We start from the raw sequence: 56,340 nt of genomic DNA on the forward strand, positions 1-56,340 counted from the left end.
GCCGCACGATTCTACGACGGATGACGAGGTGCCAGGCTTGGCGGATGTGCGGTTATCGTATATACGCTAACCGATGAGGATGATCGTGTGGGACGAGCCGAAGCGTCAACGCAATCTGGCAAAGCACGATCTCGACTTTGCCGACCTCGACGAATGGTTCTTTCTCGAGGCGATCACGGCACCGGCAAAGGATGGTCGCTACATCGCGATCGGTTGACTGGCCGATGGCACGATTGCGGTGGTGTATGCGCTGCTCGGGTCCGAAGCGATTTCCGTCATCTCGATGCGTCCCGCAAGCCGGAAGGAAAGGAGTTCGCTATGACCGCGACAAAAATCAGCGATGCCGAGGAGGCCCGCGTTCAACAGATGATCGCCAGCGATCCGGACGCACCGGAAGCAACCGATCAACAGCTTGCAGACGCCCGGCCTTTTGCCGAAGCCTTCCCTGATCTTGCGGCGAAGATGCGCAAGAATGTCGGGGGGCGTCCGCGTTCGGATAACCCCAAACAGCCGATTTCGATTCGCCTCGACCAAGACGTCATCGCAAAGTTCAAGGCCACCGGGCCGGGCTGGCAATCGCGGATCAACGAGGCGCTACGCCATGCCAAGCTTTCCCAATAGCGGCACGGCTTTTTACGAAATCGCTCGGCGGCGGTTTTATGACGCGGTGGGCGTGGGCTGAAGCGACAAGAGTGCCCATTTGCGGCTATCAATAATCCTGCTCCCTTTCTGAAAGAGAGGGGCGAGCCAGGAACGGGCGTTGCCGCTAAATGGCCGCCGACGCGCGTCAAAGATTTCCGAAGGTCGCTTTGTAGCCTTCGGTGTCGCCCGCGGCGAGGAGGCGGGCCTGGTCGATCCAGCGGTCGCGCGCCATGCGGCCTGCGAACGCGCCTAGCTGGGCGTCGAGGGCGGCGGCTTCGTGGTCGTCGAGCGCGGCGAGCTGGCGGGCGTCGGTGATGCCGAGTTCGGCGAGGCGCGCGGCGACCTTGGGGCCGAGGCCTTTGAGCGTGGTGACGGGGATCGCGTTGGCTGACATCGTGGCGGCCGGAATCGCGGCGGCTGGAATTGTGGTGTCGGGGGCGGGGGTCGGGTGCGGAACTGTCTCGTCGATCGCGGGGCTCGCCTCGAACGGGGCGGCGGCGGGGATCGGCTCGTTGGCGAGGGGTGCGGGGTCGCTCGGCAGGGCTTCGTCAGTCTCCGGCGGTGGCGCGGCGGCGGGGGTGGTCGGTTGGTGATCCGCGTCGCGGCGATGCGCGATGTCGGCGTTGTCGGCGACGATCGTCCGGTTTGCCTGGCGGCGCGCGTGACGGAGGCGGATGCCCCAGATGATCCCGAACACGACGAACGCGGCGAAGATCGCCATGATCGCAAAATGCGCAGTGGTGAGGGCGCTGATGCCATCGGGGATCAGGCTCGCGCCGGAGGCGGAGGTCATCGGGGTATTGTCGTTCATCGCGCCGTCCTAGCGCGCGCCGCCCGGCGCTGCGAGGGACATTCTCGACGGGGCGTGGCAGCGGCGCGGCGCGTCACCGCGCCAGTTCGCGCCAGCCGATGTCGCGGCGACAGAAGCCGGTGGGGAAATCGATCGCGTCGACCGCGCGGTACGCGGCGGCGTGCGCGGCCTGGACGTCGGGACCGCGCGCGGTGACGCCCAGAACGCGGCCGCCCGATGCGACCAGCGTGTCGTTCTCGATGCGGGTGCCCGCCTGGAACACCGTTGCGCCGGTGGCTGCCGCAGCATCCAGCCCGTGGATCGCGCCGCCGAGTTGGAGCGTGGCAGGATAGCCGTTGGCCGCCATCACCACGACGAGCGCGGTGTCGTCGGCGAAGCGCGCGCCGGGGATCTCGACGAGCCGTCCTTGCGCGACCGCGAGCAGCGTTTCGGCGAGATCGCCGTCGAAGCGCATCATCAGCACCTGGCATTCGGGATCGCCGAAGCGCGCGTTATATTCGATGAGCTTCGGACCCTGCGCGGTGAGCATCAGGCCCGCGTAGAGGACGCCGCTGAACGGCGTGCCGTCCGCGGCGAGCGCGCGGATCGTGGGTTCGACGATCTCGGCGATCGCGCGCGCTTCGAGTTCCGGAGTGAGGACGCGCGCTGGGCTGTAGGCGCCCATGCCGCCGGTGTTGGGGCCGGTATCGCCCTCGCCGACGCGCTTGTGATCCTGCGCGGTGCCGAAGGGGAGCAGGGTCGTCCCGTCGGTTAGGACGAACAGGCTCGCCTCTTCGCCGTCGAGGAATTCCTCGATCACGACCGCGGCGTCGCCATTGGCGTAGAGCGCGTCGAGCGCGGCGGTCGCCTCGGCTTGCGCATAGGCGATGAAGACGCCCTTGCCCGCGGCGAGGCCGTCGGCCTTGATCACGACGGGGAGGCCGAAGACGTTGGCGAGCGCGGCTTCCGCCCCGTCGCGGGTGGTGCAGCGGATATAGCCCGCGGTCGGGATGTTGGCGCGGCGGCACAGGTCCTTGGTGAAGCCCTTCGATCCTTCGAGCTGCGCGGCGGCGCGGTCGGGGCCGAACACCGCGATGCCCGCGGCGCGCAGGGTGTCGGCGAGGCCGTCGACCAGCGGGGCTTCGGGACCGATCACGACGAGCGCGACATCATGGGCGCGGGCGAAGGCGACGACGCTGGCGTGATCGGTCGCATCGAGCGTGACGCAGGTCGCATGGCGCGCGATGCCGGGGTTGCCGGGGGCGGCGTAGAGCGTATCTAGCAGGGGCGACTGCGCCAGTTTCCACGCGAGCGCGTGTTCGCGACCGCCCGATCCCAACAACAGGATGTTCATGCCCGATCCCTTCGATTCCACCGCGACGACAACCGGGCGGCTGGTAGCCGAGCCCGTCCCCGGCGACAACGCGCTCGCGCTGTCGGTCGGCGAACTGGCGGGGCGGCTGAAGCGGATGGTCGAGGGCGAGTTCGGTCATGTCCGGCTGCGCGGCGAGATTTCGGGGTATAAGCGCGTAGCATCAGGGCATTGTTACCTCAGCCTCAAGGACGAAAGCGCGGTCATCGACGGGGTGATCTGGAAGGGGAATGCGGGCGGGCTCGCGTTCGTGCCGCAGGACGGGATCGAGGTGATCGCGACGGGCAAGCTCACCACCTATCCGGGGCGGTCGAAATACCAGATCGTGATCGAGCGGATGGAGTTGGCGGGCGCGGGGGCGCTGATGGCGCTGCTCGAGAAGCTGAAGGCGTCGCTGACGGCGGAGGGGCTGTTTGCGAGCGAGCGCAAGCGGGCGTTGCCGTTCATGCCGCGCGTGATCGGGGTGGTGACCAGCCCGACCGGCGCGGTGATCCGCGATATCCTGCATCGGTTGGAGGATCGCTGCCCGACCCACGTGCTGGTGTGGCCGGTCAAAGTGCAGGGTGACGGATCAGCCGCCGAGATCGCCGCGGCGGTGCGCGGGTTCGATGCGATCGAGCCGGGTGGTCCGGTGCCCCGCCCCGACCTGGTCATCGTCGCGCGCGGGGGCGGGTCGATCGAGGATCTGTGGGCGTTCAACGAAGAGGTCGTGGTGCGCGCGGTTGCGGGGTGCTCGATCCCGATCATCTCGGCGGTCGGGCATGAGACCGACACGACGCTGTGCGACCATGCCGCCGATCGCCGCGCGCCGACGCCCACTGCGGCGGCGGAGATCGCGGTGCCGGTGCTCGCCGACCTGCGCTACACCGTGCAGAGCCACGCCGCGCGGACCGAACGCTGCGCACAGCGCTATATCGAGCGCGGGCGCGAGCGGCTGGATGCGGGCGCGCGGCTGCTGCCGAAGCGAGATGCGTTGTTGGGGCCGCAGCGCCAACGTGCCGACGAGGTGGGGGCGCGGCTCGATCGTGGGCTCGAACGGCGGGTGACCGCGGCGCGCCGCGTGCTCGACGGCGCGACCGGCGCGCTGCGCCCCGCGATCCTGCAGCAGCGTCACGCCAAGGCCCGCGATGCGCTCGACGCGACGTGGCGGCTGATCCGGTCGCTCAATCCCGACCATGTGCTCGACCGGGGCTATGCCCGTGTTACTGCGCGGGGCGACGGCGCGACGCTGTCGTCGTCGGCGGCGGTGCGCAAGGCAGGCGCGGTGACGCTCCACTTCGCGCATGGCGATCGCGTCGATGCGGCGGTCGAAGGCACGACGGTTGAGCCGCGCAAGCCGCGCGCCTACACTGCCGCCAAACCCGACCAGCCGACGCTGCTCTAGCGCCCCACCATCCAGAGAGATCCGATGCTCGTCAGCAATTCCGATCGCCCCGCGCGGGTTCACTATATGGCCAACGGCTTTCGCGTGCTCGCGCCGGGCGACCACGTGCTGTGTGCGACCAGCGGGGTGCGAATCCCGCTCGACATCCTGCGCTATTGGAGTGTCGCGCGGCAGGAGCCCTATGCCACCGCGCAGCTCGCGAGCGAGGCGCTGGCACCGGTATGACGATGCGCTGGATGCTCGCCGCCGCGCTGATGATTCCCGGGGTTGCGACGGTAGGGGCCGCGCAGCAGGCGGTCTCCACCCCGACGGGCGCGTTCCGCTATACCGGCACGCTGACCCAGGGCGGGCTGATCCGCGGCGACGCGCCGCGGGGCACGGTATCGCTGACGCTCGACGGCGAGCCGGTCGGGATCGCGGATGGGCGGTTCGTCGCGGGGTTCGATCGCGACGCGGGGCAGGCCGCGGTGCTCGCCGCGACGCTGGCCGATGGCCGGGTAGTGCGCCAGACGCTGGCGATCGCGCCGCGCGACTGGAATATCTCGCGGCTATCGTCGCTGCCCAAATACCCGGTGCCGAGCGCCGAATTCCAGCGCATCCGCCCCGGCGAACTCGCGCAGATCGTCGCGGCGCGCGCGCAAGCGACCGATGCCGCGGGCTGGCGGCAGGATTTCGTCTGGCCGGTCACCGGGCGGATTTCGACGCGGTTCGGGTCGCAGCGCATCTACCAGAACGGCGAGGCGGGATCGTACCATTCGGGGATCGACATCGCGCGCGCTACCGGCACGATCGTCGTTGCGCCAGCGGATGGTGTGGTGATCCTCGCGGCACGCACGCCGTTCACGCTGGAGGGCAATCTGCTCATGCTCGACCACGGGATGGGGCTCAACAGCGCGTTCCTCCACCTGTCGCGGATCGACGTGACGCCGGGCGACCATGTCCGCCAGGGCCAGCCGATCGGGCTGGTCGGCAGGACCGGGCGCGCGACCGGGCCGCACCTCCACTGGAGTCTGAGGTGGCACGACGCGAAGCTTGATCCGCTGCTGGTCGCGGGGGCGATGTAGGTGGGCGCAGAGGCTTGCGAATGCGTTTCCTGATTAACGGTGAGTCAAACATGTGACTTTTGGGTTACAGGCAGTCTGAAATCCCGTCTTACGCCCGCCCCTTACTTTACAGCACCACCCCAGCCCGTGCATCACTATAGGTATGTCCTCCGTACGCTTTCGCGTTCGACAAAGGGGGGGCTTGTCATCTCTGGCACGGGACCGTCGCAACGGGCCGTTGCCGGACAAGCGAGGGAAACGCTTTTATGATCGCATATTCGACCAACGCGCGTCGCAAGCTGCGCGCCGGAACCGCTCTGAAGGCCTTGGCGCTGGTGGGCGCCAGCGTAGGAGCGATCGGGATCGGCGCGCCCGTTGCGGCGCAGGATTTCCAGAACGTTATCGCATCGGGCCGCGTCCAGGGTACCAACGGGACGCCCGTCGCCGGCGCGACCGTGGAAATCCGGTCGGATGCGCAGGGCTTCACCCGCGCCACGACGACCGATCGCAGCGGAGCGTTTCGGATCGGACAGGTCCCCGCGGGCCAGTACACGATCACGATCAGCGCGGACGGCTATGACACCTACACCGAAGTCGGCGTGGCGTTGACTCAGTCGGGTGCCGCGAATCAGTTCACGCTGGCCCCGAGCGGGACGGCATCGGCATCGACTGGGGGCGACATCGTCGTTACCGCTGGGCGTATCAAGGTCGCCGATTTCGATCAGACCACGACCGGTTCGACTATCAATGTCGCCGACCTTGCCGATCGCGTGCCGGTCGCGCGCGACTTGACCTCGATCATCAAACTGTCCCCCGGCTCGATCAGCGGCGACGGCGCGTTCGGCAATCTGTCGTCGGTCGCCGGTTCGTCGGTAGCGGAAAACGTGTTCTTCGTGAACGGCCTGAACGTCACCAATTTTCGGACCTTCCTGGGGTCAAACGCGGTGCCGTTCGAATTCTATGACACCGTCGACATTAAGAACGGCGGCTATCAAGCCGAGTTCGGGCGCGCGACCGGCGCGGTCGTGACCGCGACGACGAAATCGGGATCGAACACCTTCCACGCGGGCGCGGTCGTGACCTTCGCACCGAAGGAATTGGCCGATAAGTCGCCGAATACGCTAACACAGGACAACGACAACGATCTCCGCCAGGATCTGCGCGCCGATTTCTACGTGTCCGGCCCGGTCATCAAGGACCATCTGTTCTTCTACGGCTTGTATGAAAGCCGTTATGTCCAGAACGGCGACGGGATCAACATCGGCAAGCCGCCGACCTATATCTCGAGCACCAACAAGAGCCCGTTCTTTGCGGGTAAGGTCGATGCCGTCATCACCGACGGCCAGCGGCTCGAATTCACCTATTTCCGCACCACGAGCACGTCCTACAACACGATCAATGCCTACGATCCGGCAACCAACCGGCTGGGGGATTATCAGTCGAGCTACCTGCGGCAGTTCGGCGGCAACAATTATGTTGGGCGCTACACCGGATCGTTCACCGACTGGCTGACTGTGTCGGCGGCATACGGACGCAGCAACGACCGCGACAACACGCTGTCGAGCACGCCGAATATCTCGCGCGTCCGGGACTACCGGAACAGCTCGCTGGGCCCCAATCTGGCCAATCAGTTGCAGGTACAGTCGACCAACGAAGACGAGCGCAAATTCTATCGTGGCGACGTCGACTTGTACGTCAAGCTGCTGGGAACCCACCATTTCCGGTTTGGTTACGACCATGAGGACCTGACGACGACGGGCACGACGAATTACACCGGTGGTTCATTCTATGCGATCCGCAACTCGACGTCGCTGGGGACTTATTACACGCGGCGCGTATATGAGACGGGTGGGTCGTTCCACGTCACCAACGAAGCCTTTTACGCGCAGGATAGCTGGACTCTGCTCGACAATCGGCTGACGCTGCAGCTCGGGATTCGCAATGATCGCTTCGTCAACAACAATGCGAATGACGAAGTCTTCTACAAATCCGGCGACCAATGGGGACCGCGCCTCGGGTTCACGATCGATCCGCTGGGTACGGGTCGTTCGAAAATTTATGGATCGTTCGGGCGTTACTTCCTGCCGATCGGGGCGAACACCAACATCCGCCTGGCCGGACGCAATTACGACGTGACCGATTATTTCAAGTTCGTCGGGCTCGATGCCAATAACGTGCCGCTACAGGGTGCGCCGATCAATATCTTCTCGCCCTGCCTGCGGACTAGCAACAGCAATTGCCGGATCGCGACCAACGGCGAGGTCGCAAGTACGCTGAATTCGGTTGCGACCAATCTGAAGCCGCAGTCGGTGGACGAATATATCCTCGGCGGCGAAGTGCGCGCGGGTAGCTATTGGCGGTTCGGTGTCTATGGCACCTATCGCAAGCTGAACCGGGCGCTCGAAGATTCGGCGATCGACCAGGCGGCGATTAACTATTGCAATGCCAACAAACTGGGCTGCGCGGCGCTATACACTGGCTTTTCGCAATATGTGTTGAACAATCCTGGCGAACCGCTGTCGGTCACGCTGCTGGATGGGAAAACGAAGACGACGTTCACGCCGCAGCAACTGGGTTATCCGCGTGCCGAGCGTTTCTATAAGGCGATGACCTTCAAGGTCGATCGCGACTTCGACGGCACGTGGAGCCTGTCGGGATCCTATACCTATGCGAAGGGCTATGGGAATTACGAAGGCGGCGTGAAGTCGGACATCGGCCAGACCGACGTCGGACTGACGCAGGATTTCGATCAGCCGGGTTTCACCAACGGGGCCTATGGCTATCTCCCCAACGATCGTCGCCACAACTTCAAGCTGTACGGCAGCTATCGGTTGTTCGACTGGCTGACGCTGGGCGCATCGGGCACGCTGGTATCGCCGCGCAGGTTCGGTTGCCTGGGTGTGATTCCGCCCGAGATTGATCCCTATGCCAGCCTGTATGGCGTCGCGGGCAATTACTGCCGGTATGCCGGCGGAAAGCTCAGCAACTCCAATCCGATCGCACTGGTCCGGCGTGGCACCGCGCTGAAATCGGATTGGCAGTCCAACCTGGACGTGTCCGCGGCGATCCGGATTCCGAGCGATACAATCGATGCGGTTATTAGGTTCGATGTCTTCAACGTGCTAAATTCGAAATCGGTCTCGACGGTGCAGGAGGCCGGTGGGCAGGACGTGCTCGGATCGCCGGTGGATTACCCGATCGATCCCAATTACGGCGCGCCTACCACCTATCAGCCGCCACGCTATGTGCGTGCGCAGCTTCAGTTCCGCTTCTGATCGTTGCGGTTCTGAACAATTCAGGGGGGTCGGGAAGCCGACCCCCTTTTTTTGTCGATGGCGCGGCTGGCAGAGGTTGAAGCCACGGGGGAAGATTCGTAATTCCCGCGCATGACGACCGTTGTTCGCTTGCTAGACGATCTTCAGCGGGCTTTCGCCGCGCGCGATCGGGTGGGCATCAACGACATTCTGGCGGCGATGCTGAAGGGCAGCAGTGACGTCGGCGATCGCTGGGGGATGTTCGCGGACATACTGGCAAACCACGGCGAGTGGACGTTGGCGATCCGCGCCGCCCGGCGTCATTGCGAGCGGAACCCCGCAGACACTGCGCGAGGTTTTGGTGAAGCGGTGATCCTGGCGCGTGCCGGGCGCAATGCCGACGCCGCGGCGGTTGCGGGTCGATTGCAGGCGAAACGTCCTGCAGACCCCGACCTCAACCATTTTCTCGGTGCGCTGGCGTCCGAACGCGGCGCGTTCGACGATGCGTGCGACTATTTTCAAACCGCGATCGACGCGGGCGCGTCGGCAGGCCAGTCGTGGCTCGAGTTGGCGGCGATCCATCGCTTTTTGCCCGCCGACCCGATGCTCGACCGGCTTCGTCGCGCAGCGGCGGTGACCTCCCTGCCGGCGGATGCGCGCGCCGCGACGCTGTATGCGCTTGGCAAGGCGCTCGATGACATCGGCGACATTGACGCCGCGTTCGCGGCGTTCGACCAAGGGAGTCGGATGGTGGCGCCGCTTCGCGCTTATGATGGGCGTGCCGACCGCGCCGAGGCGGATGCCGCGCTTTCGCGCGCGGCCCGATCCGCGCCGCGCCCATCGGGCGATGGCGTCGAACGCCCGATTTTCGTGACCGGACTGCCGCGATCGGGGACAACGCTGGTCGAACAAATTCTGGCCAGCCATCCCGCAGTCGTTGGTGGCGGAGAACTGAATTTCCTTGCTATGTTGGGAAACGAGATCGGCGCCCCAGCGGCATTGCGGCGGTCCTATCTCCACCTGCTCGCCGAACGCTTCGACATTCGGGGGCGAGTGGTCGACAAAACCTTGGACATCGGACGGGTGTTGGACCCGCTGATCGCCGCTTTTCCGCGTGGACGGGTCGTCTGGGTGCGGCGTGCGCCGATCGATGTCGCCTGGTCGTGCCTGCGTACCTATTTCGCGGTCGGTGTACCTTGGAGCTGGGACCAACGGCGGCTGGCGGCGCACATGCGGGTCGAAGATCGGTTATTCGACCATTGGCGCGATCGCCTGGGCGATCGGTTACTCGTTGTCGATTATCAGGCGCTCGTTCGAGAACCGGCAACGCTGATCCCATCGATCGTGGCGCACGCCGGATTGACGCCCCATCCCGCGACGCTGCGACCGCATGCCACCCAGCGCACGATCCGAACGTCAAGCGTCGCGCAGGTCCGCGAGCCGATTTCGACACGGGCGATCGGTAGCGGCGACGTCTATCGTGACCACCTCGGGCCGTTTATCGACGCCTATCAGGGCTAAACGACGGTGAGCGTTAGCTTGCCATCGCTTTCGTCGACATCGACCGTGCTGCCGTCCTTCACGTCGCCACGCAGGATCAGGTCGGCGAGCGGGTCCTGGAGGTAGCGTTGTACCGCGCGGCGTAAGGGCCGGGCGCCGTAGACCGGATCATAGCCGACCCGCCCGAGCCACGCGCGCGCGGCGTCGGTGAGCGCTAGGGTGATCTTGCGATCGGCGAGCAGCTTGTCGACGCGCGCGACCTGGATGTCGACGATCGGCGCCATGTGCGCCTGCCCCAGCCGGTGGAACAGGATGATGTCGTCGAGGCGGTTGAGGAATTCGGGGCGGAAATGGCCGCGGACGATCTCCATCACCTGCGGCTCGACGCTCTCGACGTCCTGGCCTTCGTCGAGGTTGGCGAGATACTGGCTGCCGAGGTTGCTGGTGAGGATGATCAGCGTGTTGCTGAAATCCACCGTGCGGCCCTGGCCATCGGTCAGCCGCCCGTCGTCGAGCACCTGAAGCAGGATGTTGAAGACGTCGCCATGTGCCTTTTCGACCTCGTCGAACAGCACGACCTGATAGGGGCGGCGGCGCACCGCCTCGGTCAGCACGCCGCCTTCCTCGTACCCGACATAGCCGGGGGGCGCGCCGATCAGCCGCGCGACCGCGTGCTTTTCCATGAATTCGCTCATGTCGATGCGGACCATCGCGTTGCCGTCGTCGAACAGGAATTCGGCGAGCGCCTTGGTGAGTTCGGTCTTCCCGACCCCGGTTGGCCCGAGGAACAGGAAGCTGCCGAGCGGGCGGTTGGCGTCCTGTAGCCCGGCGCGCGCGCGGCGGACCGCGGTGGAGACCGCGCGGACCGCCTCGGCCTGGCCGATCACGCGCTTGCCGATGACCTCTTCCATCCGCAGCAATTTGTCGCGTTCGCCCTGGAGCATGCGGTCGACCGGGATTCCGGTCCAGCGGCTGACAACCCCCGCGATGTCGTCGGCGGTGACTTCCTCGCGCAGCATCGCGCCCTTGGTCTGGCCTTGCGCGTCGTCGAGTTGCTTGCTGAGTTGCGGGATGGTGCCGTAGCTGAGCTCGCCCGCGCGCGCGAGATTGCCCTCGCGCTGCGCCTGGTCGAGCTCGATGCGCGCGGCGTCGAGTTGCTCCTTGAGCTTTGCTTCCGCGCCGATCTTGTCCTTTTCCGCCTGCCATCGGGTGGTGAGTTCGCTCGATTGCTGTTCGAGGTTGGCGAGATCGCCCTCGAGCGTGGCGAGCCGGTCGACGCTCGCGGCGTCGGTTTCGCGGCGCAGCGCCTCGCGTTCGATCTTCAACTGGATGATCCGGCGATCGAGCGTCTCGATTTCCTCGGGCTTGCTTTCGACCTCCATGCGGATGCGCGATGCGGCCTCGTCCATCAGGTCGATTGCCTTGTCCGGGAGGAAGCGGTCGGTGATGTAGCGGTTGCTGAGCGTTGCCGCGGCGACGAGCGAGGCATCGGTGATGCGGACGCCGTGGTGGAGTTCGTAGCGGTCCTTGAGCCCGCGCAGGATGCTGATCGTGTCCTCGACGGTGGGTTCGCCGACGAAGACGGGCTGGAAGCGGCGCTGGAGCGCGGGGTCTTTCTCGACATATTTGCGATATTCATCGAGCGTCGTCGCGCCGACGCAATGGAGTTCGCCGCGGGCGAGCGCGGGCTTGAGGAGGTTGCCCGCATCCATCGCGCCTTCGGATTTCCCCGCGCCGATCAGCTGGTGCATCTCGTCGATGAACAGGACGATGTCGCCGTCGGCGGCCTTCACCTCGTCGAGCACGCCCTTGAGCCGCTCCTCGAATTCGCCGCGATATTTCGCGCCCGCGATCAGCGCGCCCATGTCGAGCGACATCAGTGTGCGGCCCTTGAGCGTGTCGGGCACGTCGCCGTTGGCGATGCGTAGCGCGAGTCCTTCCGCGATTGCGGTTTTACCCACGCCGGGTTCGCCGATCAGCGCGGGGTTGTTTTTGGTGCGGCGCGCGAGAATCTGGATGGTGCGGCGGATTTCCTCGTCGCGGCCGATCACGGGGTCGAGCTTGCCGTCGCGCGCCGCCTGCGTGAGGTCGCGTGCAAATTTCTTGAGCGCGTCGTAGCGATCCTCGGCCGAGGCGGTGTCGGCGGTGCGGCCGCCGCGCAGGTCGTTGATCGCGGCGTTGAGTTTTTCGGGGGTCGCGCCCGCTGCCTTCAAGGCCTTGCCTGCGGCGGCGTTCAGCCCGAGCGCGAGCGCGACGAGCAGGCGTTCGACGGTCACGTAGCTGTCGCCCGCCTTAGCCGCGATCTGTTCGGCGGAATCGAGGACGCGAACCGCGTCATTATCGAGCCCTGGGGTCTGCTGCGCGCCCGAGCCCGAGACCGCGGGGATCTTGCTCAGGGCGAGGTCCGTCTCGCTGGTCGCCTTGCGCGCGTCGCCCCCCGCGGCGGTGACGAGCCCCGCGGCCATGCCCTGGTCGTCCTCGAGCAGCGCCTTCAACAGATGTTCGGGGGCGATCCGCTGGTGGTTCATCCGGATCGCGACGGTCTGCGCCGACTGGAGGAAGCCCTTGGCGCGGTCGGTGAATTTTTCGAGGTTCATGTGATGTCCCTAGTTCTGCGCCCGCTAAATAGTGTTGCATTTCGGCAACACAAGTCTTTTGCGGTCATGCCGGACTTGTTCCGGCATCCATCGTGCCGCACGATCGAATAGACGGCAGTTTGCGGGACGATAGACCCCGGAACAAGTCCGGGGTGACGGAGGGGACGCTGATGCTGCGTAAAATCGGAATCGGCGTATTTGTCGTCATCGTCGTGGTCCTGATCGGCCTCGCGACGTGGGAGCCGTTGACCGCGCATCGCGTCGCCGCGCCGCCCGCGCACCGCTACGACAGCGTCATCGCGCGCGACGATTTCGGGGTGCCGCATATCTTCGGGAAGACCGATCCCGACGTCGCCTATGGCATCGGCTACGCGCATGCCGAGGACGATTTTTGGACGCTGCAGCAGGTGCTCGCGATGGTGCGTGGGCGCGAGGGGGCGTTGCTGGGGGGCGACGGCGCGAAGATCGATTTCGCCGCGCATCTGCTCGGTGCGCGCACCACGGTCGATCGCGATTACATGAAGCAGCCCGCCGACGTGCGGCTGCTGCTCGACGGTTATGCGAGCGGCGTCAACGCCTATGCGCGGCGGCATCCGGGGGAAGTGAAGCTCGCCAAGCTGTTCCCGGTCGACGGGCGCGATGTCGCAACCGGGTTCGTGGTGCGATCGCCGTTCTTCTATGGCCTCGATGGCGTGCTCGGCGCGCTGGTCGGCAACAAGCCGTTGCCGCCCGAGACCGCGGGGGCGGTGCCCGACGCGCCCGATCCGGCGGTGCTGCCCGCCGAGGGGACTATGAACGGATCAAACGCGTTCGTCGTCGCCCCGAAGCGATCGGCGGACGGGTTCACCCGGCTGGTGTCGAATTCGCACCAGCCGTGGTCGGGGGGCGAGGCATGGTACGAACTTGTGGTCCATTCTGGTCAGGGCTGGGATTTCGCGGGTGCGACCTTTCCCGGCGCGCCCTATCCGTTGCTCGGGCATAACCGCACGCTGGGTTGGACCAACACCGTCGACCGCCCCGATGTGGTCGATATCTACAAGCTGACGCTCAACAAGGCGGGCGATGCCTATCGGTTCGACGGGCGGTGGCGGACGCTCGAAACGCAGCGGGTGTGGTTGCCGGTGAAATTATGGGGGCCATTCGTCCTGCCGGTGCCCAAGACACTCTATCGCAGCATCCAGGGGCCGGTGATCGTCAACGACAGCGGCGCCTATGCGATTCGCTACGGCGGCGCGGACCAGCTCAGGATGGTCGAGCAATATTACCGGCTCAATCGCGCGCACAATGGGAGCGAATGGAGCGCGGCGATGGCGTTGCGCGGGGTGCCGGGGACGAACTTCCTCTACGCCGACGCGACCGGGCGGATCGCCTATGTCTACAATGCGAGCTTTCCCAACCGGAAACCGGGCTATGATTACGCGCATGTCCTGCCGGGCGACACCTCGGCGGATTATGCGCCGGGGACGGTGGCCTATGCGGCGTATCCCAAGAACATCGATCCACGATCGGGCTTCCTGATCAACGCCAACAACACGCCGTATCAGGCGGCGGGCGCGGGGAGCGAGATCGCGCCGCAGCCACCGTTGCTGGGGGTTGAGACCGACACCACCAACCGCGGCACCCGCGCGCTCGAACTGATGGGCGCGGATCGATCGATCAGCGCCGCCGACCTGTACGGCATCAAATATGATACCGGCATTGCGCGCGACGGGTGGGCGGGACGCTGGTTCCGCGACATCATGGCGGCACCCGATCGCGGCGATGCCGGGGTGCGGGCGGCCAAGGCGGTGCTCGCGAAATGGGACTGGAACCTCGACGGGCGTGGCCCCGCCGATGCGATGGCCGCGATCCTGATGCGCGCGGGGCAGAAATGGCATTACCAGCGGCAGCCCGAACTCGATCCGCATGACGAACTCGCCAAGGCGGCGGCGTATCTGAAGGAGCATTTCGGGCGGATCGACGTGCCGCTCGGCACCGTATTGCGGTTGCGCCACGGGAAAGTCGACTTGCCGATGGACGGCGGGCCAGAGGTGCTGCGCGCGGCGTCGTTGTGGGACGAGGCCCCCGACGGGCGGCTGGTGGTGAAGCATGGCGACAGCTTCATCATGTTCATGGCGTGGGACCGGCAGGGGCGTGTGTCGTCACGCTCGATCCAGCCATATGGCGCGGCGACGACGCGGCCGGATTCGCCGCATTATGCCGATCAGGCGCCGTTGTTCGTCAAGCATCAATTGAAGCCGGTATGGTTCTATCCTGCTGATCTGAAGCAACATGTCGAGCGGGTTTATCGACCCTGACCCGGTTGCCGGTTCGGATTCCGCTGCTATAGTCCGATAGTACAGTATAAAAAACGGGGATGTTCATGACGAAGACGATCGCGCTCGCCAGTGTTGCTTTGCTGGCGCTGACCGCGCCGCTCGCGGCGCAGACGGCCAAGAACGCGGCTGGCACGACGACCGCTGCCACGCTGCCGCAGGGTGCGCCGGTCGCGGCGCTCGTCCGCGACATCGACATTCCCTATCAGCAGTTCACGCTGAAAAACGGGCTGCGCGTCGTCGTCCACACCGATCGCAAGGCTCCCGTCGTCGCGGTGTCGGTGTGGTATCATATCGGGTCGAAGGACGAGCCCAAGGGCCGTACCGGATTCGCGCATCTGTTCGAACATCTGATGTTCGGCGGCTCCGAGAACAGTGACCAGAGCTGGTTCCAGCCGATGCAGGCGATCGGCGCGACCGGGCTGAACGGCACGACCTATTTCGACCGGACCAATTATTTCGAGACGGTACCGCGCGGCGCGCTCGATACCGCGCTGTTTCTCGAAAGCGACCGGATGGGGCATCTGCTCGGCGCGGTGACGCAATCGAAGCTCGATATCCAGCGCGGCGTCGTCCAGAACGAGAAGCGCGGCAACGACAACCAGCCCGGCGGCCTGGTCAACTACAAGGTGCTCGAAACGCTGTTCCCCGACGGGCATCCGTACCAGCATTCGACGATTGGCTCGATGGCCGACCTCGACACCGCGAGCCTGGCCGACGTAAAGGGCTGGTTTCGCCAGCATTACGGGCCGAACAACGCGGTGCTGGTGCTGGCGGGCGACATCGACGTCGCCGCGGCGCGCCCGCTGGTCGAGAAATATTTCGGCGACATCCCGATGGGGCCGAAGAACGAGCCGACGCTGGCGGCGGTACCGACGCTGAAGCAGCGCATCGACCTGACGTTCAAGGACCAGGTCGCGAACACCACGGTAACGCGGACCTGGGCGATTCCGGGCATGCTCGACAAGGACGCCCCCGCGCTCGACGTGGCGGCGAGCATCATCGGCGGGCTCGACAGCAGCCGACTCGAAACGTCGCTGGTGCGCGGTAGCAAGATGGCGGTCAGCGTCTCGGCGGGGGCGCAGTCGTTCGAGCGCGTCGGTCGATTCGTCGTCAGCGCGGTGGTGACCCCGGGGCAGGACCCCAAGGCGGTCGGCGCGGCGATCGACGCTGCGGTCGCCGACTTCATCCGGACCGGGCCGACCGAGGCGGAATTGCGGCGTGCCAAGACCAGCGACATCGCGCAGACGATCCGCGGGCTTGAGGAGGTCGGCGGGTTCGGCGGCAAGGCGGTCGCGCTGGCGACCGGCGCGGTCTATGCCGATGATCCCGGCTTCGCGAAAAAGCAGCTCGCGGCCGAGGCGGCACTGACTCCGGCGCAGGTCAAGGCGGCGGCGGCGAAATGGCTGTCGCGCCCGGTGCTCGCCTACACGCTCGAACCCGGCGAGCGCGGCGCGTATCAGGAAGCCGCCAGCGTGACTGCGGGCAACCAGGCGGCGAGTGCGCCGATGAAGGCCGCGCCGGGGGCCGAAGGTCCGGCACCCGTCGCGCGGGGCGCGATTCCGACGCCGACGATGACCGCCGACCTGCAGTTCCCGACGATCGAGCACGCCAAGCTGGCGAACGGCATCGAGGTCGCATTCGCGCGTCGCGCGGCGGTGCCCGTCGTCAACGTCGCGATCGATTTCGACGCGGGAAATGCCGCCGATCCCAAGAGCAAGCTCGGCACCCAGGCGCTGATGCTCAAGCTGCTCAAACAGGGCACCGATCGCTACAACTCGGAACAGATCGCGCAGGCCGAGGAGAACCTCGGCGCGAACATCAGCGCTAGCGCGACGATGGACCGGACCAAGGTCGAGCTGTCGGCGCTCACCCCGAACCTTGCCGCCTCACTCGACCTGATGGCGGGAATCGTCCGCGACGCCGCGTTCCGCCCCGCGGATATCGAGCGGGTGCGCGGGCAGCAGCTCGCGAGCATCGCGGCGGAGACCAAGCAGCCGGTGCCGCTGGCGCTGCGCGTGCTGCCGCCGATCCTGTACGGCGCGAAGAGCCCCTATGGCGTGCCGTTCACCGGCACCGGCAATCCCGCCGCGGTCGCGTCGGTGACGCAGGGCGACATCAAGGCGTTCCAGAACGACTGGCTGCGCCCCGACAAGGCCAAGATCTTCGTCGTCGGCGATACCGCTCTCAAGACGCTGATGCCGCTGCTCGAAAAGAGCTTCGGCGACTGGCGCGCGAGCGGCACCGCACCGACCAAGGATTTTTCGGGCACGCTGCCCGAATCCAAGGGTCGAATCGTCGTCATCGACCGGCCCAACACGCCGCAATCGCTGATTTTCGCAGGCGTGCTGACGCCTGAAAAGGGGACCGACGATCTGGTCCCGCTCGACCAGGCGAACGACGTGCTCGGCGGTAGCTTCCTGTCACGGCTTAATATGGACCTGCGCGAAACCAAACATTGGTCCTATGGCGTCCAGGGGCTGCTCTTCACGGTGCAGCATACCGTGCCGTACATGATCTACGCGCCGGTGCAGGCCGACCAGACCGGGCCGTCGATCGCGGCGCTGCGTGGCCAGATCGCGAGCTTCATCGGCGATAAAGGCGTGACGCCTGCCGAACTCACGCGAACGATCTCGGGATCGATCAACGAGCTGCCCGGGCGCTTCGAATCGGGGTCGGCGGTGCTGTCCGCGATGGAGAGCAACGACGTCTATGGCCGCCCCGACGATTATTACACCAAGCTGCCCGGTCGGCTGCGCGCGCTGACCACGAGCGAACTCGACGCGGCGGCGAAATCGGCGATCGATCCGGCCAAGATCACCTGGGTCGTGATCGGCGACAGTGCCAAGATCAAGCCGCAGCTTGACACGCTGGGGCTGCCGGTCGAGGTGTTGCCCGCCGCCGCGGTGATGGGCGGCAAGTGATTTTCAAGCCACTGGAGAGAATGTGATGGCGGACGTCGACGGCACCTGGGATTGCGTGGTCAAATCGCCCTTGGGCGACCAGAAGATGACGCTGACGGTGAAGACCGCGGGCGACAAATGGTCGGGCACCGTCTCGGGCGCGATGGGATCGAGCGATCTGGGCGGTGACGCCGACGGCGAGACGATCAGCTGGAAGCAGCAGATGACGGTGCCGATGCCGATGACGCTCGATTGCAAGGCGACCGCCGATGGCGACACGATGACCGGGACGGTCGGCGCGGGCGCGTTCGGCAGCTTTCCGCTGAACGGCACGCGGGTCGGCTGAGCCGCGATCCGATGACATGATCTGACGGCCCGTCGCTCTTACCCGGAGCGGCGGGCCGTTTTCGTTGGGGGATAAACCGATGATCCGTACATTGTTCTCCGCCTGCGCGGTGCTCGCGCTCGCTAGCCCTGCGATCGTTGGGCCTGCGCTGGCGCAATCGCGCTACGACGAGCGGCCCGCCACGCTCCAGATCCCGACCGCGGGGATGAATTACACGCGGCGCATCGTCGATATCCCGATGCGCGACGGGGTGAAGCTCCACACCGTGATCCTGACGCCGAGCGGTGCGATCGACGCCGCAATGCTGCTGACGCGAACGCCGTACAATGCCGAGAAACTGTCGCGGAATAGCAATTCGGGCGATCTCGGCACCGCGCTCTACGGCTATGACAACGCGACCGACGTGATCGTCGACGGCGGCTATATCCGCGTCATCCAGGACGTGCGCGGGATGTACGGGTCGCAGGGTATCTACATGATGAACCCTTCGCCCGCGGGGACCAAGTACAATCCGACCAAGACCGACGATTCGACCGACGCCTACGACACGATCGACTGGCTGGTGAAGAACGTGAAGCAATCGAACGGGCGCGTCGGCGTGATCGGCATCTCATACGACGGCTACGAGGCGCTGACCCCGCTGATCCACCCGCACCCCGCGCTGAAGGTCGCGGTGCCGATGAACCCGATGGTCGACGGGTGGCGTGGCGACGACTGGTTCCACAATGGCGCGTTCCGCCAGTTCGGACTCAGCTATATCTGGGAACAGATCGCGAGCCGCGATGTCAGCGTGCCATGGGTGGCGAGCGTCGAGGACCAGTACGACCTCTATCTGCGCGCGGGATCGGCGGGGGCGCTGGCGAAGCAGCAGGGGCTCGACCAGATCGGATTCTGGAACAAGGTCGCCGCGCACCCGGCGTATGACGATTTCTGGCAGAATCAGGCGATGGACACGCTGCTCGCCAAGGAACCGCTCACGGTTCCGGTGATGCTGGTCCATTCGCTGTGGGATCAGGAGGATATCTACGGCGCGACCGCGGTCTATCGCGCGCTCGAGCCCAAGGATGCCAACAACGACATGGTCTATCTGTCGATGGGGCCGTGGCATCATGGCCAGGAGATCGCCGACGGATCGCATCTCGGCGCGATCGACTGGGGCAGCGATACCGCCAAATGGTGGCGCGGCCACGTGCTTGCGCCGTTCCTCGCGCACTATCTCAAGGACCAGCCGATGGATGTCGCGCCGGTGACCGCGTTCGAGAGCGGCACCGACGAATGGCAGCGGCTGCAGGCGTGGCCCGCCGCGCCCGCGACGACGCCGCTGTATCTTCAGCCCGGCGGGGCGCTCGGCTTCACCGCGGCGAGCGGCGCGGCGACCGCGGATTATGTCAGCGATCCCGCGCATCCGGTGCTCTACGAACAGCGGCCCAACGCGCCGCAGGGCTATGACAACAACCCGTGGCCGACCTGGCTCGCCGATGATCAGCGCGCGGTGTCGACCCGCCCCGACGTGCTGACCTTTACCGGCCCCGTGCTGACCGCGCCGATTACGATCGCGGGGCAACCGACGGTTCATCTGACCGCGTCGACGAGCGGGACCGATAGCGATTGGGTGGTCAAGCTGATCGACGTCTATCCCGATCAGGTGCCGAGCGACCGCAAAATGGGCGGGTATCAATTGGCGGTCGCCATGGACATTTTCCGCGGGCGGTATCGCGAGAGTTTGAGCGAGGCGAAGCCGATCGCTGCTGGCCAGCCGCTGGCCTATCAATGGGCGCTGCCGACAACCAACCATGTGTTCCTGCCGGGGCACCGGATCATGGTGCAGGTCCAGTCGAGCTGGTTCCCGCTCTACGACCGCAACCCGCAGCGCTTCGTGCCGAACATCATGTTCGCGAAACCCGGCGATTACGTGAAGGCGACCCAGCAGGTGACGGTGGCGGGGCCGAATGCGAGCTATGTGGCGTTGCCGGTGGTGAAATAGCAGATAATCCTCCCCTTGGTGGGGAGGATCATCTCATCCTAGCGCGGACAGCTTTTCTTCCGCCTGCCGATCGAGGTCGGCACGCGACATCTTCTCGCTCGCGGTCTTGAGCTGGCCGCACGCCGCGTCGATGTCGCGCCCGCGGGGGGTGCGGATCGGGGCGGATATGCCCGCTGCGAAGATGATGTTCGAAAATGCGCGCACCCGTTCCGGGGTCGAGGTGTCGTAGGGCGCGCCGGGCCACGGATTGAACGGGATCAGGTTGACCTTGGCGGGCAACTGATAGTGTTTGATCAACCGGACGAGCTCGTGCGCTTCGGCATCGCTGTCGTTCTTGTCGCGCAGCATGACATATTCGAACGTGATCCGCCGCGCGTTGTTCGCGCCGGGATAGTCGGCGCATGCCTGGAGCAGTTCCTCGATCCCGTATTTGCGGTTCAAGGGCACGATCTCGTCGCGGACCTCCTTGGTCACCGCGTGGAGCGACACCGCAAGGTTGACCCCGATCTCCGCGCCCGCGCGCGCCATCATCGGGACGACGCCCGACGTACTGAGCGTGATCCGGCGCTTGCTGAGCGCGAGGCCGTCGCCGTCCATGACGAGTTTGAGCGCGTCGCGGACATTGTCGAAATTGTAGAGCGGCTCGCCCATCCCCATCATCACGATGTTGGTGAGCATCCGGCCTTCGGGGGTCGACGGCCATTCGCCGAGCGCATCGCGCGCCAGCATCACCTGGCCGACGATCTCGGCGGGGGTCAGGTTGCGGACCAGCCGCATCGTGCCGGTATGGCAGAAGCGGCAGTTGAGCGTGCAACCAACCTGGCTCGACACGCATAAGGTGCCCCGATCAGCGTCGGGGATGAAGACCATCTCGTAATCCTGCGCGTCGTCGGACCGGAGCAGCCATTTGCGCGTGCCGTCGGTCGACACCTGCTGCTCGATCACCGCGGGGCGGCTGATGACGAAGCGCTGGTCGAGCCACGGTTGCATCGTCTTGCTGATGTCCGTCATCAACGAAAAATCGGTGACGCCGCGGTTGTAGATCCAGTGGAACAGCTGTTTCGCGCGCAGCTTGGCCTGTTTCGCGTCGAGCTGCGAGGTTTCGAGCGCCATCCTGAGATCGAGCTTCGATAGCCCGAGCAGGTCGATCCGCCCATCGCTGCGCGGCACGAAGGCACGGGGGACGGGCACGGGATCGATATGCCCGGGGATGGGCATCAGGGCCGCGGCGGTCTGCATCGGCGGCACATAGGCGATCCGGGCACGATTTTCCATCTTCGAGCTTCCCGCTCGCGGTGTTCGTGATATGTTCCGATAGTAAGAGTGGAGGATGGTATGATCAGGGGAAGCTGTCTGTGCGGCGCGGTCGCCATCGAGATCGCGGGGACACCGCGCTCGCTGAGCTATTGTCATTGCAGCCGCTGCCGCAAGGCGGAGGGGGTGTTCGCGGCGGTGCTGATCGGGGCGGTTGACGACCTTCGGATCGTGCGGGGCGAGGATCATATCCGTCGCCTTGAGCCGCAAGAGCCATGGACGCATCGGCGTGCCTTCTGCGGGACGTGCGGATCGGCGCTCGGCGAATTGTACGCGGGCGCGACGTACGTCGTCGCGGCGTCGCTGCTCGACGACGATCCGGGAATGCGCCCGACCGCGCATCTCAACGTCGCCTCGAAGCCAGACTGGTATGAGATCGCCGATGATCTGAAAAAGTTCGAGGGGAATTATATCCCCGCTTAGAACGGACGACATTGATCGAACCGTTCGCCTTGAGCCTACCGGGTTCCCATGAAAGTATTACTTTCATGGGGCCGGGTCGAAGGGCGGTGAGTCTTACCGTGCTTCGACAAGCTCAGCACGAACGGGTTTGGGTACGGTCATCGCGCGCGAGGCCGTCACTGGCCCCGGCACGCCAGCGCGGCGGCGTCGATTGCGGTGGCGGCGCCCGATAGTGAATAGACGTCGGCGAAGGGGTGGCCGCCGTCGGCGACCCCCTCGATGCTCATGCTGCGGCCGGAGCGGAGCGCGGCGACGAGCGCGCGGTCGCTGGCGAGATCGGGGGCGAAGGCGTCGCGGCTGTTCGCGACGAGGTCGAAGCGGCGTTCGCCGACGGTGAGCGTGACGCCCGCCGACCGGTCTCGCGTGCGGCTAAGGCGGATGCTGAGCGAATTGCGCAGACCCTTGCCCGGCCAGGTGGCGACGCTCGCAAAGCCGCCACTGTGCCCGCCCGCGGCGATCGGCTGCGCGATCGCGAAGCAACGCGGCGGCGCGGCGTCGCGAAACGCGCCCCAGCGGCGATAGACGCCGATCGTGTCGCGCGCGCTGGACGCGGTCGCGAGGCCGAGCAGCAGCAGCACGAAAAAGGCGGGTTTCATGCCGGGGGCTTCACGCGGGCGCATGACCGGTGCCACGATACGCCACGGTCTCGACGCCGTGTTCGATCATCACCACCGACCCCTGTGGCAGGCCGGGAAGGATGGGGACGCCGAAGTCGGGGTGCGGCGCGGCGCCGGTCAGCATCCCGCGCAGCACGCGGCTCGAAATGCCGTGCATCACGATCAGCCGGTCGCCCTCCTGGTTGGCGGTGTCGGCGAGCCAGCCCGTCAGGCGGCGTGCGATCGCGTGATAATCCTCGCCATCGGGCGCGGGCTGGAGCAGCCCGTCGGGGGTGACGATCGGGCCGATCTCTCCCACCACATCGGCGTAATAGCGCCCGCCCCACGCGCCCATCCCGATCTCGACGAGCCGGTCGTCGGTGCGCGCGGCATGCCAGTCGAGGTCGAGCCGTTCGGCGATCACCGCGAGCGTCTGGAGCGCGCGTCCTGCCGACGACGACCACAGCGTCAGCGGCGGGGATGCGCCGAGCAGGCCGTGCAACGCCGCGCCCATCTCGTCCGCCTGCGCGAACCCCGCGCGGGTCAGCGGAGTGTGCGGGTGATCGCCCTGGAGACGGCGTGCGGCGTTGAAGACGGTCTCGCCGTGGCGCGCGATAAAGTCGCGGCCCTTACGGGCCGTGGGAAAGTCACGCCCTTTGCGCCTGAAGGGCAGTGAAGTGGCTTGGTCCATGGCCCGGTCGTTTCAACCCCCTGTGGCGCAAAAGCAACGGATTTCCGCGTTTATCTGAGGTTCATGCAACCGATCGTGGGGGTCGTTCATTCGACGAACCCGCCCCCGGTTGGGGCAGGATCAACGGAGTAATGTTATGCGTCATGTTTCCATCGCCCTCGCCACCACCGCACTCGCGGTCGGTACGATGTTCGCCGCCCCCGCGGTCGCCCAGACCGCCGAATCGACCTTTACCGGGCCACGCGCGGGCGTGATCCTGGGCTATGACGGGCTGCGTCCGGGTAGTTCCGCCGATTCGAACATCCGTGGCGACCGCCAGTCGGCCGACGGCCTGCTGTACGGCGGCGACTTAGGCTACGACATCGCGTTCGGCAATGTCGTCGTCGGCGCCGAAGGCGAGATCACCGGATCGACCGGCAAGGTCGACAACGACCCGCGCGATCCCAACCAGTTCGGCTATGGCCGCGTGAAGGCGGGGCGCGACCTGTATCTCGGTGGGCGTCTCGGCTATATCGTGACCCCGACGACGATGGTGTACGGCAAGGTCGGCTATACCAATGCGCGGCTCGACCTGACCCGCAACGATACCGTGACGACGACCGGGCAGAGCTTCAACCTCGATGGCTTCCGCGTCGGCGCGGGGGTCGAAAAGGCGCTGTCGCCGCGCACCTATGCGAAGATCGAATACCGCTATTCGAACTACAGCGAGGCACGGCTGGAATATCCCAATGGCACCAACACCAACAATTTTGGGGTCGATACCGATCGTCACCAGGTGGTCGCGGGGGTCGGATTCCGCTTCTGATGCGGGTTTTCCACTGAAAACTGGCGCTTGATGCGCCGGGAGGAGGGGCCGGGCGCTTGCCGCGGCCCCTTCTTCTTGGCTAGAAAACCCGTCGAGTTGCCCCGGCGAGGATTCGTGAGGCGGGCCAGGGGAATAAGCATGAAGGCCACCATCGAACGCGCGACGCTCCTGAAGGGGCTGAGCCATGTCCAGTCGGTGGTGGAGCGTCGCAACACGATTCCGATCCTGTCGAACGTGCTGATCGAGGCGACCGCGGAGGGCGCGCTCCGGATGATGGCGACCGACCTCGACCTGCAGATCAACGAAAGCGTCGCCGCGGCGGTCGATACGCCGGGCTCGACGACGGTCAGCGCGCACACGCTGTTCGATATCGCGCGGAAGCTGCCCGAGGGCGCGCAGGTGTCGCTGACCGCGGCCGAAGGGCGGATGGCCATCGTCGCGGGGCGCGCACGGTTCAGCCTGGGCACGTTGCCGCGCGACGATTTCCCGGTGATCGCGGAAGGCGAGCTGCCGACCCAGTTCGAACTGCCCGCCGAAACGCTGAAGCAGATCATCGACAAGACCCGGTTCGCGATCTCGACCGAAGAGACGCGCTATTACCTCAACGGCATCTTCCTCCACGTCGCCGAAGAGGGCAGCCAGCCGGTGCTGAAGGCGGCGGCGACCGACGGCCACCGCCTCGCGCGCGTCACGATGCCGCGCCCCGATGGCGCGGAAACGATGCCCGACGTCATCGTGCCGCGCAAATGCATCGCGGAATTGAGGAAGCTGCTCGACGAGGTCGACGGGTCGGTCGGCGTGTCGCTGTCACCGACCAAGATCCGCTTCGATCTCGGCAGCGCGATCCTGACCTCGAAGCTGATCGACGGCACCTTTCCCGATTATTCGCGGGTCATCCCGACCGGCAACGACAAGATCCTCAAGATCGATCCGAAGAGCTTCATGGAGGGGGTCGACCGGGTCTCGACGATCGCGACCGAGAAGACCCGCGCGGTGAAGATGGCGCTCGACCGCGACAAGATCACGCTGTCGGTGACGAGCCCCGAAAACGGCACCGCGGCGGAAGAGGTGTCGGGTGAGTATAGCGCGACAGGGTTCGAAATCGGGTTCAACAGCCGCTATCTGCTCGATATCCTGGCGCAGATCGACGGCGACACCGTTGAGGTCCATCTCGCCGACGCCGCCGCGCCGACGCTGATCCGCGAGAACGACAAGGCGCCTGCGCTATATGTGCTGATGCCGATGCGGGTGTGAGTGCCGTCCCCAATCGATCAAGCGCAAGAGACCTCGCAGTTGGGCTCGCCGCAACCGTCGTTATGCTGTCCGTCGGGAGTCTAGCTAGCGTCGTACTCGCGTCTATTTGGCGATGGCAGGGCTTGGACTACGCCCGTCCCGGGGGTTTAGCTCTCGGTGGGCTGCAAGGCGCTGTTGGTGGGCTGTTAACGTTTTGGGCGTGCGAAAAATGGGCGACAGTCCGGGTCGCCCAGATATGGCTAGCTGCTTTCCTTCTCCTAATCGGCTTGGCAATGCTCGTTCTGGGGGTGATCGATATTTGGATGCACAGGATCGATCTCTTGCTATCATGGAAATTGGGTAGTTCGCTGGCATATTTGACTGCGATATTTTTCGTGCGACGCTCCATGTTGGACAGCTCCGCGTAACCCGCGTGATGGTGCGTCACACTTATTGACGGTACACTGCTGATGCGCTATTGACATCCTTGTCAGTAAGGAATTAGCCCATGGCCAAACTTCCCCCCTATCCCGGCACCACCGGGCGTCGCGACTGGAAGACCGCGTTCGCGGCGATCCGCAAGCTGCTCGCCAATGGCGACGACACGACGCAGGTGTTCCGGATCATGCGGGCGCTGAACGTCGGCAACGCGCCGATGAACTATGCCAAGCTGCTCGGCGCACACGAGGGCGGGCGGATCGCGTACGAGCGAGTCGAACTGGCGCAACGGCTGTCCGATCCCGCGTTCGTCGCAGGGTTCGCGCCGGGAACGGTGGGCGCGGCATATCGCGACTGGCTGGCGACGACGGGCTATTCCGCCGACGGGCTGGTCGAGGTCAGCAAGCTCGAACCCGATTCGAACGAGATCCAGCATCCTTATGCCTGGTTCGGGCGGCGCGTGCGCGATAGCCACGACCTTTGGCACGTGCTGACGGGCTACAAGGCCGACGAGAGCATGGGGGAGGCGGCGCTGGTCGCGTTCAGCTACGCGCAGGTCGGGGGGCTCGGCTGGGCGTTCATCGGCACCGCTGCGGCATTGAAGAGCATCAAGGCGACGGGCAGCCGCCTGTTCGCGAAGGCGGTCTGGGAAGGCTATCGCCACGGCAAGAAGGCGAAGTGGGTGTCGGGCGAGGATTACCTGACGCTGCTCGACGAACCGCTCGAGGCGGCGCGTGCGCGGCTCAATATCCAAGAACCGGTCGCGTATAAGCATGCGCAGGCCGTGCTCGGGCCGAAGATGGCGTCCTATATGAGCCAACGTCGCGAGGAGGCTGGCGTCGCCCCCGCAGCGACGCCGCCGATCGATGGCGAACGCATCGCCGCGTGACGGCTGACGCCGCGCGGTAGAAGCCGCTAGAGCGGGCGCGATGATCGCGCGCCTCGTCCTCACCGATTTCCGCAATCACCCCGCGCTGGCGTTGACCCCCTGCGCGGGGTTCGTCTTGCTGACGGGGGAGAATGGTGCGGGCAAGACCAATGTGCTCGAGGCGATCTCGCTGCTCGCGCCGGGCCGCGGGCTCCGGCGCGCGAGCCTGGCCGACATGGCGCGGCAGCGCGGGCCGGGCGGGTTCGGGGTCGCTGCGACGATCGATCCGGCGGGCGGCGGGGTCGAGATCGCGACGGGGACGCTCGCGTCAGCACCCGATCGACGCATCGTCCGCATCCAAGGTGCGGGCGCGACCGCGAATACGCTGGCCGAATGGCTGACGGTGTTGTGGCTGACCCCCGCGATGGACCGGTTGTTCGTCGAGCCCGCGGGCGAACGGCGGCGGTTTCTCGACCGGTTGTCGCTGGCGCTGGCGCCATCGCACGCGCGGCACAGCGCGCGATACGAGGCGGCGATGCGCGCGCGTAACCGGTTGCTGGGCGAGGGCGGCGCGCTCGATGCGGAGTGGCTCGACGCGCTCGAGACGCAGATGGTGGAGCATGGCGCGGCGATCGATGCGGCGCGGCGCGAGACGGTGGCGCTGCTGCGCGAACGCCTCGAGGCGCAACCCGACGGCGCGTTCGCGCGCGCGGGGCTGGCGCTCGAAGGCTGGCGCGGCGAGCCGGGCGAGTTGCGTTCGACCTTGCGCCAGGCGCGCGCGCGCGATGCGGCGGCGGGGCGTGCGCTGGCGGGGCCGCACCGTGTCGACCTCGCGGTGACGCACCTCGGCAAGGGCCAGCCCGCGGCGCTGGCCTCGACCGGCGAGCAAAAGGCGCTGCTGCTCGGAATCGTGCTCGCGCATGCCGATCTAGTTGCCGAGCGGACCGATGCCGCGCCGATCCTGTTGCTCGACGAGGTCGCGGCGCACCTCGATCCAGCGCGGCGCGCGGCGCTGTTCGACCGGCTCGCGGGGCGCGGACAGGTGTGGATGACCGGGACCGAGGCGGCGCTGTTCGCCGATGTCGGCGCGGCGACGCACTACACGCTGCCGATCCCGGCGGTCGGCGCCGCCACGTCGTAACGCCGATCACCAACGGTCGCTATCGCAACACCCCATTGCTCAGCGCTGCGATGAGGGTCTTGCCATCGGCACTGCTCCAGAGCGAGCGCTGCGAGCCGTCGGAGAGTTGTTGTTTTTCCGCCTCGGTCAACCTCATTGGCAGCGGTTTGCCGTCTGGCCCGCGGCGCACGCTCCCCATCGGCAACGACGACATTATCGGCGCGCCCAACGCGCGTGCGCGCACCCTGCCGTTGGCATCGACCAACAAGGTGCAGGGTAATCCCATTCGCCCGGGCCCGGGTGAAAATGCCTCCGCTACGCGCTTGCCCCCATTCGCTTCGATCAAGAGCGGAAGGCCACCAGCGCCCGCCTTGTCGAGTCGGGCCAGCGCGCCGGCGTAGTCCAGCTTTTGCGCACTGGCCGTCAGCACGCTGACAATGTCGAACGTCTCGCCACCATAGGTCCTTTGCAGATCGGCGAGGTCGCGCGCCTCGATCAGGCAGGGTACGCACCATTCGGCCCATAATGTCACGAGCCGGGTTTTGCCGCGCAGCCGCGACAAATCGGTCTTGCCCGCGGCGGTGCGCAAGGCGATCGCTGGGAGCGGCCGGTCGATGGATTGGAATAATTTTGCGAGCGGATTTGCTTCCACCGCAGTTCCGGCGAAAGGAGAAGCGGGTGTTGCCGTGGCAGCGACGGCTGCGTGCCGTCCGAAAGCAAGCTGCACACCGGCAACGCCCGCCCCGATCAGTATTGACCGACGATCAAGCATGTATTCCTCCCTTTGTAGATCAGGAAAAGAATTCGATCGCCGTCGTGAATAGTTGATGAACGCATATGTTCACTGGCGATTCGTCCGCGCGCGAACCCGTGCGGGCAACCGATTCGCCCACGCCATTTCGCTTTCGTTCCGGGGTGCGAAACCCTATATGCTCGGCATGGAAATCACCCCCGAAAGCAACAATCCCAACCTGCCCAATCAGGGCGATTACGGTGCCGATTCGATCAAGGTCCTCAAGGGCCTCGACGCGGTGCGCAAACGTCCCGGCATGTACATCGGCGACACCGACGATGGTTCGGGCCTTCACCATATGGTGTTCGAGGTCTCGGACAATGCGATCGACGAGGCGCTGGCGGGGCATTGCGACCGGATCGACATCGTGTTGAACGCCGACGGATCGGTGTCGGTGACCGACAACGGTCGCGGCATTCCGACCGGCATCCACACCGAGGAGGGCGTATCCGCCGCCGAGGTCATCATGACCCAGCTCCACGCGGGCGGTAAGTTCGAGAACACGTCGGACGACAACGCTTATAAGGTCTCAGGGGGACTTCACGGCGTCGGCGTGTCGGTGGTCAACGCGCTCAGCGAATGGCTCGACCTGACGATCTGGCGCGACGGCGAGGAGCATTACATGCGCTTCGCGTTCGGCGACGCGGTCGCGCCGCTCAAGATCGTCGGCCCCGCCGCGCCGGGGCAGAAGGGCACGCGGGTCACTTTCTTCCCGAGCCCCGCGACGTTCAAGATCACCGATTTCGACTTCGACAAGCTCGAGCACCGCTATCGCGAACTCGCCTTCCTGAATTCTGGCGTGCGGCTGTTCCTCAGCGATGCGCGGCATGAGGAAACCAAGACTGTCGAGCTCTATTACGAAGGCGGGATCGCGGCGTTCGTGAAGTATCTCGATCGCGCCAAGACTCCGCTGATGCCAGACCCGATCGCGATCCACGGCGCGCGCGACGAGGTGACGATCGACGTCGCGCTGGAGTGGAACGACAGTTATTACGAGAACGTCCTCGCCTTCACCAACAACATCCCCCAGCGCGACGGCGGCACGCATCTGGCGGCGTTCCGCGCGGCGCTGACGCGGACGCTCAACAACTACGCCGAGAAATCGGGGATGTTGAAGAAGGAGAAGGTGACGCTGACCGGCGACGACATGCGCGAGGGGCTCACGGCGATCGTGTCGGTCAAGCTGCCCGATCCCAAGTTCTCGTCGCAGACCAAAGACAAACTGGTCAGCTCTGAGGTGCGCCAGCCGCTCGAAAGCCTGATGGCGGACAAGCTGGCCGAATGGCTCGAGGAAAATCCCGCGCACGGCAAGTCGATCGTCGGCAAGATTATCGATGCCGCCGCGGCGCGCGAGGCCGCCAAGCGCGCGCGCGAACTGACCCGGCGCAAGGGCGTGATGGATATCGCTTCGCTGCCCGGTAAGCTCGCCGATTGCCAGGAGCGCGATCCCGCCAAGAGCGAGCTGTTCCTGGTCGAGGGCGATTCGGCGGGCGGTTCGGCGAAACAGGGCCGCGACCGGCATTTTCAGGCGATCCTGCCGCTCCGGGGCAAGATCCTCAACACCGAGCGCGCGCGGTTCGACCGGATGATCGCGAGCCGCGAGATCGGGACGCTGATCCAGGCGATGGGGACGGGGATCGGCCGCGACGATTTCAACGCCGACAAGCTTCGCTACCACAAGATCGTGATCATGACCGACGCCGATGTCGACGGCGCGCATATCCGCACGCTGCTGCTCACCTTCTTCTATCGCCAGATGCCCGAGCTGATCGAGCGCGGGCACCTCTTCATCGCGCAGCCGCCGCTCTACAAGGCGACCAAGGGGCGCTCCGAAGTGTACCTCAAGGACGACGCCGCGATGGACGAGTATCTCGTCGAGGCCGGGGTCGGCGCGCTGATCTTCGAGACCGCGGGGGGACCGCGGACCGGTGCCGATCTCAGGCATCTGGTCGATCACGCAAGGCGGATGCGCAGCCTCGCGCGCTATGTCCCGCGGCGCTACGATTACGGGATCATCGAGGCGATGGCGCTGGGCGGCGTGCTCGACCCCGCGATCGATCGTACCGCGCGCGCCGAGCGGCTGGCGCGCGTCGTCGGCCAGCTCGATGCGGGCGACCAGGATTCGCGCTGGACCGCGACGCTGACCGAAGAAGGCGGCATCCATTTCGAGCGGTTGTGGCGCGGGGTGACCGATCACCACATCGTCGAGGCCTCGTTTCTCGCCTCGGCGGAGGCGCGCAAGCTCCACACGCTGTCGGCGGAACAGGCCGAGACCTATGCCAAGCCCGGCAAGCTCGTCCTTGCCAAGGCGGCGGCTGCCGCCGCGGAAGCGGAGGTGGTGCCAAGCGACGAAGACGGCGACGATGAGGGCGGTGCCGAGCCGGTGACTGCGGCGCGGGGCGAGACGATCGTGTCGCGCCCGAGCCAGTTGCTCGAGGCGGTGCTGATCGCGGGGCGCAAGGGGCTATCGATCCAGCGTTACAAGGGGCTGGGCGAGATGAACGCCGAGCAATTGTGGGAAACCACGCTCGATCCGTCGAACCGAACGATGCTCCGCGTCACCACCGAGGATAGCTCGGCGGCGGACATGATCTTCACGCAGTTGATGGGCGAAGTGGTCGAGCCGCGCCGTGAATTCATTCAGGACAATGCGCTCAACGTCGCCAATCTCGACGTCTGATCGGGGTCAGTAGATCAGCGTGTCGCCCGGGGTGACCGGCGCGGTCGGCGCGACCGTTGCAGGTCGGGGCGCGGCGGCGATGCGGACGGGCGGCGCTGAGACGGGGGACGGGTCGGTGATCGCGATATCGTTCGCCGACGCATCGGGGAACGGATCGTCGGCGAGCGCCTGATCGATCTCGCGTTGCGCGCGGGCGTCGACCGCCTGCCAGTCGCTCGCGGTGTCGCGCAGGGGCATCGGCGCGGGGGCGTATGGTGTGGTCGCGGCAATCCCGGCGGAGGGCAGGAACGTGTCGTCGTGGGTAACAGCTACGGTGTTTTCTGCGTCGGGAGTGGTATCGGCCCAGGCGTTCGGACGGTTCGCCTTGTAGAACGGATCGATCCCACTGACCGCGTAATTGGCGACCAGCAGCCCGCCCGCGATGCTGGCGCACACCCCCCCGATCCCCAGCCAGATCCCCCCGGCGCGACGTCGCTTGCGATCCACGGATCACCTCCCTTCGATACGAAACGCGGGCATTTCAGACTGTTCCGTTTCGGCCCGATAGGATAGGCTATGCCTAAACTGGGAGAGCCGCAATGTCGACGCGCACGATGATCATGCTGCTGGCGGGGGTCGTCACCGCGGCGTGCGCGCCGATGACGCCCGAGAACGCGATGGCGACCGCGCCGCAGGCGGGCATCGAGGCGGCACTGGCCGATCCCGCGCGTGCCGACCAGCGCGATGACGACGCCCGGCGCAAGGCCGCCGAGGTGCTCGCCTTTTCGGGGGTGAAGCGCGGCGATATCGTCGTCGATTTCTTCCCGGGCAGCGGCTATTGGACGCGGATATTTTCCGGCATTGTCGGTGCGCGCGGGCATGTCTATGCCGACTGGCCCGCCGCGGGGGCCAAATATGCGACCAAGGCGCGTCCCGCGCTGGAGACGCGCGGCCTCGCCAATGTGACGACGGAGGTGTTGCCGACCGACGTGCCGACCGCGCCGGTGCCGGTCGATCTGTTCTGGACCGTCCAGAATTATCACGATCTTGCCAATAATGGCGGCGGGGAAGCCGCGCTGATGGCGTTCGATCGCGGGGTGTATCGCCTGCTGAGGAAGGGCGGCACTTATGTGGTGATCGATCACGTCGATGCGGCAGGCACCGGCCTTTCGGGGACCGATACGCGCCACCGGATCGATCCCGCGGCGGTGCGGCGCCAGGTCGAGGCGGCGGGGTTCCGCTTCGTTGGCGAATCGCCGGTGCTGCGCAACCCGGCGGACGATCACACCCTGACGGTGTTCGACCCCGCGATCCGGGGGCACACCGACCAGTTCGTTTACAAGTTCCGCAAACCCTAAAGCAGCAGTTCCTGTGCGCTGGCGCGGCCGACATTGCCGCCGCCGCGGCGGCGGTCCATCTCGTGGTTGGCGGTGAAGCGGATGTCGGGATCGCGATCGGTGAGAAACGCCATCAGCGTGTCATGGTCCAGCTCGCGCCACTCCTTGCCACGATCGGGGCCGTAGCGGACCCGCGGGATCAGCCCCGGGGTGCGCGACCAGTCGAGCAACTGCGCGAGGCTCGCCTCGTTGAGTTGATCGCGCAGGTGGAAGGCGGTGACATAGGCGTCGGGGAAGGCGCGGTGGATCGGCAGGCCGCGGTCATGGTCGAGCCCCTGCGGTTTGCGCCAATAACGCAGCACCTGGTTCGAGAAGCTGGGGCTGTCGGGCCAGAGCCGCAGCGCGCATTTCCAGGTGCAGATCCACTCGGCACCATGGGTAAGGTTCGGCGTGCAGAATTGCTGTTCGAAATCGGCGCGGTGCGCGGCGAGCGCGAGGCGGCGGGGATAGGGATCGAGCACGCGGCGCGCGACATCGTGCCACCACGGCGCGTCGGCGACCTGTTCGTCGAGGATGTGGTGGATCGCCTGGGTGATCGGCGGAATCGCGCGACCGGGATTGACCAAGATGCTGCCTCCCTCGCCCTCCAGCTCCCAGCGACCGTCGGGCTGCAACGCGACATCCTGCCACCCGATCTCGCACACGCCGTGCGCGGGGGGTGCATTGCCGGTGGTTTCGAGGTCGATGACGCGGACGATCTGCGGGGTGGGGGGAGCCATAAGCCGCCGACATGGGCGTTGCGGGGTGGAATATCCAGCACGGGGATATTCGGTGCGCGGATCAGCGCCAGCCGTCCTCGCTATCGACGTCGAGTTCGCGGACGCCGCGCAACTGGCGCGCGCGATCGACCAATTTGCGCAATCCTTCGCGGCGTTCGCGCGCGGCGGGGACGTCGCGCAGCACGAACGCGGCGTGACCGGTGGTGCGGTCGGTCGAGGTGATCGTGATCGTGCCGATATCCGCGATCTGGTTGATCAGCGAATAATCGACGCGGACATCCTTGACCCGGTAGAGTTCGATCTCGTCGATCGATTTCATGATCAGCCCGCGCTTCACGATCAGCCGCTGGTCGGTGATGTCATAGGTCGCGGCGCGGTTTTGCAGCCAGCGGACGGCGATGATGATCAGCCCCACCCCGATCAGGCAGGAGAGGAGCGTGAGCCAGCCGTAGAAGCTGCCGATCAGCCAGCGTTCGGTGCTGGATCGGAAGCTGTCGACCTTGCGTTCTGGGGTATAGCTGCCGGGCATCGAGATGATGGTAATGGCGAATGGCGGGGGATGCCAGAGGCAGGGTGCCGCCACATCCGCTCGATTGGACGGCTTCCGCTCACCCCGTCTCGCCATCCCCGCGGTATTTCATTTCCAGATACCGCCCGCGGGTCGCCAGGCTGTCGAGGTCGCCCTGCGCCAGCCGTTCGGTCATGTCCGCAATTTCGCGTTCGATCAGCGTCAGCCCGTCGACCAGTTCGGCATCCGGCGTCTTGCCGTTGCGCGCGGTCGTGCGGAGTGTGGCGGGAACCTGCGCATAGTCGTTGACGAACGCGGGGAGCTGTTCGCCGATCAGGCGGCGCAGTTCGAACGCCGCTTCGGTGTCGGGGTCGATCTTGCCGAGCTGTGGCGACAGCACCGCGAGCCGCGCCGCGATCTTCTCCGCCACCCCGCGCGCCGCCGCAGGGAGCGTCTGGCGCTGCGCGGCGAGCCAGCGCTGGGTCTGCGCGGGAAGCACCTTGATATCCGCGGTTCGCAGTTTTTCGGGCGGCGGCGGCGCGCGATCCTCGGCGGGCCACACCGCCAGCGTCACCGTCGCCGCTACCAGCAGCGCCATGAAGAACAGCGCGCCCATAATTCCGAGCGGCAGGAACATGCCGATCACCACCGCCGCGACCAGAATCGCGGCGTCGACGATCGCGATTCGCGTCAACCGCTTGCCGATCGCCTGGGTCGCCTTCGCGCGGCGCTCGGTCGGCGCGAACAGCCCGTCGTCGGCGCTACTGATCCTGGCCCAGGACGAGCGGGCGGCGGCGATCGCGTCGTCGACCTCACTCACGTCAGAGCGCCTCCAGCTTGAACTGGTCGGTCGGCCCCTTCAGCGCGTTCTGCGACGCGCCCTCGGCGCGCGCGATATAGCCTTTCGACTTCTCGACCTCGGTACCGAGCGCGGTCACCGTCACCTTCATGCTGTCGAGCGCCTTCAGCTTGAAGGTGTCGATCGCGTCCATCGTGTCGTAGATATTCTGGAACGCGCGCTGGAGGGTTTCGAGCGGGATCGTCGAGGCGGCGGCCTGTTCGTGGATCCGCGCGGTGTTGCTCTTGAGCAGCGCGCCGGTCGAATCGATGATGTTCGCGGTCGTCGTGTTGAGCGCGGTGATCTGGTCGAGCACGAGGCGCTGGCTGGTCAGCGCCTGCGCGACGGTGACCGCGGTACGGAGTGCCGAGACGGTGGTGGTCGACGCACGATCAACGCCTTTCACCAGCTCGACATTGTTCTTCTTGACCAGATCGAGCGCCAGATAGCCCTGTACCGTCACCGCCATCTGGGTGAGCAGATCCTGGGTCCGCTGGCGCGCGTAGAACAGCGCGGTTTCGCGGATCGCCTTGGCTTTGGCGGGATCGGTCGCGTCGAGCTCGTTCGCCTTCTCCTCGAGCCGTTCGTCCATCACCTTCGACAGATGGACCATCTGTTCGAGCCGCCCCATCGCGGTCCACAGGTTGGCGCGCTCGGTGTCGATCGAGGCGTTGTCCATCAACAGCTCGTCCTTGCCCGAGGCGAGGCTCTTCAAGATCGAGCTGATATGGCTTTGCGACGAGCGGTATTTGTCGAAATACTTGTTCACGCTGCCGCCGAAGGGGATGATCCCGAGGATCTTCTTGCGCTTCGACAACGCGCCGCTCTTGCCGGGATCGAGTTCTTCCACCGTCCGGCGCAGCGCGGTCAAATCCTTGCCGACCCCGGTATCCTTATCCATCGCCTTGACCGGGCGATCGAGGAAGCGGTTCGACTGCCCCGCGGCGTCGCGGATTTCCTTCTGCCCCATCGCGGTGATCGCATCGACGCGGCGCCCGAATTCGGGGCTGTTGACGTCCTGCGCGACGAGTTCATCGACGAAGGTGTCGACGCGCGATTCGAGCTCGGTGCGCTTGGCCTCGTCGATCGGCACCAGCCCCGCCGCCTTCGCCGCGGTCACCGTCGGTACGGGATCGGGCGGGGTGAGTGTCAGTTCCTGCTCGGCGGTCATCGTCGGGGGGGTCGTCGCCATCGCGATAGTCTCCATTGCGCGGGGATCATGGTGACGCTTAGGTCTCCCGCATTCAAGTGTCATATAGAAACAATACACCGGCGATGCCAGCGCGATCGCAGACGGGAGACGCACCGTCCCGATACTCGGTCGTTCGGGCTGCCCTTTCCGCGCCGCAACAATTGGGCTATGGGCGCGCGCACATCATTCTTTCTGACATCGGGATTTCTCATGAGCCTCCGCAACGTGGCGATCATTGCGCACGTCGATCACGGCAAGACCACGCTGGTCGACCAGCTGTTCCGCCAATCGGGCACCTTCCGCGACAACCAGCGCATCGAAGAGCGCGCGATGGATTCGAACGACCTCGAAAAAGAGCGCGGGATCACGATCCTCGCCAAATGCACCAGCGTCGAGTGGGACGATCACAAGGGCCACAAGACCCGGATCAACATCGTCGACACCCCCGGCCACGCCGATTTCGGCGGTGAGGTGGAGCGCATTCTGTCGATGGTCGACGGCGTCATCCTGCTGGTCGATTCGGCCGAAGGTGCGATGCCGCAGACCAAGTTCGTCACTGGCAAGGCGCTGGCGCTCGGCCTCCGCCCGATCGTCGTCGTCAACAAGGTCGATCGCAGCGACGCGCGAATTCAGGAAGTGCTCGACGAGGTGTTCGACTTGTTCGTCAGCCTCGAGGCGACCGACGAGCAGCTCGATTTTCCGGTTCTCTACGCATCGGGCCGCAACGGCTATGCCAGCACCGACGAAAATGCGCGCGAAGGCACGTTGACGCCGATGTTCGAAACCATCGTCGAACACGTCCCCGCGCCGAGCGCCGACCCCGACGGGCCGTTCAAGTTCCTCGTCACGCTGCTGGATCGCGACAATTTCCTCGGGCGCATCCTGACGGGCCTCGTGTTCTCGGGCTCGGTCAAGACCAACATGCCGATCCACGCGCTCGATAACGATGGCAAGATCGTCGAAACCGGGCGTGCATCGAAGATCATGGCGTTCCGCGGGCTCGAACGCGTGCCCGTCGAGCAGGCGAGCGCGGGCGACATCATCAGCCTCGCCGGGCTCACCACCGCGACGGTGTCCGACACGATCGCCGACCCCAGCGTCACCGAGCCGCTCCACGCCCAGCCGATCGATCCGCCGACGCTGTCGATGCGCTTTGCGGTCAACGACTCGCCGATGGCGGGGCGCGAGGGCAGCAAGGTGACGAGCCGGATGATCCGCGACCGGCTGTTCCGCGAAGCCGAGAGCAACGTCGCGATCAAGGTGACCGAATCGAGCGACCGCGACAGTTATGAAGTCGCCGGACGCGGCGAATTGCAGCTCGGCGTGCTGATCGAGACGATGCGCCGCGAAGGCTATGAACTGGGCATCAGCCGCCCACGCGTGCTGTTCAGCGAAGACGAGAGCGGCCACAAGACCGAACCCTACGAAACCGTCATCATCGACGTCGACGAGGAATATTCGGGCACGGTCGTCGAGAAGATGAACGTCCGCAAGGCGGAGATGACCGACATGCGCCCCTCGGGCGGCGGCAAGACCCGGATCACCTTCTCGGCACCTGCGCGCGGGATGATCGGCTATCACGGCGAATTCCTGTCCGACACGCGCGGCACCGGGATCATGAACCGGTTGTTCGAGAAATATGGCCCCCACAAGGGCAAGATCGAAGGTCGCAAGAACGGCGTGCTGATTTCCAACGGTTCGGGCGAGGCGAACGCCTATGCGCTCGGCCCGCTCGAGGAACGCGGCATCTTGATGGTCGCGCCGCAGGAGGTGCTGTACGAAGGCATGATCATCGGCGAAAACGCCAAGACCGACGACCTCGAGGTCAACCCGATGAAGTCGAAGGCGCTGACCAACTTCCGCGTCAGCGGCAAGGAAGACACGATCCGGCTGACCCCGCCGTGGCGGCTGACGCTGGAGCAGGCGATCGCGTATATCGACGACGACGAACTGGTCGAGGTGACGCCCAAGTCGATCCGGCTGCGCAAGCGGCACCTCGACCCCAACGAGCGCAAGAAGGCCAGCCGCGCCAAGCAGGCCGCCTGACCATGCGATCCGCCCTCGTCCGCCGGGGTATCGAACCCTGGCGGATCGGGCTGACCTATTTCTGGCGCCACCGCCGCTGGCCGAGCCTGACCGCGCCGCAGCGGTTCACTGAACTCGTCCAGGCGCGCAAGCTCCACGATCGCGACGCGCGGCTGCCGGTCTTTGCCGACAAGGTCGCGGTGAAGGCGCTGGTCGCCGAGCGGCTGGGGCCGGAATGGGTGATCCCGACGTTGTGGCACGGCGACGCGCTTCCCGTGGTGGCGCCGTGGCCGGTGCCGTTCGTGGTCAAGGCGCGCCACGGCTGCAACCAGACGCTGATCGTCCGCAGCCCGTTCGTCGACTGGCACGCGATCCGTCGCCGCGCGCAGCGCTGGACGATGAAGCCCTATGGCCGCTGGCTCGACGAATGGCTGTACCGCCACATCCCGCCCGGGCTGCTCGTCGAACCTTTTGTCGGCGAGGGCGACCAGCTGCCGCTCGATTATAAATTCTACGTGTTCGCGGGGCGGGTCGAATATGTCCAGGTCCATCTGGGGCGCGGCGAGCGGCATCGCTGGCTGGTGTTCGATCGCGACTGGCGGCGCGTGTCGTCCCCGACCGCGGATGCCGATCCGGCCGCGCCGACATCGCTGACCCGGATGATCGCAGCGGCGGAAACGCTGGCCACCGGCTTCGATTTCGCGCGCGTCGACCTGTACGAAATCGGCGGACGACCGTTGTTCGGGGAGGTCACCTTCTACCCCGGATCGGGGCTCGATCGGTTCGACCCGGTCTCGCTCGATACCCAGATGGGGGCGCATTGGCTGCGCGCCGCGGCTGGCTAAACGCTTGGTGAACGACCCGTTCCGGCGGGGTTCAGTGCCACTTTTCTACTTTATGCAACACGGTCGGCCCCCGTGCGTTGGTGGTCCGCGGACCGGGCGTAGCGAGTAACTGGAGGTTCGAATCATGAACAATATTTTGACAAAAGCAGGGATGGGGGTCGCGTTGGCGGCGACCGCGCTCACGGTGTCGGCACCGGCGGATGCACAGCGCTATTACGGGCGCCACTATCATCGCGGCGGCGACGCGGCGGGGGCGGCGATCGTCGGCGGGATCATCGGCCTGGGCGTCGGCGCGGCGATCGCGAGCAGCAACAACAACCGCTATTATGATCGCGGCTATTACCCGCAGGGCAATTATTACGACCGCGGCTATTACCCCCAGCAGAATTATTACGACCGTGGCTATTACCCCCGCCAGAGCTATTATAATTACGATTATCGCCCTCAGCGGTGCTGGGTCGAGCGGCGGTACGATCCCTATTACGGGCGGGGCGTTCGCGTCCGCATCTGCGGCTGACACCGGTCCGAACGATCGGCGGCGCGGGGCGAGCAATCCCCCGCGCCGCTTTTTTGTAGCGGAGCCCCGCGCGAAGCGGTTAAGCGCACGCGCATGACCGACAGCCCCCCCGATCGCCTCTCGACCGACCCGTCGAGCCCCCATTTCGACCAGGCCGCGCTCGAACGCGGCATCGGCATCCGCTTCAAGGGTGCCGAGCGCAAGGACGTCGAGGAATATTCGATTCCCGACGGCTGGATCCGTGTCGCGCTCGGCAAGAAAGTGGACCGCCGGGGCCGCCCGCTAACGCTGAAGCTCAGCGGCGATGTCGAAAGCTGGTTCGAACGGCCTGCGGCAGGTGATAACGCCGACGAGGGCGGCGAACCGGAGGCTTAAAGCCCGCCGAGGATAGCGCTGCCTAGCAGTATCAACAGCTTGGCATCGATCGCCACGCCCTCACGTCGCTTGGCTGCGACGAAGGCCGCGATCTCCGCCATCGCGACGCGATGGACGGTGATGTCTTCCCCCGGGACGCCGCCGCCGTCACCGGTCTTCTCGAGTCCCGATGCGACGATCAGCGTGAAGCTCTCCGACGTCATCCCCGGTGACGAATAGAACTCGCCGCGTTCCTCGATGCGCGTTGCGCGATAGCCCGTTTCCTCTTCCAGCTCGCGCCGCGCCGCGACAAGGACGCTCTCGCCCGCTTCCTCATCGCCGACAAGTCCCTGCAGGCAGTTCAAGGCAGGCGCGGCCGATCGGCACGCGATATTGCTCTACGAGCAACACGAACCCCTCGCCATCAACCGCGACGATCACCGCCGCTGTGATGTCGCGGGTGCGTTCGGCATATTCCCATGTGCCTTGCCGACGCACCGCGAGGTAGCGTTCCGCCCACATCGTTTCGACCGGCTCGGTCACAGCTCGATCAGGCGGTCCGGCAGCTCGTTGGGGTCGGTGCCGGTGTGCGGGAAATGGTCGGCGAGTACCGCGCCGACCTGCGCGATCGCGGCGACCATCCCGTCGCCCGCATTCCCCCGTTTCAGTCCTTCGACCAGCGCGGCCATCGCCTGCCCCCACGCGTCGGGCGATACCTTGGCGAGCACCGCTTCGTCGGTGACGATCTCGGCGCGGCGTTCGGCAAGGCTGACGTAGAGCAGCACCCCGGTCCGCGTCGCGGTCCGCGCCTCGATCGCGGCGCGGAACAGCAGCACCGCGCGCGCCCGCACCCGCCGGGTCTTGGTCGAGGGCGGAGTCAGCAGCATCCGCACCGCATCGGGGCTCGCCGCCCAGCGCAGCAGCAGGAACACGGCGATCAGCAGCACCAGCAACGCCGACAGCAACTGCCCCATCGTCCATGCGCCGCCCCAATCGCCCCTGCCATAGACCGCGTCGAGCACGGCGACAAAGCGCGCCGGGGTCGCCGCCATCACCGCAACGAGCAGCAGCATTCCCAGCAACGCCCAGTGGAGCGCGGCGTCGTGATACGCGTCGGATCGGTGCGCGACGATCGCGATGATTTCGGCGTCGGTGGTCGCCTCCGCCGCGGTCACTGCCGCGCCGATCGCGGCGCGGTCGCTCGCATCGATGCTCATCACCAGCCTCCCGAGGCGCCGCCGCCGCCGAACCCGCCGCCGCCGCCGCCGCCGAATCCGCCGCCGCCCCAGCCACCGCCGCCCCAGCCACCACCGCTGCCGCCACCCCAGCCGCCGGACGATCCGCCGCCGCCGAACCCCGATCCCCATAGAAAGATCGGCAGGTTGCTGCCGCGGAATCGGCGTCCGTGCTTGCGGTTGGCGAAGCGCAATCCGATGAACACCGCGATGATGATCAGCCACACGACCAGCCCGAACGGAAAGCCGTCGGTGCTGCTGCCAGCGCGCGCATGGGTCTTGTCGAACGCTGCCGCCGCGGCGTCGGTGCGCGCCTTGGCCTCGTCGGGGGCCGCGCGCAGCTGCGCGATGATCGCGTCAGTCCCCGCCTCCATCGCACCGGGCACGTCGCCCGCCTTTAGCCGAGGCATCATCGTGTCGTCGATGATCCGGTACGACAGCGCGTCGGTCAGAATCGGTTCAAGGCCATAGCCCACCTCGATCCGCGGCCCGCGATGGCCCTTGGGCTCGTTGGGGGCGATAAACAGGATCGCGCCGTTGTTGACGTCGTTCAACCCGACGCCCCAGGCGCGCCCGAGCTTGTAGCCGTAATCCTCGATCGGATAGCCCTGCAGATCGGGGATCGTGGCGACGATCAGCTGGCGCTTCGTGTCCTTCTGGAGCGCGTCGAGCTTGGCAGTCAGGTCCGCCTTGGTCGCATCGGGCAGGATGTTGGCGGCATCGACGACGAAGCCGGAGAATTTGGGAAAGGTCTGCGCGGTCGCCGCGCCAGTCCAGACGAGGGTCAGGACCAACGCGGCGATCAGCGCGAACAGGCCGCGCCAGGCCAGCGCGATACGGGGCATCGCCCGGCTCAGCTTGCGTTCCCGAAATTCACCGTCGGCGCGGTCTCGGCGCCCGGGGTCGTCGCCGCGAACGGGGTCATCGGCTTGGCACCATAGAAGATGCGCGCGCCCACCGCGGCGGGGAAGGTGCGGATCGTCGTGTTATAATTCTGCACCGCGCTGTTGTAGTCGCGCCGTGCGATCGCGATCCGGTTCTCGGTGCCTTCGAGCTGGCTCATCAGCGTCCCGTAATTCTGCTGACTCTTCAGCTCGGGATAGGCTTCCTGAAGCCGCTGGAGCGACAGCGTCACCGCATTCTGCGCGCGCTCGTAATTCTGCACCTTGGCGGGATCGGTCAGCTCGTCGCCCGATACCTTGACCTGCGTCGCCGACGCGCGCGCCTGCGTCACCTGGACCAGGATGTCCTTTTCCTGCGCCCCCGCGGCGCGGACCGTAGCGACCAGGTTGGGGATCAGGTCGGCGCGGCGCTGATAGTCGTTCTGGACATCGGCCCAGCGCGCCTTGGCATTTTCCTCTGCGGTCGGGATCGAGTTGATCCCGCATCCGGACAGCGCAACCGCGAGCGTGGCCATCATGGCGACGGGGGCGATGGGACGAAGCGACATGGCCTGAGTTCTCCTGTTCTGTGCTATCCATATAGGACACTCGGACGACTTGGTGAAAGCGGAATCGGCGGCTAGCCTTGCTTTTCGATGGCCCTATGCGAGGACACTTTGGACGATGTTCAAGGAATTCAAGACGTTCATCATGCGAGGCAACGTGCTCGATCTCGCGATCGCGGTGATTATCGGGGCCGCGTTCGGTAAGCTCGTGACCTCGCTGACCGACGATATCCTGATGCCGATCATCGGCAAGGTCTTCGGCGGACTCGATTTCTCGAGCTATTTCGTCCGGCTGGGGCAGATCCCGGACGGCTATTCTGGATCGCTATCGAATTACGCCGATCTCAAAAAGGCGGGCGTGCCGCTGATCGGCTATGGCGAATTCATCACCCAGGCGGTCGACTTCCTGATCGTCGCGTTCATCATCTTCCTGATCGTGCGCGCGGTGAACACGCTCTTCCACCATCCCACGCAAAAGCCCGCAGAGCCCGCTGCTGAGTCGGCCGACATCACGCTGCTGCGTGAAATCCGCGATGAACTGAAGAAGCGTCCCTGACAGTTACGCCGCCGCCAGATCTTCGGCGTGCGCATCGGCGAGGCTGGTGCCGTCGAGGATCCGCGCGGTCTCGTCGCGGACGCGCAGCATCGCGTGGCGGATCGCGCAATCCGCCTCGCTGCGGCAATCCGCGCACGCCCGATACGCGGTCCGGCTGACGCATCGGACCAACGCGAGCGGGCCTTCGATCACGCGGATGATATCGCCCATCGAGATCAGATGGGTCGGCCGCGACAGGCAATAACCGCCCAGCTTGCCGCGATGGCTGTGGATCAATCCCGCCGCGCGCAGGTCGGCGAGGATCAGTTCGAGGAACTTACGCGGCACCCGCGCGTCGCGCGCGATCCGGGTCATCGGGATCGGCGGACCGCCGGCGGGAAATTCGGCGAGGAACAGCATCGCGCGCAACGCGTACCGGGAACGCTGGGTCAACATGATGCCGACCGTTATGACCCGCTATTGTGGCGAGCGAAAGGCCAGCGATTGCGGTGCGGCGCGGGATTGCCTATATCGGTCGTGCCGGAGGCTTCGGCCTTGGCTATGGCGATAAAGGATTGCGTAAAATAGACGCAGCGGACCCGGGGGCAGTACCCGGCGGCTCCACCATAAGGTGGTGTTCTGGACACCGTTTCTGACGGGGCCGAACCAGGATCGACGTGTGTTGAAAGGCGTTTTCTTTTGCTCGGAATGGGACCACCGTGACGGCCCATACACAAGTGCCAACGATAACGAAGCACTCGCGATTGCGGCGTAACTGAGGGCCTCACGGCCTAAGGTTATTCTAAAAAAGCGCGGTCGGACCCCACCGGGCAACAGAAGGGGATTCCAGCGGTACGGGGAGCACCGGGCAACAGAAGCTCCCCACTATCCTGTTATGCCATGGGCACTTCTAGCCGCGCCACCGTGGTCTTACCTCCGGTCAGCGTGAAATGACCGCCGATCTGTTTGGCCAGCGTTGTTGCGATGCGGAGTCCCAGACTGTCCTGTGCCGCGCTGTCGAACCCGTCGGGCAAACCGCCGCCGTCGTCGCGCACCTCGATCGCATAGATATCGTCGATATGATGGCCGACGACGAGTTCGATCTGCCCCGGCTTGGTCGCGAAACCATGTTCGATCGCGTTGGCGAGCGCTTCGGCGACGATCAGCGCAAGCGGCACCGCGCGCTCCGGCGTGACCGTCAATTCACTTGCACACACGACATCACAGGTGATGTCGGCGCGCCCCGAGGCGTCGATCACGTCGTCGGCCAGCGTCTCGAAGAACGCGCACAGGTCGCTGCCCTGGCCCGCGGGATCGTAGAGCTGGCGGCTGATCCGTCCGATCACCCCCAGCCGCCGCGACGCCTCGTCGAGCGCGCCGCGCGCGACCGGATCGGCGACACGGCGTTTCTGAAGCGACAGCAGCCCGGCGACGACCTGAAGATTGTTCGAGACGCGATGCTGGAGCTCGCGGAACAGCAGCTTGCGCGTTTCGGCGAGTTGCGCGCTCAATTCGCGTTCGCGGGTCAGCGCCGCGTTCGCGGCTTGCATCCAGTGGACCAGCGCGATGTCGATGACGACGGTGATCGTATAGAAGCCGAGGCCCACCGCGGTGCCAGCATCGACCACGAAGCTGTCGACCGGCGGGATGAAGAAATACCAGGCGAGGATGCCGCTCAGCACCGCCGCGAGCGCCCCCAGCCGCGCGCCGAACAAAAACGAGGTCAGGATCACCGCGGGGAAGAAGGTGACGAACTGATAACCGTCGGGCAGCCACGGCAGCGCGCCGAGCCGCGCGAGGAAGGCGATCGCGACCAGCACCAGCGACCCCGTGACCGCGGCGGCGGGGTGGACCCCCTTCAGCGGGAATTGTTCGATCAAACTAAGGGACTTGCGCTCGGTGGTCACCGCCGCGCTTGTACCGCGATCGCGGCGCGCGTCACTGCGAAAAATGCGGGCCGCAAAGCACGGGCGTTGTCGCGCGGCGGATCGCGGCGTATCCTGCGTGCAACCACGTTCAGGAGAAGACGCCATGGCCACGCTCGCACCCCCGGCTCCCGCCCCGACCACCACCGATGCCGACTATGCGCCGGGCGAATGGGAAGCGCGGGTCGACCTTGCCGCCGCGTACCGGCTGGTCGCGCTCTACGGTTGGGATGATCTGATCTTCACCCATCTGTCGGCGCGGGTGCCCGGCCCCGAGCATCATTTTCTGATCAACCCGTACGACATGATGTTCGAGGAGATCACCGCGTCGAGCCTCGTCAAGATCGACGTCGACGGCCAGCCGGTCGGCGCAACGACGCACCCGGTCAATCCCGCTGGCTTCACGATCCATTCGGCGCTCCACATGGCGCGCGACGATGCCGCGGCAGTGATGCATCTCCACACCCCGCACGGCCAGGCGGTGTCGGCGATGGAATTCGGCCTGCTGCCGCACACCCAGACCTCGATGATCGCGGGCCACGACATCGCGTATCACGACTATGAAGGCGTCGCGACCGACCTCGAGGAGCGCGAGCGGCTGGTCGCGGACATCGGCGACAAGCATGCGATGATCCTGCGCAATCACGGCACGCTCGCGGTCGGCGATTCGGTCGCGTCGTGCTTCCTGCGGCTCTATTTCCTCGAACGCGCGTGCGAAGCGCAGGTGCTGATGCTGTCGGCGGGGCGCGATCATCTCAACAAACCCAACCAGGGCGTCGAGGACAAGGTCGCACACCAGTCCAACCCCAAGGGAATGGGCGCACTTGCCGAGCGGCTGGCGTGGCCGGCGCTGCTGCGGAAACTCGACCGGATCGACGCGAGCTTCCGCACCTGATCACGCGCGCCGCGCCCGCGATCGGCGAGCTTGATCTGTTTGAGGGACTGGGGAGGGCGATCGTAGGATGATCCGCCATCCGCCATCATCCCCGGAACCCCGCGATGCCGCGTTATTATTTTTCGATCGAGAACCACATCAGCGACGTCGACCGGGAGGGCTCGGTCCTGCCCGATGCGCACGCCGCGCGGATCGCCGCGGTCAAGTTCCTCGCCGAATCGCTCCGCGACGATCCCGATCTGGTCTGGGACAGCCACCAGCTCCAGGTGAAGGTGGAGGACGAGCGCCACCAACCGATCCTGACCGTGACCGTCGCCGCCAGCGGACCGATCGCCGACAGCTGATCGGGCGGTGTTGCGGCAGCTGATGTCGACACATGCCGCACTCATAGGATGGTTGAACTGTTTGAGCTTTCTGAAGCAGCATGCGACGATCTGCCACGAGCACCAAAGTTGGGCGGCTCGTCGCCGCTATTGAACGAGATTTGGCTGAACGCGAAATTCGGGAGCTCGACGTCACTCCTGCCGTCGCGCGACATTCAGCAATCGCCGGTGATTATCGCCGACAGCAGCGCGCCTCGGCGGTAGATCTGGCCGGCGCCGAAGCATCGCTGCACGCTGTGCCGGCACTTCGCGATCTCATCGAACGGAGCGGACGGTGCGTCTGAATTAGGGCTGGAAGGCTGGCATGCATCGTTGCCTTCGCCAGCGGACGGAAGCGTTCCGCTAAATTACTGTAGATGGAGCGGGTGAAGGGAATCTGCTCCACTTTTCCATCTCGCTGAAACCCGCAGAAAACCGCGGTTTCGTCATCATCCGAAACCGCTTGTGCTACAGTTTGGTGCGCAATTCAACTGGCCGCGCGTTGGACCGCTTTGCGTTCAACGGCAGCCGTCGAAGCCAAAGTTCGCCAGTCCCGTACGCGGTCGCCGTGACGCTGACTTGTGACAATTCGTGAGATCTCGGAAAACAGAGGTTGCGCCTGTTGCGTCAACACCGACCGATCGCGACATTTTCTTAAATCGCCATCACTCTCGCACCATCTTCGCGGCGGCTACCTGTGGCCTAGATACAACGGCACAATCAAAGCGTCATGGCCCTAGGAACTCACCTGAACCGCAGGAATTTGCACCGCATGACCGATCGCCAGGCCCGTTCCGTGACCCAGCTAGCGGAAGCACCGCAATGCATATTGGTGGTCGAAGACGAGGTGCTGATCCGCTTCGTGATCGCCGACTATCTGCGAGATTGTGGCTATCATGTTATGGAAGCAGCCGACGCTACCGAGGCGGTAGCGTTACTTCAGGTCGAGGCTGCCCCGATCGATCTGGTGTTCTCTGACGTTCAGATGCCCGGCGAAATGGACGGCTTCGGTCTGGCGCACTGGGTGCGGGCAAATCGTCCCGGCCTTCCGGTCATCCTCACGTCTGGGAACGCGCGAACCGCCGATCTCGGCGAGCAACTATGCGAGATCGGGCCGGTCGAGACCAAGCCCTATGACGCGGCGTCGCTGGTGACCAGAATGCAGACGCTGCTTGCCAGGGCTGCAGCGACGGGCGTCGATAAGGGTCTGGGCCACTGGTCCTAAGGCGGGTGTCACTCGGTCTCACCAACGAGGGACCGGCAGCGCCTCCAAGGAGGGCCGGGCGAGTAGGTAGCCTTGGATGAGCCAGATCCCCAGCGAGACGATCGTTGCCAGTTCTTCGCGCGTCTCAACGCCTTCGCCGACAACTGTGATGTCGAGATCTGTCGCCATCTTCACGATCGCCGCAACGATCGCGCGCTTCGCAGCGCTCGTGTCGATGTCTCGAATAATCGCCATGTCGATCTTGATGACGTCGGGCTGCATTTCGGCGAGGAGCCCGAGACCGGCATAGCCTGCACCGAAATCGTCGATCGCTGTCGTGAACCCGCGCCGGCGATAGGCCTCCACGATATTCCGCACGTGCGCAGTGTCGCGCATCTTCTCGGTCTCGGTGAATTCGAACATCAGCCGATCTTGGCGGAAGTTTGCGCGCCGCGCTGCGTTCAGGGTCGCGCGGATGCAGGCGTCGGGCTGATACACCGCGTTCGGCATGAAGTTGATCGACAGCTTGGTATCGGCGTCTGCCGGGAAGAGCTTGCCCGCCAGTTCGACCGCCTTGACGCGACAGGCCTGGTCGAAGCCATAGACGGCGTTGCTTTCGACCATCTCGAGGATCGTCGCAGCGCTCTCGCCCGCGGTGCCGCGGACGAGCGCCTCGTAAGCCCACACCCGCGTTGTGCGGACGTCGACGATCGGCTGGAAAGCCATCGTGAAGTCAAACGGGAGTCCCTTCCCCTCTTTGCATCCATGGCAGATGCGGGACGAACGCTCGGAAGGTATCGCTTCCTTCACGGGGGCCATGAAACTCACGTCCAGTCCTCCAACTTACCAAGGGCATTGCGCGGCACTTTCTCGCCCAGACGATATGCGACTGGGCGCGCGTAGGCGGGCAGGCTGGCTGAGGCCCGTGCAGCGAGCTCACCGATAAGTTGGTCGCCGTCCAGGCGACCACGGGGCACCACGAATGCCTTGAGCCGACCGGTGTCCCCAAGCCGTATCGCGACGTCGCCCACCATCGGGTGACCAAGGAGGGCGTTCGCCACCAAGGCTGGGTCGACGTTGCGGCCGCCAACTTGGATTGCGCCGTCGCGCCGGACGCCGAGCTTGAAACCGGCGTCGTTCACCACGATCGTGTCCGGCAAGGCGATGACTGTGCCCTCCTTCGAAACGAGTGCGTGTCGTTCGTCGCCGTCGCCGTCGCCGTCGGCAGGCGGCGCGAATTGCCAACGTGGCAGCAGCGTGTAGTCGCTGCACATGCCTTCACGGATGCCGATGCCCCCGGTCTCGGACGAACCGTAGACGTCGAGCATCCGGGCCAGGCCCGCATCCAGCAACTTCCGCTTATCGGCGTCTGCCAGCGGACCGGCTGCGTTCACGCCAATTACGTCCGCTGGAATGTGCGCACCGGCGCGCACGAGGCCGCGCCAATGGTCCGGCGCGGCGATCACGAGGTCGCCGGGCGCAAGCGGGATCCCGTCTACGCCGGTCGTTCTGAAAACTGGCAGATCCGCGACTGCGGGTAGCAGGATCGTCCAGATCAGTCCGTAGATGTGTTCCCCCGGGACGAGCGCGAGCACGCGACGCCGCGTGCCGACGACCTCGCTGAAATGTTTTGCCTCGTCGAGCAGGTCGGCGAGCAGGTGACGGCAGAGCTTGGGGGTGCCGGTAGTGCCAGACGATCGCAGCCAAAGTGCGGGCTCGCGATCCTGCCAGTGGTCGATCACAAATGCCGCCCACTGAGCGACGCTCGCGGCGCGAGTGTCGTCGCGCTTCGAAGAATTTACGTCTATGGCGAACATCTCGGACAGCCCAGACCACACGCCCATCTGTTCTAGCGAGTCTATACCTAGTCCGGCCTCGTCGAGTGTCGCGTCGTCTCTGTCAGCGGCCGCTAATTTGGGCACCCCGAGACCGCCCGGGCCGCGCAGCCTGGCGATCTCGCTGATGACCACACCCCATATCAACGATCGCAGCGCTGCGATGCGGATCGTACTGTTCATGCGGCTATGGCTGCGGGGCGAGCCGCCTGCACGCAGTTGCGGCCGCTTCGCTTCGCCACGTATAGGGCCTCGTCCGCGCGCGCGAGCACGTCCTGCCCCGACGCGACCGCGCAGCCGAAGCTGGCGGTTACCGCGATCCGATGCGGTCCCGAAACCGTCCGCATGTCCTCGATCAGCGTTCGAAGCTCGTTGGCGATGGAGCGCGCCTCCTCTAACGGCGTCGCCGGCAGGAGGACGGCGAACTCCTCGCCGCCAAGCCGCGCGAGCAGATCGGTCGGTCTGATCGCGGCGGCGACGGTCTCGGCGAACCCACGCAGCACGGCGTCTCCCGCGAGATGGCCATAGTCGTCGTTTACCTGTTTGAAGTGATCCAGGTCGATCATCAGAAGCGACAGCGGCGCTCCGGTCTCGCGCCACGTCTTCAACTCGCGATCCAGCACGTGCTGGAACCTTGCCCGATTGGCGGCGCCCGTGAGATGATCCTCAGTCAGAAGGCGGCGTAGGTCGTGCGCGTCCTGCGAGTCGCGGCGAACGTCGCGAAGCACGAGCGTGTAGCCGGTAAGATCGCCTTCGGGGGCGGTCCGTGCTGCAAGCAGTCGCTGGCACCAGTATCTGGAGCCGTCGAGCCGCTCGTGCCAATCTTCGGCGAGGTGCCAGCCGTCGCGGGCGGCAAGGCGGAGCTGCTCGCAGACCGCGATTGCGCCGGCGCCCGCGGTGCGGTCGAACAGATCGGCCATGGATCGCCCAACCGCCGCGTCGCAGCTGTACCCCGACTGCTTCGTCCAGGAGGCGTTAGCGGCGTCGATCAGGCCGTCCGCGGTGACGGACAGCACCGCATAGTCATTGACGTCGTTGAGCAGCGACGCGAACCAGGTCTCCGCCTGCTTCAGGCGGCGTTCCTGCGCCACCTGAAGCGTCACATCGGACAAGCACGCGATCGCCCGCTCTGCGTCAAGCTTCACTACCGTGCAGGCGAGCACCTTTGGATCGGCGCCGTCGGTAGGCGGCGCTAGATCGACCATGATCCGGTGGCCGTCGCAGACCGAGCCACGGCTCGGTTCGAAAGCCTCTAGCATGTTGCGGAGCTCAGGGGCGCAACGGTCGAGCATCGCGAAAAGGTTGCCGGGATCGCGGCCTTGGGCGAGCGGCAACAGATGCTTCATCGCGTGCGGGTTGATCATAGCGATGTCGCCCGACATGTCGATCTGGACCAGTCCGACGGGCGCGGCGTAGAGGAACTCGAGCAGGCCCTCGGCTTCGGTCACGTCGTCCATGCGATCACCGCTCGATCAGGATGAAGCGGAGCGGCGCGCCGGCCCGCGCCAGGAGCCGCAGCCTGACCCGCGTGGGTCGCATCCGCAGGGTGAGCACATAGGGGATGATCTCGTCGAGGGTGGGTTCATCCTCGAAGCGCTGCGCGACCATGAAGTTATTCATGCATTGCGCAACGGTCTCGAAAAACCCGGATCCGAGCACACTCTCCCGATCGAGGCCGGCCATCGCGGCCTCCGTTCGATTATAAACCTGCGTTGTTCCCTGGTGATCGACCCCGACGACGCCAAAGGGAAGCCCGTCGCGTTCGCCTTCAGCCATCGCTTCGAGCTCGGCGAGATCGATCGTGTCGAAAGAAAGTTGTGCGATCGTAACCACGCTGGTCTCCATGAGAGTGTACCGCCCGGTCTACGTTGCACGCGTTAAGCATTGGTAATGGCATTCGACGATTGAAGCAGCGGGCGCCTTGATCACGATGCGCCTCCGCGTAGGCGAGGACGACCGCTCCGATTGTTGTGATCCAAAAGCTCGGTCCGGCGCATATCTGGTGACCGCTAAACATGAACGAACGGCCGGTTTCGGCCATGCGCTCGCTGTCATCGAGCAGCATGTCTCTCGTGTCCACGACGAACAGCGCTGGTGGCAGATTCGACAGGTCGCCGCCGCGACAGGCGCGCCCGCCGACAAGCCCTTTACGACGATCCGGGCTGTGCCGAATTCTTCAAGAGCGTCCTTGATCGTCCACAATGCCGCGGCCTCGCAATCGTCGACCAACGCGCTGATCGGGTTTGACGCCGATCACCCCGTCGAGGGGATTGCTTTCGCACGCCGATCCACATCTCGGTGGCGGCGCGAACGCGATGGGCGCGCTGCTGATCAACCTGACAGTAGCTCTTCGCGTTGTCACAACCGCCCCGTCGACGCCAGTCGTCCCGTCCACGATCCGGCTCCCGATCGTGCTGGCAATACCCGAACTGACGCGATTGAAGGCGGGCTGACCATCAGGTGCATTCATGAATTTGGCATTCTCGCTAAGTAAGCTCCTCGTTTCTGGACCGTTTCACGCCACCAGTGGTCGAGCATCGACCATCTCTGCAAGGACGTCAGCCATGTTAGCAAGCGTCGAAAAAGTTGGCTTACCAATATGCCTGATCTTCGTATCGATAACGCAAAGCGCGCCGATCCGGGTGCCGTCGCGAACGATAATCGGTTGACCCACATAGGTGCGGATATGAGGTTCGCCTACAACCAGCCGATTTTGCGCAAAGCGATTATCGTTGGCGGCGTTGTTCACGACAAGCGCGCTATCCTGCACGATCGTATAATTGCAAAATGCATCGCCCCTCGGCATTTTTGTCTCTTGAAATCCGTACGCTGACTTGATCCACTGGGTTTCGCGATCGATAAAAGTCAACAGACATACAGGAAAAGCGAGTATCTCTGCGACGTGGCGCGTAATGAGATCGAACGGACGCTCGTGCAGGGAGTTAGCCAATTCCTTGGCATGAAGTAGCTTAATACGAGCAGCTTCATCACGAGGGATGGGAAATCCTACCTCTTTAGGCTCGTTTGGGCCGTTCAAAGCAAGTGCGCTCGAGGCAGTACGAGACTGTGCTTTTGCGCCTGCCTGAAACTGATCGCAGGTCGCGTTAAGCTTTGCGAAAAAAGCCTGAGGATCGTCAATTATTTGCCGCTTCAAGAAGCAGGTTGAAGCCCCCAACGATTGAAGCCTGGATTGCATCAACACGCTTTTTGCCACTTGATCCGAAACGACAACCTTGCAGGTGCTGCCCACATGGGCGGTCATCTGAAGCAGCGCAGCCCCATCAATATAAGGCATGCACAAATCGATCGTGACCACATCGGGGCGAAGTCGACCAATCAGATCGCACGCTGTCTTGGCGTCACTCGCGACGCCAACTACCTTGAAATCGGGGCGGGTGCCAAAAGCGGTTTCGAGCATAGTCTGTATAACCCGGGAGTCATCAACGATGACTACTCGTCGGACGATTCTCGTTGTACCCGTCATTGCGCCTCTCCTGGTTAACATCGGTTCGGCGCTACAGATAATGTAGCCAATGTTATAACCGGATGTTTATAACGATAGAGTTATCAAGGCGTTACCAAAGCCTCTGGGAGGGTGGTCTCGACTGTCGTCAAGGCCGTGCCGCGTCCAGCATCGCTAACATCCCCAGCCACAAACCCGCAAAAAATCAGCAGCGCGCGCTCGGCCAAAGCGAGTGCGATGTTCGCAAACTGGATCCGCTGCCCATGGCGACGCCCCACTTAACTCGGGGATCCACCGTGCGTTGGGCAGATCATGGAGCAGTGCTGCCGCGCCGGTGTGATCGCTGACTTGGCCAATGGAAATGAAGAAGCTGAGCGGGATGCTTATCTTAGGTCACGCCAGAAAAACACCTCTGCTTCATTGTCCGGCAATAGACCATAAAGTTCACCCGCCTTTGTCCAGTCTGTTGACTCGATCAGGGCGATTGCAGACTGGTTGCTTGCTTTCGTCGATATGAACACGCGACCGGTAAGCGCGATGCTCATACTCGTCATAATATTCTTTCCGATCCCCTGTCTTCGATGCATTGGCTTCACGACCAACCTATTGACGTAGTCCAGACCAATGCAGCCCCTCATTTGCCAAGAAATGTAGCCCAGGATGGTGCCATTTTGCTCGGCCACCAGCATGCGGCGTTCCACAATTTCTGTGACCCGGTCGCCAGGTAAAAGATGGAATGTCATTACCTGCGGGAGATCATTTGGCTCCGCTTGTCGAACGATTGTCAACGCTCGTCCTCGCCGTCTGCAAGGTCTGAACCCAGCATTTCCGCTGGAACACTGGAGTTCCGCGCTGACCCTCGATCGTAGTCGGACCTCAGCGATTCAAGGATAGTAGTTAGCGGCGCGCGAGATTGCCACATCGGAGCACCGATCCCGACGGCCTCGTCAGCTGTGTCGGCCTGCACGCTCTCCGCGGTGTCAACGATGTCGATGGCGTCGCCGATGTTGATTATCGAGCGCTCCATCAACCCGTGAATCAGGCTTTCGACCAGCAGTAGCGCCGCGCGGCCGTGCGGATCGGGCATTGGATCCGTGCCCCCCAACAGCGTGGCGTCGTTGTCATTGGCTGGCATGAAAGCGCCTCCATACAGGCGAGAGTTGGCATAATCTCTCTGTCGCCGACGCCTGGGTCATCGTGCCGACGATGCAGCCCATGTAGGGGCCACAGCGAGAAACATCGCAACATATAATAACATTGGGCAATATATCTCGGTACTGTTATACGTGGATTTTCAGCGGTAGAACCCCACATGGTCAATCGCTTTGTAGACCATGGAATGCCCCTCAGCTTCGATTGCCTCGACATAACGCTGAATTCCGAGTCTCAGCAGTTGAGGATGGAGCGGCATGACCCGATGGCGGGCCTTCCGCTTCAGGCCCCCCTTGGTTATTCCGCCGTCCTTGCTCCGCGTCATGTTGGCCTGCACGAGGACATAAGGAACTTCGCACTCGAAGTTGAAATCCGCGATCTCGAACCCGGCGCCTTCTTCGCGAGCGACGCCCATGTAGGTACCGAACAAAGGTAGCCAGTACGCTGCATCCTGAAAAACCTTGGTGGCCGGGAATGGCTTGATGCGATTATTTGCACCACCGCCGCCTTGCCACAACGGAAGGGAATACATTGTCCTGAGATGTGCTGGCGTCCACGGCACGCGCTTGGGGTTAGCAAAATCATCCTCGATCTTGGTCCAGGATTTCAAGAAGCTGAGGACTTTGTCTCCGCCATAACGGGGGCGCCAGTGAGTTTCGTGAAGCACCTCTTCAGCCGCCGCGAGGATGATCAGGTCGCGATTGATCGTCCTGCCGCTGCGCAACGTATCTGACGTGGGAGCTCCGAAAGCGGTTGCGTCGAAGGGCATCTTCATGGGGCCCGACTTGCCCAACTTGCCGAACCTGATGGTGTTCGGAATATCAGTCATGGCCTTGACGAAAGCGATGCGGTCTTCTGGACCGTAGTCGCTCAATGCCTTGTCGTGCGTGATCCACGCGAAGGTCTCGAGGATGCGTCGACGTTGCCCGTTGTCGGGTGCGTATTTTTTGTTGAGGACCATGGTCGCGAGAACCGCGTCGATTTGATCGCTAAAGCGGATCGTCGTCGATCTGGCAAAATATCCATTACCGGCGGATGACGAGGGCTCAGCGGTCGGCAGCGCGGGTGCCAGGTTTCCCGCGGCAGGGCGCAGGGGGGTCACGTGGCGTGCCTGTTGAACGAGATCGTCTTCCAGGAGGCGGAGGCCTGGCACATCACGATCTGCGAATAATGGATGGTCAACGAGCGGGGCGCGCTTCTGGGCCTCGATCCGGCCGCGGATCAGGCTCCACCGCGCCTCGGTCGCCGTTGCATCGTTAATAGGCGTGCCGAGCGCTTCAAGTGCATCTACCGCATCGCTGCGGCTGACCGTCATCGGCGTGATGTACAGACGCAGCATATTCATCAATAACCGGCGCTCGGAATCCGTCCACGTATCGTCAATGTGGTCCTCGATAATTTCGGGCGACAATTCTGCGGTGTCGTGTGGTACCGAGCCGACGATCGTGTACGCGGCGACTGCGACCTTGCTGAAGGCGGCCTCGTCGATGTCCGGGCGGCGCGGTGCCGTCACGTGCCGCGTGGCGTCGGCAAGTTCATGCTCAAGGCCCTGACGGAACAGCGCTCGCTGCTCATCAAGGGTTAGGGTTCCCCGTTCAATACTCTGTTCAACCTGCATTGTAATCGCGTCCCATCTCACGGCCAGACGGTTCACGATGCGTCGCGCATCCGCCGGGTCCGCCGTGCCTAACGCGACCATTATAGGCTGGCGGTTGTCGCTGCCGAAGCTGAACCTGCGTCGGAAGTGATAGCGGCCGTTCTTGCGGAGCAGATAGGTCTGGCGTCCCATGGAGTTCACGCTCCCCGGGTGGGTGAAGCGTGTGCGACCCGTGTGTGGGATTCTTTGTGTGCCGTTAAGTGGGAGATAGTTCGCATTTCCGCCTCAAATTGGCGGTTTTCTGCGGGTTCAGCGCGAATCTGGAGCGGGTGAAGGGAATCGAACCCTCGTCGTAAGCTTGGGAAGCTTCTGCTCTACCATTGAGCTACACCCGCATTTCAATGACTTAGCTGCGTGGTGCGCACGGCTTTTACAATGCGTTTTACAGTTGGTCCTGAAGATGGCCATCTGCCTGCGGTCGGGTGCGCCGTCAATGGCGGATTTTCGTGCCGGTCACGAACGCACTCAAGGCATGGGTCCAGACGAGCAACTCTCCCATCATCGATGCTGCCCGTCCGTTCTAGCGCTGTTGTGACTTCCGCCGGCCTGATCGGGATCGTCTGTCTGGCGGAGAACGCGTTGTCAGCAATGCGCCCCAGTATCGGTCGGCGAAACGCAGCCTCGCTGGTCCCGTTAGCGGACATTCTGACGCAGGCTTCTGACACCGGGAACCCCGCAGAAATCGGACGCATATGTCTAGGCTCCTGACCGACCGGTTGTGACACCAGCCTCTCGCCATATAAGGTTGTCTTTTTTCACTTGACTGCCAGATTTGCGGGTTTATATATAGTTCATCAGCAAGGAAGCTCGCTATGCACCCCTCGTCAAACATCAACCTCCGCCATCCTCTTTCCCAACATGCGCTGCTGCGCATGCAACAGCGTTCGATACCGCAGCATGTCGTCGCCTTTCTGACGGAGCTGGCCAATCCGGTCGACGCGGGCTGCGGCTGTACCCTTCACCGTTTCGACGAGGATAGTTGGGCCGAGGCTCGCCGCCTTCTGGGCGGCCATGCCCCCCGGCTCGACCGCTACCGCAATGCTTACGTCGTCCTCGCAGCCAACGGTTTGGTCGTCACCGCCTCCCGTCTGCACTGATCAATCGGAGAAGTAGTATTTCCATCCAT

The 56,340-nt window shown here is 64.8% G+C and carries 53 protein-coding genes, 1 tRNA gene, 1 other RNA gene and 1 pseudogene; 28 read left to right on the top strand and 28 right to left on the bottom strand.

What is annotated here, in order from left to right:
- The first annotated feature begins 73 nt into the window (after positions 1 to 73).
- Positions 74 to 217 carry a BrnT family toxin gene (locus tag EAH84_RS16335; protein ID WP_241656476.1) on the top strand — a complete coding sequence of 48 codons (144 nt, stop codon included), beginning with the start codon at positions 74 to 76 and terminating at the stop codon, positions 215 to 217.
- Positions 218 to 318: 101 nt separating this feature from the next.
- Positions 319 to 621 (top strand): BrnA antitoxin family protein, encoded by a 303-nt coding sequence (locus EAH84_RS05235; RefSeq protein WP_140868807.1) that lies wholly within the window; start codon positions 319 to 321, stop codon positions 619 to 621.
- A gap of 166 nt (positions 622 to 787) precedes the next feature.
- Here EAH84_RS05235 and EAH84_RS05240 read toward each other — a convergent pair whose 3' ends face one another.
- Both EAH84_RS05240 and purD read right to left on the bottom strand, forming a co-directional pair.
- Positions 788 to 1,453: a hypothetical protein gene (locus tag EAH84_RS05240; protein WP_140868809.1), complete on the bottom strand. Its 666-nt coding sequence runs from the start codon at positions 1,451 to 1,453 to the stop codon at positions 788 to 790.
- 73 nt (positions 1,454 to 1,526) lie between these two features.
- Positions 1,527 to 2,786 (bottom strand): phosphoribosylamine--glycine ligase, encoded by a 1,260-nt coding sequence (gene purD, locus EAH84_RS05245; RefSeq protein WP_140868811.1) that lies wholly within the window; start codon positions 2,784 to 2,786, stop codon positions 1,527 to 1,529.
- On the opposite strand from purD, the gene xseA reads away from it, so the two are divergent.
- The 5 genes from xseA to EAH84_RS05270 all read left to right on the top strand — a co-directional run bounded on the left by xseA (position 2,785) and on the right by EAH84_RS05270 (position 10,006).
- The gene (xseA, locus tag EAH84_RS05250; RefSeq protein ID WP_140868813.1) at positions 2,785 to 4,188 is read left to right on the top strand and encodes an exodeoxyribonuclease VII large subunit; all 1,404 of its coding nucleotides are present in this window, start codon (positions 2,785 to 2,787) and stop codon (positions 4,186 to 4,188) included. The genes purD and xseA overlap by 2 nt on opposite strands.
- A 24-nt stretch (positions 4,189 to 4,212) precedes the next feature.
- Complete coding sequence (locus EAH84_RS05255; RefSeq protein ID WP_140868815.1) at positions 4,213 to 4,413, top strand: DUF2093 domain-containing protein; 201 nt, start codon at positions 4,213 to 4,215, stop codon at positions 4,411 to 4,413.
- Entirely contained in the window at positions 4,410 to 5,252 is an 843-nt protein-coding gene (locus tag EAH84_RS05260) for a M23 family metallopeptidase (protein ID WP_425326440.1), read from the top strand. The genes EAH84_RS05255 and EAH84_RS05260 overlap by 4 nt, the downstream gene beginning before the upstream one ends.
- A gap of 245 nt (positions 5,253 to 5,497) precedes the next feature.
- On the top strand, positions 5,498 to 8,506 hold the full coding sequence (locus EAH84_RS05265) for a TonB-dependent receptor (protein ID WP_140868817.1): 3,009 nt from the start codon (positions 5,498 to 5,500) through the stop codon (positions 8,504 to 8,506).
- Between the two features lie 111 nt (positions 8,507 to 8,617).
- On the top strand, positions 8,618 to 10,006 hold the full coding sequence (locus tag EAH84_RS05270; protein WP_140868819.1) for a tetratricopeptide repeat-containing sulfotransferase family protein: 1,389 nt from the start codon (positions 8,618 to 8,620) through the stop codon (positions 10,004 to 10,006).
- On the opposite strand, the gene clpB is transcribed toward EAH84_RS05270, so the two are convergent.
- The gene (clpB, locus tag EAH84_RS05275) at positions 10,003 to 12,582 is read right to left on the bottom strand and encodes an ATP-dependent chaperone ClpB (RefSeq protein ID WP_140868821.1); all 2,580 of its coding nucleotides are present in this window, start codon (positions 12,580 to 12,582) and stop codon (positions 10,003 to 10,005) included. The genes EAH84_RS05270 and clpB overlap by 4 nt on opposite strands.
- Before the next feature lie 170 nt (positions 12,583 to 12,752).
- Here clpB and EAH84_RS05280 point away from each other — a divergent pair, with 170 nt between their 5' ends.
- From EAH84_RS05280 to EAH84_RS05295, 4 genes are all read left to right on the top strand, one after another.
- A complete protein-coding gene (locus EAH84_RS05280; RefSeq protein ID WP_194150358.1) occupies positions 12,753 to 14,879 on the top strand; it encodes a penicillin acylase family protein in 2,127 nt (708 codons plus the stop codon).
- Between the two features lie 65 nt (positions 14,880 to 14,944).
- Positions 14,945 to 17,821, top strand: coding sequence for a M16 family metallopeptidase (locus EAH84_RS05285; RefSeq protein ID WP_140868823.1), 2,877 nt, complete (start codon positions 14,945 to 14,947; stop codon positions 17,819 to 17,821).
- 25 nt (positions 17,822 to 17,846) lie between these two features.
- Positions 17,847 to 18,146, top strand: a complete 300-nt coding sequence (locus tag EAH84_RS05290) for a hypothetical protein (protein WP_140868825.1) — start codon at positions 17,847 to 17,849, stop codon at positions 18,144 to 18,146.
- 79 nt (positions 18,147 to 18,225) lie between these two features.
- Positions 18,226 to 20,130: a CocE/NonD family hydrolase gene (locus EAH84_RS05295; protein ID WP_140868827.1), complete on the top strand. Its 1,905-nt coding sequence runs from the start codon at positions 18,226 to 18,228 to the stop codon at positions 20,128 to 20,130.
- A gap of 33 nt (positions 20,131 to 20,163) precedes the next feature.
- Here EAH84_RS05295 and rlmN read toward each other — a convergent pair whose 3' ends face one another.
- Positions 20,164 to 21,405 carry a 23S rRNA (adenine(2503)-C(2))-methyltransferase RlmN gene (rlmN, locus tag EAH84_RS05300; RefSeq protein ID WP_140868829.1) on the bottom strand — a complete coding sequence of 414 codons (1,242 nt, stop codon included), beginning with the start codon at positions 21,403 to 21,405 and terminating at the stop codon, positions 20,164 to 20,166.
- 60 nt (positions 21,406 to 21,465) lie between these two features.
- On the opposite strand from rlmN, the gene EAH84_RS05305 reads away from it, so the two are divergent.
- Positions 21,466 to 21,867, top strand: coding sequence for a GFA family protein (locus EAH84_RS05305; protein ID WP_140868831.1), 402 nt, complete (start codon positions 21,466 to 21,468; stop codon positions 21,865 to 21,867).
- 155 nt (positions 21,868 to 22,022) lie between these two features.
- Here the strand turns inward: EAH84_RS05305 and EAH84_RS05310 are convergent, their stop codons facing one another.
- Positions 22,023 to 22,502, bottom strand: coding sequence for an invasion associated locus B family protein (locus EAH84_RS05310; protein ID WP_140868834.1), 480 nt, complete (start codon positions 22,500 to 22,502; stop codon positions 22,023 to 22,025).
- Between the two features lie 10 nt (positions 22,503 to 22,512).
- The gene (locus EAH84_RS05315; RefSeq protein ID WP_140868837.1) at positions 22,513 to 23,193 is read right to left on the bottom strand and encodes a histidine phosphatase family protein; all 681 of its coding nucleotides are present in this window, start codon (positions 23,191 to 23,193) and stop codon (positions 22,513 to 22,515) included.
- 136 nt (positions 23,194 to 23,329) lie between these two features.
- Between EAH84_RS05315 and EAH84_RS05320 the strand changes: the two genes are divergently transcribed.
- The 4 genes from EAH84_RS05320 (at position 23,330) to recF (ending at position 27,678) form a co-directional block, all read left to right on the top strand.
- Positions 23,330 to 23,998 (top strand): outer membrane protein, encoded by a 669-nt coding sequence (locus EAH84_RS05320; RefSeq protein ID WP_140868840.1) that lies wholly within the window; start codon positions 23,330 to 23,332, stop codon positions 23,996 to 23,998.
- A gap of 138 nt (positions 23,999 to 24,136) precedes the next feature.
- Entirely contained in the window at positions 24,137 to 25,252 is a 1,116-nt protein-coding gene (gene dnaN / locus EAH84_RS05325) for a DNA polymerase III subunit beta (RefSeq protein WP_140868842.1), read from the top strand.
- Positions 25,253 to 25,739: 487 nt separating this feature from the next.
- Positions 25,740 to 26,558: a Coq4 family protein gene (locus EAH84_RS05330; protein WP_140868846.1), complete on the top strand. Its 819-nt coding sequence runs from the start codon at positions 25,740 to 25,742 to the stop codon at positions 26,556 to 26,558.
- A gap of 40 nt (positions 26,559 to 26,598) precedes the next feature.
- Entirely contained in the window at positions 26,599 to 27,678 is a 1,080-nt protein-coding gene (gene recF, locus EAH84_RS05335; RefSeq protein ID WP_140868850.1) for a DNA replication/repair protein RecF, read from the top strand.
- Between the two features lie 19 nt (positions 27,679 to 27,697).
- On the opposite strand, the gene EAH84_RS05340 is transcribed toward recF, so the two are convergent.
- On the bottom strand, positions 27,698 to 28,429 hold the full coding sequence (locus EAH84_RS05340; RefSeq protein ID WP_140868853.1) for a TlpA family protein disulfide reductase: 732 nt from the start codon (positions 28,427 to 28,429) through the stop codon (positions 27,698 to 27,700).
- Between the two features lie 166 nt (positions 28,430 to 28,595).
- Here EAH84_RS05340 and gyrB point away from each other — a divergent pair, with 166 nt between their 5' ends.
- Positions 28,596 to 31,130 (top strand): DNA topoisomerase (ATP-hydrolyzing) subunit B, encoded by a 2,535-nt coding sequence (gene gyrB, locus EAH84_RS05345; RefSeq protein WP_140869274.1) that lies wholly within the window; start codon positions 28,596 to 28,598, stop codon positions 31,128 to 31,130.
- 6 nt (positions 31,131 to 31,136) lie between these two features.
- Here gyrB and EAH84_RS05350 read toward each other — a convergent pair whose 3' ends face one another.
- Positions 31,137 to 31,616 (bottom strand): hypothetical protein, encoded by a 480-nt coding sequence (locus tag EAH84_RS05350; RefSeq protein ID WP_140868855.1) that lies wholly within the window; start codon positions 31,614 to 31,616, stop codon positions 31,137 to 31,139.
- A 92-nt stretch (positions 31,617 to 31,708) separates the two neighbouring features.
- On the opposite strand from EAH84_RS05350, the gene EAH84_RS05355 reads away from it, so the two are divergent.
- Complete coding sequence (locus EAH84_RS05355) at positions 31,709 to 32,467, top strand: class I SAM-dependent methyltransferase (RefSeq protein ID WP_140868858.1); 759 nt, start codon at positions 31,709 to 31,711, stop codon at positions 32,465 to 32,467.
- Here EAH84_RS05355 and EAH84_RS05360 read toward each other — a convergent pair.
- From EAH84_RS05360 to EAH84_RS05375, 4 genes are all read right to left on the bottom strand, one after another.
- Positions 32,464 to 33,225 carry an exonuclease domain-containing protein gene (locus EAH84_RS05360; protein ID WP_140868861.1) on the bottom strand — a complete coding sequence of 254 codons (762 nt, stop codon included), beginning with the start codon at positions 33,223 to 33,225 and terminating at the stop codon, positions 32,464 to 32,466. The two genes, EAH84_RS05355 and EAH84_RS05360, sit on opposite strands and share 4 nt — an antisense overlap.
- Positions 33,226 to 33,286: 61 nt before the next feature.
- Complete coding sequence (locus EAH84_RS05365) at positions 33,287 to 33,808, bottom strand: PH domain-containing protein (protein ID WP_241656477.1); 522 nt, start codon at positions 33,806 to 33,808, stop codon at positions 33,287 to 33,289.
- Positions 33,809 to 33,833: 25 nt separating this feature from the next.
- Entirely contained in the window at positions 33,834 to 34,553 is a 720-nt protein-coding gene (locus EAH84_RS05370; RefSeq protein ID WP_140868864.1) for a hypothetical protein, read from the bottom strand.
- 1 nt (position 34,554) lies between these two features.
- Positions 34,555 to 35,763 (bottom strand): toxic anion resistance protein, encoded by a 1,209-nt coding sequence (locus tag EAH84_RS05375; protein WP_140868867.1) that lies wholly within the window; start codon positions 35,761 to 35,763, stop codon positions 34,555 to 34,557.
- A 210-nt stretch (positions 35,764 to 35,973) separates the two neighbouring features.
- On the opposite strand from EAH84_RS05375, the gene typA reads away from it, so the two are divergent.
- From typA to EAH84_RS05395, 4 genes are all read left to right on the top strand, one after another.
- A complete protein-coding gene (typA, locus tag EAH84_RS05380) occupies positions 35,974 to 37,809 on the top strand; it encodes a translational GTPase TypA (protein ID WP_140868870.1) in 1,836 nt (611 codons plus the stop codon).
- A 2-nt stretch (positions 37,810 to 37,811) separates the two neighbouring features.
- Positions 37,812 to 38,633 carry an ATP-grasp fold amidoligase family protein gene (locus EAH84_RS05385; RefSeq protein WP_140868873.1) on the top strand — a complete coding sequence of 274 codons (822 nt, stop codon included), beginning with the start codon at positions 37,812 to 37,814 and terminating at the stop codon, positions 38,631 to 38,633.
- A gap of 124 nt (positions 38,634 to 38,757) precedes the next feature.
- Positions 38,758 to 39,150: a hypothetical protein gene (locus tag EAH84_RS05390; protein ID WP_140868876.1), complete on the top strand. Its 393-nt coding sequence runs from the start codon at positions 38,758 to 38,760 to the stop codon at positions 39,148 to 39,150.
- Between the two features lie 93 nt (positions 39,151 to 39,243).
- The gene (locus tag EAH84_RS05395; RefSeq protein ID WP_140868879.1) at positions 39,244 to 39,525 is read left to right on the top strand and encodes a DUF3297 family protein; all 282 of its coding nucleotides are present in this window, start codon (positions 39,244 to 39,246) and stop codon (positions 39,523 to 39,525) included.
- Here the strand turns inward: EAH84_RS05395 and EAH84_RS05400 are convergent.
- The 4 genes and pseudogenes from EAH84_RS05400 to EAH84_RS05415 form a co-directional block, all read right to left on the bottom strand.
- A pseudogene (locus tag EAH84_RS05400) lies at positions 39,522 to 40,026 on the bottom strand (NUDIX hydrolase). The gene EAH84_RS05395 and the pseudogene EAH84_RS05400 sit on opposite strands and share 4 nt — an antisense overlap.
- Positions 40,027 to 40,043: 17 nt before the next feature.
- Complete coding sequence (locus tag EAH84_RS05405; protein ID WP_140868883.1) at positions 40,044 to 40,721, bottom strand: TPM domain-containing protein; 678 nt, start codon at positions 40,719 to 40,721, stop codon at positions 40,044 to 40,046.
- A complete protein-coding gene (locus tag EAH84_RS05410) occupies positions 40,721 to 41,584 on the bottom strand; it encodes a TPM domain-containing protein (protein WP_140868888.1) in 864 nt (287 codons plus the stop codon). Before EAH84_RS05410 ends, EAH84_RS05405 begins: the two co-directional genes overlap by 1 nt.
- A gap of 8 nt (positions 41,585 to 41,592) precedes the next feature.
- Entirely contained in the window at positions 41,593 to 42,189 is a 597-nt protein-coding gene (locus EAH84_RS05415) for a LemA family protein (RefSeq protein WP_140868891.1), read from the bottom strand.
- Between the two features lie 115 nt (positions 42,190 to 42,304).
- Here EAH84_RS05415 and mscL point away from each other — a divergent pair, with 115 nt between their 5' ends.
- Positions 42,305 to 42,742 (top strand): large conductance mechanosensitive channel protein MscL, encoded by a 438-nt coding sequence (mscL, locus tag EAH84_RS05420; protein WP_140868894.1) that lies wholly within the window; start codon positions 42,305 to 42,307, stop codon positions 42,740 to 42,742.
- A 3-nt stretch (positions 42,743 to 42,745) separates the two neighbouring features.
- Here mscL and EAH84_RS05425 read toward each other — a convergent pair whose 3' ends face one another.
- Positions 42,746 to 43,177 (bottom strand): RrF2 family transcriptional regulator, encoded by a 432-nt coding sequence (locus EAH84_RS05425; RefSeq protein ID WP_140868898.1) that lies wholly within the window; start codon positions 43,175 to 43,177, stop codon positions 42,746 to 42,748.
- A gap of 44 nt (positions 43,178 to 43,221) precedes the next feature.
- Here EAH84_RS05425 and ssrA point away from each other — a divergent pair.
- Positions 43,222 to 43,569: a transfer-messenger RNA gene (gene ssrA / locus EAH84_RS05430) on the top strand.
- A gap of 45 nt (positions 43,570 to 43,614) precedes the next feature.
- Here the strand turns inward: ssrA and EAH84_RS05435 are convergent.
- Positions 43,615 to 44,628 carry a sensor histidine kinase gene (locus tag EAH84_RS05435; protein ID WP_161978336.1) on the bottom strand — a complete coding sequence of 338 codons (1,014 nt, stop codon included), beginning with the start codon at positions 44,626 to 44,628 and terminating at the stop codon, positions 43,615 to 43,617.
- 124 nt (positions 44,629 to 44,752) lie between these two features.
- On the opposite strand from EAH84_RS05435, the gene EAH84_RS05440 reads away from it, so the two are divergent.
- From EAH84_RS05440 to EAH84_RS05450, 3 genes are all read left to right on the top strand, one after another.
- Complete coding sequence (locus EAH84_RS05440) at positions 44,753 to 45,541, top strand: class II aldolase/adducin family protein (protein WP_140868909.1); 789 nt, start codon at positions 44,753 to 44,755, stop codon at positions 45,539 to 45,541.
- A 104-nt stretch (positions 45,542 to 45,645) separates the two neighbouring features.
- On the top strand, positions 45,646 to 45,885 hold the full coding sequence (locus tag EAH84_RS05445) for a DUF6894 family protein (protein WP_140868914.1): 240 nt from the start codon (positions 45,646 to 45,648) through the stop codon (positions 45,883 to 45,885).
- Positions 45,886 to 46,675: 790 nt separating this feature from the next.
- Positions 46,676 to 47,128: a response regulator gene (locus EAH84_RS05450; RefSeq protein WP_140868919.1), complete on the top strand. Its 453-nt coding sequence runs from the start codon at positions 46,676 to 46,678 to the stop codon at positions 47,126 to 47,128.
- An 18-nt stretch (positions 47,129 to 47,146) separates the two neighbouring features.
- Here EAH84_RS05450 and EAH84_RS05455 read toward each other — a convergent pair whose 3' ends face one another.
- From EAH84_RS05455 to EAH84_RS05505, 10 genes are all read right to left on the bottom strand, one after another.
- Positions 47,147 to 47,926 (bottom strand): EAL domain-containing protein, encoded by a 780-nt coding sequence (locus tag EAH84_RS05455; RefSeq protein WP_140868923.1) that lies wholly within the window; start codon positions 47,924 to 47,926, stop codon positions 47,147 to 47,149.
- A gap of 5 nt (positions 47,927 to 47,931) precedes the next feature.
- Positions 47,932 to 49,125, bottom strand: coding sequence for an AMP-binding protein (locus EAH84_RS05460; protein WP_140868928.1), 1,194 nt, complete (start codon positions 49,123 to 49,125; stop codon positions 47,932 to 47,934).
- The gene (locus tag EAH84_RS05465) at positions 49,122 to 50,399 is read right to left on the bottom strand and encodes a GGDEF domain-containing protein (RefSeq protein WP_140868933.1); all 1,278 of its coding nucleotides are present in this window, start codon (positions 50,397 to 50,399) and stop codon (positions 49,122 to 49,124) included. Before EAH84_RS05465 ends, EAH84_RS05460 begins: the two co-directional genes overlap by 4 nt.
- 4 nt (positions 50,400 to 50,403) lie before the next feature.
- A complete protein-coding gene (locus EAH84_RS05470; protein WP_241656478.1) occupies positions 50,404 to 50,775 on the bottom strand; it encodes a phosphonate transporter in 372 nt (123 codons plus the stop codon).
- Positions 50,776 to 50,805: 30 nt separating this feature from the next.
- On the bottom strand, positions 50,806 to 51,171 hold the full coding sequence (locus tag EAH84_RS16600) for an alpha/beta hydrolase fold domain-containing protein (protein WP_206663944.1): 366 nt from the start codon (positions 51,169 to 51,171) through the stop codon (positions 50,806 to 50,808).
- A 286-nt stretch (positions 51,172 to 51,457) separates the two neighbouring features.
- A complete protein-coding gene (locus EAH84_RS05480) occupies positions 51,458 to 52,426 on the bottom strand; it encodes a response regulator (RefSeq protein ID WP_161978338.1) in 969 nt (322 codons plus the stop codon).
- A gap of 362 nt (positions 52,427 to 52,788) precedes the next feature.
- Positions 52,789 to 53,193 (bottom strand): GNAT family N-acetyltransferase, encoded by a 405-nt coding sequence (locus tag EAH84_RS05490; RefSeq protein ID WP_140868944.1) that lies wholly within the window; start codon positions 53,191 to 53,193, stop codon positions 52,789 to 52,791.
- A complete protein-coding gene (locus EAH84_RS05495) occupies positions 53,190 to 53,540 on the bottom strand; it encodes a hypothetical protein (protein WP_140868948.1) in 351 nt (116 codons plus the stop codon). Before EAH84_RS05495 ends, EAH84_RS05490 begins: the two co-directional genes overlap by 4 nt.
- A 159-nt stretch (positions 53,541 to 53,699) precedes the next feature.
- A complete protein-coding gene (locus EAH84_RS05500; protein ID WP_140868952.1) occupies positions 53,700 to 55,346 on the bottom strand; it encodes a hypothetical protein in 1,647 nt (548 codons plus the stop codon).
- Between the two features lie 129 nt (positions 55,347 to 55,475).
- A tRNA-Gly gene (locus tag EAH84_RS05505) sits at positions 55,476 to 55,549 on the bottom strand.
- A 477-nt stretch (positions 55,550 to 56,026) separates the two neighbouring features.
- On the opposite strand from EAH84_RS05505, the gene EAH84_RS05510 reads away from it, so the two are divergent.
- Positions 56,027 to 56,311, top strand: a complete 285-nt coding sequence (locus EAH84_RS05510; RefSeq protein WP_140868956.1) for a hypothetical protein — start codon at positions 56,027 to 56,029, stop codon at positions 56,309 to 56,311.
- Positions 56,312 to 56,340: the final 29 nt, after the last annotated feature.

It is taken from the genome of Sphingomonas oligophenolica (assembly GCF_006438955.1).
Lineage (GTDB): Bacteria > Pseudomonadota > Alphaproteobacteria > Sphingomonadales > Sphingomonadaceae > Sphingomonas > Sphingomonas oligophenolica_A.

What these genes read in the sequence shown, in the direction of transcription:
- EAH84_RS16335 (WP_241656476.1), top strand. Translation starts at nt 74, where the DNA reads ATGAGGATGATCGTGTGGGACGAGCCGAAGCGTCAACGCAATCTGGCA.
- EAH84_RS05235 (WP_140868807.1), top strand. Translation starts at nt 319, where the DNA reads ATGACCGCGACAAAAATCAGCGATGCCGAGGAGGCCCGCGTTCAACAG.
- EAH84_RS05240 (WP_140868809.1), bottom strand. Translation starts at nt 1,453, where the DNA reads ATGAACGACAATACCCCGATGACCTCCGCCTCCGGCGCGAGCCTGATC.
- xseA (WP_140868813.1), top strand. Translation starts at nt 2,785, where the DNA reads ATGCCCGATCCCTTCGATTCCACCGCGACGACAACCGGGCGGCTGGTA.
- purD (WP_140868811.1), bottom strand. Translation starts at nt 2,786, where the DNA reads ATGAACATCCTGTTGTTGGGATCGGGCGGTCGCGAACACGCGCTCGCG.
- EAH84_RS05255 (WP_140868815.1), top strand. Translation starts at nt 4,213, where the DNA reads ATGCTCGTCAGCAATTCCGATCGCCCCGCGCGGGTTCACTATATGGCC.
- EAH84_RS05260 (WP_425326440.1), top strand. Translation starts at nt 4,410, where the DNA reads ATGACGATGCGCTGGATGCTCGCCGCCGCGCTGATGATTCCCGGGGTT.
- EAH84_RS05265 (WP_140868817.1), top strand. Translation starts at nt 5,498, where the DNA reads ATGATCGCATATTCGACCAACGCGCGTCGCAAGCTGCGCGCCGGAACC.
- EAH84_RS05270 (WP_140868819.1), top strand. Translation starts at nt 8,618, where the DNA reads ATGACGACCGTTGTTCGCTTGCTAGACGATCTTCAGCGGGCTTTCGCC.
- clpB (WP_140868821.1), bottom strand. Translation starts at nt 12,582, where the DNA reads ATGAACCTCGAAAAATTCACCGACCGCGCCAAGGGCTTCCTCCAGTCG.
- EAH84_RS05280 (WP_194150358.1), top strand. Translation starts at nt 12,753, where the DNA reads ATGCTGCGTAAAATCGGAATCGGCGTATTTGTCGTCATCGTCGTGGTC.
- EAH84_RS05285 (WP_140868823.1), top strand. Translation starts at nt 14,945, where the DNA reads ATGACGAAGACGATCGCGCTCGCCAGTGTTGCTTTGCTGGCGCTGACC.
- EAH84_RS05290 (WP_140868825.1), top strand. Translation starts at nt 17,847, where the DNA reads ATGGCGGACGTCGACGGCACCTGGGATTGCGTGGTCAAATCGCCCTTG.
- EAH84_RS05295 (WP_140868827.1), top strand. Translation starts at nt 18,226, where the DNA reads ATGATCCGTACATTGTTCTCCGCCTGCGCGGTGCTCGCGCTCGCTAGC.
- rlmN (WP_140868829.1), bottom strand. Translation starts at nt 21,405, where the DNA reads ATGGAAAATCGTGCCCGGATCGCCTATGTGCCGCCGATGCAGACCGCC.
- EAH84_RS05305 (WP_140868831.1), top strand. Translation starts at nt 21,466, where the DNA reads ATGATCAGGGGAAGCTGTCTGTGCGGCGCGGTCGCCATCGAGATCGCG.
- EAH84_RS05310 (WP_140868834.1), bottom strand. Translation starts at nt 22,502, where the DNA reads ATGAAACCCGCCTTTTTCGTGCTGCTGCTGCTCGGCCTCGCGACCGCG.
- EAH84_RS05315 (WP_140868837.1), bottom strand. Translation starts at nt 23,193, where the DNA reads ATGGACCAAGCCACTTCACTGCCCTTCAGGCGCAAAGGGCGTGACTTT.
- EAH84_RS05320 (WP_140868840.1), top strand. Translation starts at nt 23,330, where the DNA reads ATGCGTCATGTTTCCATCGCCCTCGCCACCACCGCACTCGCGGTCGGT.
- dnaN (WP_140868842.1), top strand. Translation starts at nt 24,137, where the DNA reads ATGAAGGCCACCATCGAACGCGCGACGCTCCTGAAGGGGCTGAGCCAT.
- EAH84_RS05330 (WP_140868846.1), top strand. Translation starts at nt 25,740, where the DNA reads ATGGCCAAACTTCCCCCCTATCCCGGCACCACCGGGCGTCGCGACTGG.
- recF (WP_140868850.1), top strand. Translation starts at nt 26,599, where the DNA reads ATGATCGCGCGCCTCGTCCTCACCGATTTCCGCAATCACCCCGCGCTG.
- EAH84_RS05340 (WP_140868853.1), bottom strand. Translation starts at nt 28,429, where the DNA reads ATGCTTGATCGTCGGTCAATACTGATCGGGGCGGGCGTTGCCGGTGTG.
- gyrB (WP_140869274.1), top strand. Translation starts at nt 28,596, where the DNA reads ATGGAAATCACCCCCGAAAGCAACAATCCCAACCTGCCCAATCAGGGC.
- EAH84_RS05355 (WP_140868858.1), top strand. Translation starts at nt 31,709, where the DNA reads ATGTCGACGCGCACGATGATCATGCTGCTGGCGGGGGTCGTCACCGCG.
- EAH84_RS05360 (WP_140868861.1), bottom strand. Translation starts at nt 33,225, where the DNA reads ATGGCTCCCCCCACCCCGCAGATCGTCCGCGTCATCGACCTCGAAACC.
- EAH84_RS05375 (WP_140868867.1), bottom strand. Translation starts at nt 35,763, where the DNA reads ATGGCGACGACCCCCCCGACGATGACCGCCGAGCAGGAACTGACACTC.
- typA (WP_140868870.1), top strand. Translation starts at nt 35,974, where the DNA reads ATGAGCCTCCGCAACGTGGCGATCATTGCGCACGTCGATCACGGCAAG.
- EAH84_RS05385 (WP_140868873.1), top strand. Translation starts at nt 37,812, where the DNA reads ATGCGATCCGCCCTCGTCCGCCGGGGTATCGAACCCTGGCGGATCGGG.
- EAH84_RS05390 (WP_140868876.1), top strand. Translation starts at nt 38,758, where the DNA reads ATGAACAATATTTTGACAAAAGCAGGGATGGGGGTCGCGTTGGCGGCG.
- EAH84_RS05395 (WP_140868879.1), top strand. Translation starts at nt 39,244, where the DNA reads ATGACCGACAGCCCCCCCGATCGCCTCTCGACCGACCCGTCGAGCCCC.
- EAH84_RS05405 (WP_140868883.1), bottom strand. Translation starts at nt 40,721, where the DNA reads ATGAGCATCGATGCGAGCGACCGCGCCGCGATCGGCGCGGCAGTGACC.
- EAH84_RS05410 (WP_140868888.1), bottom strand. Translation starts at nt 41,584, where the DNA reads ATGCCCCGTATCGCGCTGGCCTGGCGCGGCCTGTTCGCGCTGATCGCC.
- EAH84_RS05415 (WP_140868891.1), bottom strand. Translation starts at nt 42,189, where the DNA reads ATGTCGCTTCGTCCCATCGCCCCCGTCGCCATGATGGCCACGCTCGCG.
- mscL (WP_140868894.1), top strand. Translation starts at nt 42,305, where the DNA reads ATGTTCAAGGAATTCAAGACGTTCATCATGCGAGGCAACGTGCTCGAT.
- EAH84_RS05425 (WP_140868898.1), bottom strand. Translation starts at nt 43,177, where the DNA reads ATGTTGACCCAGCGTTCCCGGTACGCGTTGCGCGCGATGCTGTTCCTC.
- EAH84_RS05440 (WP_140868909.1), top strand. Translation starts at nt 44,753, where the DNA reads ATGGCCACGCTCGCACCCCCGGCTCCCGCCCCGACCACCACCGATGCC.
- EAH84_RS05445 (WP_140868914.1), top strand. Translation starts at nt 45,646, where the DNA reads ATGCCGCGTTATTATTTTTCGATCGAGAACCACATCAGCGACGTCGAC.
- EAH84_RS05450 (WP_140868919.1), top strand. Translation starts at nt 46,676, where the DNA reads ATGACCGATCGCCAGGCCCGTTCCGTGACCCAGCTAGCGGAAGCACCG.
- EAH84_RS05455 (WP_140868923.1), bottom strand. Translation starts at nt 47,926, where the DNA reads ATGGCCCCCGTGAAGGAAGCGATACCTTCCGAGCGTTCGTCCCGCATC.
- EAH84_RS05460 (WP_140868928.1), bottom strand. Translation starts at nt 49,125, where the DNA reads ATGAACAGTACGATCCGCATCGCAGCGCTGCGATCGTTGATATGGGGT.
- EAH84_RS05465 (WP_140868933.1), bottom strand. Translation starts at nt 50,399, where the DNA reads ATGGACGACGTGACCGAAGCCGAGGGCCTGCTCGAGTTCCTCTACGCC.
- EAH84_RS05480 (WP_161978338.1), bottom strand. Translation starts at nt 52,426, where the DNA reads ATGACGGGTACAACGAGAATCGTCCGACGAGTAGTCATCGTTGATGAC.
- EAH84_RS05495 (WP_140868948.1), bottom strand. Translation starts at nt 53,540, where the DNA reads ATGCCAGCCAATGACAACGACGCCACGCTGTTGGGGGGCACGGATCCA.
- EAH84_RS05500 (WP_140868952.1), bottom strand. Translation starts at nt 55,346, where the DNA reads ATGGGACGCCAGACCTATCTGCTCCGCAAGAACGGCCGCTATCACTTC.
- EAH84_RS05510 (WP_140868956.1), top strand. Translation starts at nt 56,027, where the DNA reads ATGCACCCCTCGTCAAACATCAACCTCCGCCATCCTCTTTCCCAACAT.